The sequence below is a fragment of the Mesorhizobium liriopis genome (assembly GCF_024053505.1).
Lineage (GTDB): Bacteria > Pseudomonadota > Alphaproteobacteria > Rhizobiales > Rhizobiaceae > Mesorhizobium_B > Mesorhizobium_B liriopis.
In genome coordinates this window covers 115,343-172,101 of sequence record NZ_JAMXQS010000009.1, presented here as the reverse complement: position 1 = coordinate 172,101, position 56,759 = coordinate 115,343, and the positions used below count along the sequence as shown (strand labels likewise).

The 56,759-nt window shown below is 65.2% G+C and carries 51 protein-coding genes and 1 riboswitch (2 of these 52 running past the window's edge); of the genes, 24 read left to right on the top strand and 27 right to left on the bottom strand.

Going from position 1 to position 56,759, the window contains the following annotated elements:
* The 9 genes from NGM99_RS18935 to NGM99_RS18895 form a co-directional block, all read right to left on the bottom strand.
* Positions 1–386, bottom strand: partial view of an isopenicillin N synthase family dioxygenase gene (locus tag NGM99_RS18935; RefSeq protein WP_252821851.1) — the beginning only. The gene continues 661 nt to the left of window position 1, outside the view; 386 of the gene's 1,047 nt are visible here — the first part of the coding sequence; the start codon lies at positions 384–386; its stop codon lies beyond the left edge, outside the window.
* A gap of 23 nt (positions 387–409) precedes the next feature.
* Positions 410–1,114 carry a methionine ABC transporter permease gene (locus tag NGM99_RS18930; protein WP_252821850.1) on the bottom strand — a complete coding sequence of 235 codons (705 nt, stop codon included), beginning with the start codon at positions 1,112–1,114 and terminating at the stop codon, positions 410–412.
* The gene (locus NGM99_RS18925; RefSeq protein WP_252821848.1) at positions 1,068–2,198 is read right to left on the bottom strand and encodes a methionine ABC transporter ATP-binding protein; all 1,131 of its coding nucleotides are present in this window, start codon (positions 2,196–2,198) and stop codon (positions 1,068–1,070) included. The genes NGM99_RS18930 and NGM99_RS18925 overlap by 47 nt, the downstream gene beginning before the upstream one ends.
* Positions 2,199–2,203: 5 nt before the next feature.
* A complete protein-coding gene (locus NGM99_RS18920; RefSeq protein ID WP_252821845.1) occupies positions 2,204–3,001 on the bottom strand; it encodes a MetQ/NlpA family ABC transporter substrate-binding protein in 798 nt (265 codons plus the stop codon).
* Positions 3,002–3,079: 78 nt separating this feature from the next.
* Complete coding sequence (locus NGM99_RS18915; RefSeq protein ID WP_252821843.1) at positions 3,080–4,255, bottom strand: aminotransferase; 1,176 nt, start codon at positions 4,253–4,255, stop codon at positions 3,080–3,082.
* Positions 4,256–4,437: 182 nt separating this feature from the next.
* Positions 4,438–6,888, bottom strand: a complete 2,451-nt coding sequence (locus NGM99_RS18910; RefSeq protein WP_252821842.1) for a GcvT family protein — start codon at positions 6,886–6,888, stop codon at positions 4,438–4,440.
* Entirely contained in the window at positions 6,885–9,338 is a 2,454-nt protein-coding gene (locus NGM99_RS18905) for a GcvT family protein (protein ID WP_252821840.1), read from the bottom strand. Before NGM99_RS18905 ends, NGM99_RS18910 begins: the two co-directional genes overlap by 4 nt.
* Positions 9,339–9,515: 177 nt before the next feature.
* Positions 9,516–10,850: a sigma-54-dependent transcriptional regulator gene (locus tag NGM99_RS18900; RefSeq protein WP_252821838.1), complete on the bottom strand. Its 1,335-nt coding sequence runs from the start codon at positions 10,848–10,850 to the stop codon at positions 9,516–9,518.
* The gene (locus NGM99_RS18895) at positions 10,847–12,715 is read right to left on the bottom strand and encodes a sensor histidine kinase (RefSeq protein ID WP_252821836.1); all 1,869 of its coding nucleotides are present in this window, start codon (positions 12,713–12,715) and stop codon (positions 10,847–10,849) included. The genes NGM99_RS18900 and NGM99_RS18895 overlap by 4 nt, the downstream gene beginning before the upstream one ends.
* 231 nt (positions 12,716–12,946) lie before the next feature.
* Here NGM99_RS18895 and NGM99_RS18890 point away from each other — a divergent pair, with 231 nt between their 5' ends.
* The 3 genes from NGM99_RS18890 (at position 12,947) to NGM99_RS18880 (ending at position 16,638) form a co-directional block, all read left to right on the top strand.
* Positions 12,947–14,281 (top strand): dicarboxylate/amino acid:cation symporter, encoded by a 1,335-nt coding sequence (locus tag NGM99_RS18890; protein ID WP_252821835.1) that lies wholly within the window; start codon positions 12,947–12,949, stop codon positions 14,279–14,281.
* Between the two features lie 248 nt (positions 14,282–14,529).
* On the top strand, positions 14,530–15,423 hold the full coding sequence (locus NGM99_RS18885) for an SDR family oxidoreductase (RefSeq protein ID WP_252821833.1): 894 nt from the start codon (positions 14,530–14,532) through the stop codon (positions 15,421–15,423).
* 42 nt (positions 15,424–15,465) lie between these two features.
* On the top strand, positions 15,466–16,638 hold the full coding sequence (locus NGM99_RS18880) for a zinc-dependent alcohol dehydrogenase (protein WP_252821831.1): 1,173 nt from the start codon (positions 15,466–15,468) through the stop codon (positions 16,636–16,638).
* Positions 16,639–16,782: 144 nt separating this feature from the next.
* On the opposite strand, the gene NGM99_RS18875 is transcribed toward NGM99_RS18880, so the two are convergent.
* Together NGM99_RS18875 and NGM99_RS18870 are read right to left on the bottom strand one after the other, a co-directional pair.
* The gene (locus NGM99_RS18875) at positions 16,783–17,277 is read right to left on the bottom strand and encodes a hypothetical protein (RefSeq protein ID WP_252821829.1); all 495 of its coding nucleotides are present in this window, start codon (positions 17,275–17,277) and stop codon (positions 16,783–16,785) included.
* A gap of 44 nt (positions 17,278–17,321) precedes the next feature.
* Positions 17,322–17,831: a hypothetical protein gene (locus NGM99_RS18870; protein WP_252821827.1), complete on the bottom strand. Its 510-nt coding sequence runs from the start codon at positions 17,829–17,831 to the stop codon at positions 17,322–17,324.
* A 135-nt stretch (positions 17,832–17,966) separates the two neighbouring features.
* Here NGM99_RS18870 and NGM99_RS18865 point away from each other — a divergent pair, with 135 nt between their 5' ends.
* Together NGM99_RS18865 and NGM99_RS21830 are read left to right on the top strand one after the other, a co-directional pair.
* The gene (locus tag NGM99_RS18865; protein ID WP_252821825.1) at positions 17,967–18,635 is read left to right on the top strand and encodes a response regulator transcription factor; all 669 of its coding nucleotides are present in this window, start codon (positions 17,967–17,969) and stop codon (positions 18,633–18,635) included.
* A 5-nt stretch (positions 18,636–18,640) separates the two neighbouring features.
* Complete coding sequence (locus tag NGM99_RS21830) at positions 18,641–19,954, top strand: ATP-binding protein (RefSeq protein WP_252821823.1); 1,314 nt, start codon at positions 18,641–18,643, stop codon at positions 19,952–19,954.
* Between the two features lie 10 nt (positions 19,955–19,964).
* On the opposite strand, the gene NGM99_RS18855 is transcribed toward NGM99_RS21830, so the two are convergent.
* Entirely contained in the window at positions 19,965–21,107 is a 1,143-nt protein-coding gene (locus NGM99_RS18855; protein WP_252821821.1) for a fumarylacetoacetate hydrolase family protein, read from the bottom strand.
* Between the two features lie 231 nt (positions 21,108–21,338).
* On the opposite strand from NGM99_RS18855, the gene NGM99_RS18850 reads away from it, so the two are divergent.
* Together NGM99_RS18850 and NGM99_RS18845 are read left to right on the top strand one after the other, a co-directional pair.
* Complete coding sequence (locus NGM99_RS18850; protein WP_252821819.1) at positions 21,339–21,818, top strand: DUF4112 domain-containing protein; 480 nt, start codon at positions 21,339–21,341, stop codon at positions 21,816–21,818.
* Positions 21,815–22,105, top strand: coding sequence for a hypothetical protein (locus NGM99_RS18845; protein WP_252821817.1), 291 nt, complete (start codon positions 21,815–21,817; stop codon positions 22,103–22,105). The genes NGM99_RS18850 and NGM99_RS18845 overlap by 4 nt, the downstream gene beginning before the upstream one ends.
* A 20-nt stretch (positions 22,106–22,125) precedes the next feature.
* Here the strand turns inward: NGM99_RS18845 and NGM99_RS18840 are convergent, their stop codons facing one another.
* Entirely contained in the window at positions 22,126–22,770 is a 645-nt protein-coding gene (locus NGM99_RS18840; RefSeq protein ID WP_252821815.1) for a hypothetical protein, read from the bottom strand.
* Positions 22,771–23,073: 303 nt separating this feature from the next.
* On the opposite strand from NGM99_RS18840, the gene NGM99_RS18835 reads away from it, so the two are divergent.
* The 6 genes from NGM99_RS18835 to NGM99_RS18810 all read left to right on the top strand — a co-directional run bounded on the left by NGM99_RS18835 (position 23,074) and on the right by NGM99_RS18810 (position 29,633).
* Entirely contained in the window at positions 23,074–24,129 is a 1,056-nt protein-coding gene (locus NGM99_RS18835) for an AI-2E family transporter (protein WP_252821813.1), read from the top strand.
* Between the two features lie 156 nt (positions 24,130–24,285).
* Positions 24,286–24,493, top strand: a riboswitch (cobalamin riboswitch).
* Positions 24,494–24,686: 193 nt separating this feature from the next.
* On the top strand, positions 24,687–25,508 hold the full coding sequence (locus NGM99_RS18830; RefSeq protein ID WP_353937438.1) for an ABC transporter ATP-binding protein: 822 nt from the start codon (positions 24,687–24,689) through the stop codon (positions 25,506–25,508).
* Complete coding sequence (locus NGM99_RS18825; RefSeq protein ID WP_252821811.1) at positions 25,505–26,452, top strand: ABC transporter substrate-binding protein; 948 nt, start codon at positions 25,505–25,507, stop codon at positions 26,450–26,452. Before NGM99_RS18830 ends, NGM99_RS18825 begins: the two co-directional genes overlap by 4 nt.
* A 49-nt stretch (positions 26,453–26,501) precedes the next feature.
* Positions 26,502–27,461, top strand: coding sequence for a FecCD family ABC transporter permease (locus NGM99_RS18820; protein WP_252822044.1), 960 nt, complete (start codon positions 26,502–26,504; stop codon positions 27,459–27,461).
* 60 nt (positions 27,462–27,521) lie between these two features.
* Positions 27,522–28,214, top strand: coding sequence for an SDR family NAD(P)-dependent oxidoreductase (locus NGM99_RS18815; protein ID WP_252822043.1), 693 nt, complete (start codon positions 27,522–27,524; stop codon positions 28,212–28,214).
* Positions 28,215–28,415: 201 nt separating this feature from the next.
* A complete protein-coding gene (locus tag NGM99_RS18810; protein WP_252822042.1) occupies positions 28,416–29,633 on the top strand; it encodes an MFS transporter in 1,218 nt (405 codons plus the stop codon).
* Between the two features lie 126 nt (positions 29,634–29,759).
* On the opposite strand, the gene NGM99_RS18805 is transcribed toward NGM99_RS18810, so the two are convergent.
* Positions 29,760–30,605, bottom strand: a complete 846-nt coding sequence (locus NGM99_RS18805; protein ID WP_252821809.1) for a glutamine amidotransferase-related protein — start codon at positions 30,603–30,605, stop codon at positions 29,760–29,762.
* Between the two features lie 162 nt (positions 30,606–30,767).
* The gene (locus NGM99_RS18800) at positions 30,768–32,126 is read right to left on the bottom strand and encodes an aminotransferase-like domain-containing protein (protein WP_252822040.1); all 1,359 of its coding nucleotides are present in this window, start codon (positions 32,124–32,126) and stop codon (positions 30,768–30,770) included.
* A gap of 162 nt (positions 32,127–32,288) precedes the next feature.
* Between NGM99_RS18800 and NGM99_RS18795 the strand changes: the two genes are divergently transcribed.
* On the top strand, positions 32,289–33,152 hold the full coding sequence (locus tag NGM99_RS18795; RefSeq protein ID WP_252821807.1) for a DMT family transporter: 864 nt from the start codon (positions 32,289–32,291) through the stop codon (positions 33,150–33,152).
* Positions 33,153–33,185: 33 nt separating this feature from the next.
* Here NGM99_RS18795 and NGM99_RS18790 read toward each other — a convergent pair whose 3' ends face one another.
* From NGM99_RS18790 to NGM99_RS18740, 11 genes are all read right to left on the bottom strand, one after another.
* Positions 33,186–33,632, bottom strand: coding sequence for a MaoC/PaaZ C-terminal domain-containing protein (locus tag NGM99_RS18790; RefSeq protein ID WP_252821805.1), 447 nt, complete (start codon positions 33,630–33,632; stop codon positions 33,186–33,188).
* Between the two features lie 11 nt (positions 33,633–33,643).
* Positions 33,644–34,603 carry an ABC transporter permease gene (locus tag NGM99_RS18785; protein WP_252821803.1) on the bottom strand — a complete coding sequence of 320 codons (960 nt, stop codon included), beginning with the start codon at positions 34,601–34,603 and terminating at the stop codon, positions 33,644–33,646.
* A complete protein-coding gene (locus NGM99_RS18780) occupies positions 34,596–35,546 on the bottom strand; it encodes an ABC transporter permease (protein ID WP_252821801.1) in 951 nt (316 codons plus the stop codon). Before NGM99_RS18780 ends, NGM99_RS18785 begins: the two co-directional genes overlap by 8 nt.
* On the bottom strand, positions 35,546–36,277 hold the full coding sequence (locus NGM99_RS18775) for an ATP-binding cassette domain-containing protein (RefSeq protein WP_252821799.1): 732 nt from the start codon (positions 36,275–36,277) through the stop codon (positions 35,546–35,548). Before NGM99_RS18775 ends, NGM99_RS18780 begins: the two co-directional genes overlap by 1 nt.
* Positions 36,270–37,049: an ATP-binding cassette domain-containing protein gene (locus tag NGM99_RS18770; protein WP_252821796.1), complete on the bottom strand. Its 780-nt coding sequence runs from the start codon at positions 37,047–37,049 to the stop codon at positions 36,270–36,272. Before NGM99_RS18770 ends, NGM99_RS18775 begins: the two co-directional genes overlap by 8 nt.
* A gap of 20 nt (positions 37,050–37,069) precedes the next feature.
* Positions 37,070–38,263 carry an ABC transporter substrate-binding protein gene (locus tag NGM99_RS18765; protein WP_252821794.1) on the bottom strand — a complete coding sequence of 398 codons (1,194 nt, stop codon included), beginning with the start codon at positions 38,261–38,263 and terminating at the stop codon, positions 37,070–37,072.
* Between the two features lie 37 nt (positions 38,264–38,300).
* Positions 38,301–39,431, bottom strand: coding sequence for an extracellular solute-binding protein (locus tag NGM99_RS18760; RefSeq protein WP_252821792.1), 1,131 nt, complete (start codon positions 39,429–39,431; stop codon positions 38,301–38,303).
* On the bottom strand, positions 39,428–40,543 hold the full coding sequence (locus tag NGM99_RS18755; RefSeq protein WP_252822038.1) for a CaiB/BaiF CoA transferase family protein: 1,116 nt from the start codon (positions 40,541–40,543) through the stop codon (positions 39,428–39,430). Before NGM99_RS18755 ends, NGM99_RS18760 begins: the two co-directional genes overlap by 4 nt.
* Before the next feature lie 37 nt (positions 40,544–40,580).
* Positions 40,581–41,660 carry a Gfo/Idh/MocA family protein gene (locus NGM99_RS18750; RefSeq protein WP_252821790.1) on the bottom strand — a complete coding sequence of 360 codons (1,080 nt, stop codon included), beginning with the start codon at positions 41,658–41,660 and terminating at the stop codon, positions 40,581–40,583.
* Between the two features lie 84 nt (positions 41,661–41,744).
* A complete protein-coding gene (locus NGM99_RS18745) occupies positions 41,745–42,074 on the bottom strand; it encodes an L-rhamnose mutarotase (protein ID WP_252821788.1) in 330 nt (109 codons plus the stop codon).
* Positions 42,071–42,889, bottom strand: a complete 819-nt coding sequence (locus NGM99_RS18740; protein WP_252821786.1) for an IclR family transcriptional regulator — start codon at positions 42,887–42,889, stop codon at positions 42,071–42,073. Before NGM99_RS18740 ends, NGM99_RS18745 begins: the two co-directional genes overlap by 4 nt.
* Positions 42,890–43,059: 170 nt before the next feature.
* Between NGM99_RS18740 and NGM99_RS18735 the strand changes: the two genes are divergently transcribed.
* The 5 genes from NGM99_RS18735 to NGM99_RS18715 all read left to right on the top strand — a co-directional run bounded on the left by NGM99_RS18735 (position 43,060) and on the right by NGM99_RS18715 (position 48,468).
* Entirely contained in the window at positions 43,060–44,388 is a 1,329-nt protein-coding gene (locus NGM99_RS18735; protein ID WP_252821784.1) for an ABC transporter substrate-binding protein, read from the top strand.
* Positions 44,389–44,488: 100 nt separating this feature from the next.
* Entirely contained in the window at positions 44,489–45,391 is a 903-nt protein-coding gene (locus NGM99_RS18730) for a carbohydrate ABC transporter permease (RefSeq protein ID WP_252821782.1), read from the top strand.
* Positions 45,392–45,399: 8 nt separating this feature from the next.
* Positions 45,400–46,251 carry a carbohydrate ABC transporter permease gene (locus NGM99_RS18725; RefSeq protein WP_252821780.1) on the top strand — a complete coding sequence of 284 codons (852 nt, stop codon included), beginning with the start codon at positions 45,400–45,402 and terminating at the stop codon, positions 46,249–46,251.
* A gap of 19 nt (positions 46,252–46,270) precedes the next feature.
* Entirely contained in the window at positions 46,271–47,389 is a 1,119-nt protein-coding gene (locus tag NGM99_RS18720) for an ABC transporter ATP-binding protein (protein WP_252821778.1), read from the top strand.
* A complete protein-coding gene (locus NGM99_RS18715; protein WP_252821776.1) occupies positions 47,362–48,468 on the top strand; it encodes a mandelate racemase/muconate lactonizing enzyme family protein in 1,107 nt (368 codons plus the stop codon). Before NGM99_RS18720 ends, NGM99_RS18715 begins: the two co-directional genes overlap by 28 nt.
* 117 nt (positions 48,469–48,585) lie before the next feature.
* Here the strand turns inward: NGM99_RS18715 and NGM99_RS21825 are convergent, their stop codons facing one another.
* Positions 48,586–50,937 carry a putative bifunctional diguanylate cyclase/phosphodiesterase gene (locus NGM99_RS21825; protein ID WP_252821774.1) on the bottom strand — a complete coding sequence of 784 codons (2,352 nt, stop codon included), beginning with the start codon at positions 50,935–50,937 and terminating at the stop codon, positions 48,586–48,588.
* Between the two features lie 210 nt (positions 50,938–51,147).
* Here NGM99_RS21825 and NGM99_RS18705 point away from each other — a divergent pair, with 210 nt between their 5' ends.
* The 5 genes from NGM99_RS18705 to NGM99_RS18685 form a co-directional block, all read left to right on the top strand.
* On the top strand, positions 51,148–51,954 hold the full coding sequence (locus NGM99_RS18705) for an ABC transporter substrate-binding protein (protein ID WP_252821771.1): 807 nt from the start codon (positions 51,148–51,150) through the stop codon (positions 51,952–51,954).
* Between the two features lie 198 nt (positions 51,955–52,152).
* On the top strand, positions 52,153–52,890 hold the full coding sequence (locus tag NGM99_RS18700) for an ABC transporter ATP-binding protein (RefSeq protein WP_252822036.1): 738 nt from the start codon (positions 52,153–52,155) through the stop codon (positions 52,888–52,890).
* A complete protein-coding gene (locus NGM99_RS18695; RefSeq protein WP_252821770.1) occupies positions 52,890–55,442 on the top strand; it encodes an FtsX-like permease family protein in 2,553 nt (850 codons plus the stop codon). Before NGM99_RS18700 ends, NGM99_RS18695 begins: the two co-directional genes overlap by 1 nt.
* Positions 55,442–56,524, top strand: coding sequence for a lipocalin-like domain-containing protein (locus NGM99_RS18690; RefSeq protein WP_252821768.1), 1,083 nt, complete (start codon positions 55,442–55,444; stop codon positions 56,522–56,524). Before NGM99_RS18695 ends, NGM99_RS18690 begins: the two co-directional genes overlap by 1 nt.
* 153 nt (positions 56,525–56,677) lie before the next feature.
* A protein-coding gene (locus tag NGM99_RS18685) for an MDR family MFS transporter (RefSeq protein ID WP_252821766.1) crosses the window boundary here: on the top strand, positions 56,678–56,759 show its beginning. 1,376 nt of this gene lie beyond the right edge of the window; 82 of the gene's 1,458 nt are visible here — the first part of the coding sequence; its start codon is at positions 56,678–56,680; the stop codon falls past the right edge of the window.

Below are 56,759 nucleotides of genomic sequence, written 5' to 3'. Positions count from 1 at the left end.
TTGGGCCCGAACAGGCGCTTCCAGGCCGGCGTGTCGGCTTGAAGCGCGACCGCCTCGCCTTCCGTGTTCACGTCGAGCTGCTCGCGCCAGTCCTGCTGGCCGCGCGTGCGCTCGACACCCGCACGGTTGTAGCCGCGAAAATGCGGCGACTTCACCATTTCGATCTCGAGCTTGTCTTCGAGCGGCAGCGCGAAGAAGCGCTTGGCCGCTGCCCGCACATCCGCGATCAGCTGCGGACTGACGCCGTGGCCCGTCATGTAGAAGAAGCCGTGATCGTGCAGCACGTCGAGAAGCTCGGCGATGAAGGCTTCGCGGTCGGGGCCATGGAAGCGCGAGAAGTCGAGCGTCGGCAGCGTTGCCGAAACGGGGTTGGAATGAACGGTCATGGGCGAGCCTTTCTTCGCACGGATCAGGAATGTGCGCGCGCCACGCGGCGCTTGCGCGGGATGCGGTGATTGACGGTGCGCGCGGTCCAGTCGCCCAGGAACTGCACGCTCTGGACGATGGCGACCAGCACCACGACCACCGCCAGCATCACTTCGGGCATGAAGCGCTGGTAGCCGAAGCGGACGCCCAGATCCCCCAAGCCTCCGCCGCCGATCGTGCCGGCCACCGCCGAATAGCCGATCAGGCTGACCAGCGTGACGGTCTGTGCCGCGACGATGCCCGGCAGCGCTTCCGGCAAGAGAACCTTGCGGATGATCTGGAAGGGCGTCGCACCCATGCTTTGCGCAGCCTCGATCAGGCTCTGGTCGACCTCGCGCATGGCGGCCTCGGTGAGGCGCGCATAAAGCGGGATGATGGCGATCGTCAGCGGCACGATGGCCGCCGTGGTGCCGACCGATGTGCCCGCGACGAGACGCGTGAACGGAATGATCGCCACCATCAGAATGATGAATGGCGTGGAGCGCACCAGATTGCTGATCGTGCCCACCACACGGTTGAGCGCGGGGCGTTCGAGGAACTGGCCGGGCGCGGTCACGACGAGCGCGATGCCGAGCGGCAGGCCGATCAGCGTCGAAAGCACGGCGGAGGCGCCCACCATGGTGGCCGTCTCGCCGAGCGACCTAAGAAAAAGCGGCCCGAGGGCGGCCGGCAACAGGCCGAACAGCATAGCCGATGATCTCCGAGGAAAGTCCGAGGGAAGACAGATGGGTGCGGATCGGCTCGAGCAGCGTTTCGCCGCCTTCGAGCACCACTGCCAGAACGCCGAGCGCACGGTTGTCGATGGTGTCGATGCGTCCGTGAAGGATGTTGGGCCGCACCCCGAAGCGCTCGACGAGGTCGGCGACGACCGGCTGGTGCGCGCCGGCGCCCGTGAAGGTGATGCGCAGAACGGGATCGGTGTCGTGACCGGGTTCGGTGCGCAGCGTCTTCGCCAGTTCCGGCGGCAGATCGTGGGCGACGATGGACGACAGGAAGGAACGGGCGACCGCGGATTTGGGAAAGGCGAAGGTCTCGAAAGTCGGCCCGCTTTCGGCGATCCGGCCGGCTTCCAGCACCGTCACCGCATGCGCGATGCGGCGAACCACATCCATTTCATGCGTGATCAGCACAACCGTGAGGCCAAGCCGCTGATTGATGCTTTTGAGAAGGTCGAGGATCTGCTCGGTGGTTTCGGGATCGAGCGCGGATGTCGCCTCGTCCGACAAAAGCACCTTCGGGTCGAGCGCGAGCGCGCGGGCAATGCCCACGCGCTGCTTCTGCCCGCCCGAGAGTTCGGAAGGGTAGCTGTCGGCCTTGGCGCGAAGACCCACGAGGTCGAGGAGTTTCGGCACGCGCTCGCGGATCTCGCGGCGCGATAAGCCCGCCACTTCGAGCGGCAGCGCCACATTGCCGGCGGCTGTGCGCGAGGACAGCAGGCTGAAATGCTGGAAGATCATCGCGATCTCCCGCCGCGCCGCGCGCAAAGGCGCGCCGGAAAGACCGGTGATGGCGCGGCCGGACACGAAGACGCGGCCGCTCGATGGCTCGACCAGCCCGTTCAAACAGCGCACCAGCGTGCTTTTGCCCGCACCCGAGCGGCCGATGATGCCGTGGATGTCGCCTTTGCGGACCGAAAGCGAAACATCGTCGAGCACCGGGCCAGCCGCCGGATCGTAAGTCTTGGAAAGGCTCTCGATCCGCACGGCGTCGCGCCGCGTCTCGCTCAACGGCTGGGCGCTTTCCAGGCTCGACAAGCGGGGCGCGGCGTTCATGGCTATCACCAGCCGGGGATCACATTGCCGGCGAAAGTCTTCTCGACGAAGGCCTTCACTTCCGGCGAATGGTAGCTCTCGGCAAGCGTCTTCACCCAGGGCGCGTCCTTGTTCTTCTCGGCGACCGCGAGCAGGCAGAAATATTCGGACAACTCGTCCTCGATCAGGATCGAATCCTTTTTCGGATTGAGCCCGGCGCTCAGCGCGAAATGCGAGGTGATGACCGAGAAATCGACATCTTCCAGCGAGCGGGCGAGTTGCGCCGTTTCCATGGGAATGATCTTGATGTTCTTCGGATTCTCGGTGATGTCGAGTTCGGTGGCGTTGAAGGTCACGCCCGGCGTCAGCTTGAGAACGCCGCCCTTCTCCAGAAGCTTGAGCGCGCGACCGAGATTGCTCGGATCGTTGGGGATCGACACCTGCGCGCCTTCGGGCAGGTCCTCGATCTTGGTCACCTTCTTCGAATAGCCGGCCATGGGAAGCAGCACCGTGCGCTCGCCGACCGCCACGAGATTGAGGCCGCGATCGGTGTTCTGCTGGTTGAGATAGGGCGTGTGCTGGAAGCCGTTGGCGTCGAGATCACCGTCATTGGTGGCGGGGTCGATCAGCGCGCCATCCGAGAATTCGACGACCTCGATATCGAGACCCTTGGCCTTGGCGACGGGCACCACGGCTTCGGCGATCTGCGCATGGGGGCCTGCGGTGACACCGAAACGGATCTTTTCGGCCTGCGCGAGTGCGGACGAGGCGAGCAGCAGGCTCGCGACCGAGAGCGCTCGGAGGAAAGTGGGCAAGGCGGGCATGGGCGGAACTGTCTCCGGATCAGGGATTGTGAAGAGGCGGGCGGCGGGATTCGCGCGGCCCGAGCGGTGGGAGTGCGGTCACGAGGCCAGCTTCCGGCCATGCGTCTCACGCCAGCGTGACAGCCGGGAAACGGCGTCTTCGAGCGTGTCGAGCGGCTTGGCGAAGCAGAAGCGGATATGGGTCTTCACGTCGCGCGCGCCGTAAAAGGATGAGAGCGGCACGGCGGCGACGCCCGCCTCGCGCGTGATGCGATGGCAGAAGGCGAGATCGTCGCCATCGGGGTCGATCCCGCTCACATCGGCGATGGCGAAATAGGTGGCGGGCGCGTCCGCAACCGCGAAGCCTTCGCGTCGCAAGGCCCCAAGCAGGAGATCTCGCCGCGTTTCGAGGCTCGATTTCAGCTCAACATAGTAGCTGTCGGCGAAATGGAGCCCTGCGGCCACGGCCGTCTGCAGGGCCGGCGGCGTGGTGAAGGTGACGAACTGGTGGGCGCGAGAAATCGGGCCCAGAAGCTTCGGATCGGCCGTCACATAGCCAACCTTCCAGCCTGTTACCGAAAAGGTCTTGCCCGCCGAGCCGATGCGCACCACGCGGTCGCGGATGGCAGGGCGGCTGAACGGCGTCGTGTGCCGTGCCCCGTCGAACACCAGATGCTCGTAGACCTCGTCCGACACGATCACGAGATCATGCGCCAGCACGACCTCTTCCAGGAGATCCAGTTCGGCCTCGGAGAATATCTTGCCGATCGGGTTCATCGGTGTGTTGAGCACGATCAGCTTCGTGCGCGGGGTGATCGCGGCCTGCAACGCCTCGCGCGTCAGCGTCCAATCGGGTGCTTCGAGGCGCAGCGGCACCACCGTGCCGCCGGCGCGGCGGATCAGCGTGGGGTAGGCGTCGTAAGCGGGCTCGATCACGATCACCTCGTCACCGGTGTCGAGAAGGGCGAGGAAGCTGTCGGCCAGCGCCTCGGTCGCGCCCGACGTGACCAGCACCTCGCGCTCCCAATCGACATTGAGACCGTGGAACCGCTTGGCGTTAGCGGCCACCGCCTGGCGCAAGGCGGGCAACCCCATCATCGGTGGATACTGGTGCGGCCCCTCGCGCAGCGCCTGCACCGCCGCCTCGATCAGCGCGGGCGGCTCGAAGCCGACCGGGAAACCCTGGCCGAGATTGATCGCCCCGACCTCGTTGGCGAGGCGGGAAATCTGCTCGAAGATCGATGTCGAGGACGTTGCGAAAACAGGATTGGGCAAGGTGAACGGCGCCCTTCGAGCTGACAGGATGACAGCGAAAACCTATCGGTTCAGGCGAAACTCAGCAAAACCCTGATGGCTGGAAGACGAGTGCTTGGAGAAAAATTATTCCAACGATCAGCATTTACTGAGCATGAGGCCTCATCCCATACCCCGGAGCGGCTTCTTGGCCGCCGCTGCCGTCAGAGCCGAACCCGTTCCCCTTTCGGATCATAGATCGGCTTGAGCGAGGCTTTGGCCTTGTGGCGCGTGCCTGCGATCTCGATCTCGTACTGGGAGGCGAGCACCTGTTCTTCGCTCTCGCCTTCGCACGGCACATAGCCGAGACCCACCGCGCCGCCGAGTGCGTGGCCGTAATTGCCGGAGGTGACGATGGACACGATCTTGCCGTTTCGCACGATCGCTTCGTTGTGGAAGAGAAGCGGTTCGGGGTCTTCGAGCAGGAACTGCACGAGCCGGCGTTTCAGCCCCGCCTCGCGCTTCCGAAGCACAGCGTCGCGGCCGATGAAGTCGCCCTTCCTGGTTTTTACCGCGAAGCCCAGCCCCGCTTCCAGCACGTGATCCTCGTCGGTGATGTCATGGCCGAAATGGCGGAAGGCCTTTTCGATGCGGCAGGAATCGAGCGCATGAATGCCGCAGAGTTTGAGGCCCGACGCCGCGCCCGTGTCTTCGAGCGCCTCGAACACATGGGCCGTCTGGTCGGCCGAGACGTAAAGCTCCCAGCCGAGTTCGCCCACATAAGACACGCGATGGGCACGGGCGAGGCCCATGCCGATCTCGATCTCGCGCGCGGTACCGAACGGAAACCCTTCGTTGGAGAAGTCGTCGGGCGAGACGCGGGTGATGACATCACGCGCCTGGGGGCCCATCAGCACGAGCACGCTTTCCGCCGCCGTCACATCGGTGACCACCACGAATTCGTCACCCAGATGCTTGCGCAGCCAGGCAAGGTCACGCTGCAGGGTGGCGCCCGGCACGACGAGCAGGAAGGCGGTTTCCGAGAGCCGGGTGACGGTAAGGTCCGACTCGATACCGCCGCGCGCGTTCAGCATGGGGGTATAAACGATGCGGCCCGGTTCGACGGCCAGATCGTTGGCGCAGAGCTTCTGGAGAAAAGGCAGCGCATCGCGCCCCTCGACGCGGATCTTGCCGAACGAGGTCATGTCGAAGAGGCCGACGCCCTCGCGCACGGCCATATGCTCCGCGCGGTTGTTGTCGAACCAGTTCTGCCGCTTCCACGAATAGCGGTATTCGCGATCCTGGTCCGGCCGCGCGAACCAGTTGGCGCGCTCCCAGCCCGCCACTTCGCCGAACACAGCACCACGCGCCTTGAGATGCTCATGCAGCGGCGAGCGGCGCACGCCGCGCGCGGTGGCCGGCTGGCGATAAGGGAAGTGATCGGCGTAGAGCAGGCCGAGCGTTTCCGACACGCGCTCACGCAAGTAGCGGCGGTTGCGCTGAAAGGGCTGCGCGCGGCGGATATCGACTTCCCACAGGTCGAAGGGCGGCTCGCCGTCGTTCATCCATTGCGCGAGCGCCATGCCCGCGCCCCCTGAGGATACGATGCCGATCGAGTTGTAGCCGGCGGCCACCCAGTAGTTCTTCAGCTCCGGTGCTTCGCCGAGATAATAGCGGTCGTCGGGCGTGAAGCTTTCGGGCCCGTTGAAGAAGGTATGGATACCGGCACTTTCGAGCATCGGCATGCGGTTGATGGCAGCCGACAGGATCGGCTCGAAATGGTCGAAGTCGTCGGGCAGCTGGTCGAACATGAAGTCGTCGCGGATGCGCTCGCCCGGTGCCGGCCAGGGCTTGGCCTTGGGCTCGAAGGCACCGAGCAGGATCTTGCCCGCATCCTCCTTGTAGTACGCGCACTCGTCGGGCACGCGAAGAACAGGCAGGCGGCTCAGTTCGGAAATGGCCTCGGTGACGATGTAGAAGTGCTCGCAGGCATGCAGCGGCAGCGTCACACCCGAAGATGCCGCAAGATCGCGCCCCCACATGCCGCCGCAATTGACCACGTGATCCGCTTCGATCACGCCGCTTTCCTCGCCACGTGTCCAGGAGACGCCCGTAACGCGGCCGTTTGCGCTCAAGACGCGCTCGACCTTCACATGCTCGAACACCTGGGCGCCGTTGTTGCGCGCCCCCTTGGCCAAGGCCATCGCGATGTTGGCCGGATCGCACTGGCCGTCGAGCGGCAGATGCACCGCGCCCACCACATCGCCAATGTTGAGATGCGGATACATGGCTTTCGCTTCAGCGGGTGAAATCTCCTGCACATCGACGCCGAAGGCGCGCGCGAGCGTGGCCTGCCGATAAATCTCTTCCCTGCGCTCGTCGGTCAGCGCCACCGTGATCGAGCCGCATTGGCGCATGCCGGTGGCGACGCCCGTCTCCGCTTCGAGGCGGGCGTAGAGATCGGCCGAATACTTCGCCAACCGCGTCATGTTCTGCGAGGCGCGCAGCTGGCCCACCAGGCCCGCCGCATGCCAGGTGGTGCCCGATGTCAGCTGCTTGCGCTCGAGCAACACCACATCGCGCCAGCCGAGCTTGGCCAGATGATAGGCCACCGAACAGCCTGATACACCGCCGCCGATGATGACAACGCGGGCATGGGTGGGAACGGTGCTCATGCCCGCAGCCTTTCGTTCCGAGGATCCCAAAGGGGCTGGTCGGGCTGGACCGTGGCGCTGAAGCGCTCGCCGAAGATTTCGACCTCGACCTTGCGGCCGGGCTCGGCGAGATCGGCACGCACCGTACCGAGCGCGATGGATCTTTCCGTGCGAAAGCCCCAGCCGCCGGAGGTCGTCTCGCCGACGATGGTGCCGTCATGCCAGAGATTGGCCATGTAAGGCGCGTCGTGATCGCCGGGATTGTCGAGGGTGAGCGTGACGAACCGCTTGGTCACCTCGCGCTGCTTCTCGACCGCCAGCGCCGCCTTGCCGAGAAAGTCCGGCTTGTCCCAGCGCACGAAGCGCTCAAGTCCGCCTTGCAGCACGGAATAATCGGTCGAAAGGTCCTGCTTCCAGGCGCGGTAGCCCTTTTCGAGCCTGAGCGAATCGAGCGCCCACATACCGAAGGGCTTGAGCCCATGCCCCTGCCCCGCCTCCCAGACGGCATCGAAGATAACGGGCGTGTCCTCGACCTTGGAATGGATTTCCCAGCCCAATTCGCCGGCAAAGGACACGCGCACGAGCTGGCACCAGCGACCGGCGATAGGGACGGATTGATGGGAAAGCCAGGGTTGCGAAAGATCGGCCTCGCAGACGGCGGCGAGGATGTCGCGCGAGCGCGGGCCCGACAGGATCTGGCAGGAAAAAGCCTCGGTCATATCGGCGATCGCGATGTCGGCATCCGCCGGGCGATGCGTCTCCAACCATTCGAAATCATGGCTCTGAGCGACGGCGGCGGTGATGAGGAAGAACAGGTCATCCTTGATCGCCATGATCGACATCTCGGTAACGATCCGGCCATTCTCGTCCGCGAAATAGCCAAGACCGATGCGACCCGGTTTGGGCACCGCGCCGGTGATGAGCCTTGAAAGCCAGTCCCGGGCGTCTGCGCCGCTCAACCGAAAGCGCGAGAAGCCCGGCAGGTCGAGAATGCCCGCTTGATCGCGCACGGCGAGACATTCCTCGCGCACCCTTTCATGCCACGGGCCTTCGCGGCGAAATGTCTGCGACGCTTCTTCCGAGATATCGTCGCCCGGCTTCGCGAACCACGTGGCGCGCTCCCAGCCATTATAAGGCGCGAACTGCGCGCCGAGGGCCGCGATGCGGTCATGGATCGGTGAAAGCTTCCGGTTGCGTCCTGCCGGCCAGTTGCGGCGAGGAAACTGCACGGCATATTCGTCGCCATAGACCTCGAGTCCCTTGGCGACCGCGTAGGCCGGATCGGAGGCGAACTTCGTGAACCGGCGCGGATCGCAGGACCACATGTCCCATTCGGTGCGGCCTTCCGTGACCCACTCGGCCAGGACCTTGCCCGCCCCGCCCGCCTGCGCGATGCCGAAGGTGAAGACGCATGCCTCGAAGGCATTGGGCACGCCCGGCATCGGGCCGATCAGCGGATTGCCGTCGGGCGTGTAGGGGATGGGCCCGTTGATCACCTTCGACAAGCCTGCCGTGCCCAGGATCGGCACGCGCTTGATGGCGTCTTCCAGATACCATTCGAGCCGGTCGAGATCGTCGGGAAAGAGCTGGAACGAGAAATCGTCCGGCATCGGATCGTCGGCGGACGCCCAATGCGCGCGGCAGTTCTTCTCGTAGGGACCGAGATTCATGCCGCTCTTTTCCTGCCGCAGGTAGTAGGACGAATCCACGTCGCGCAGGAGCGGCAGCTTGTGGCCGGCTTCCTTGGTCCAGGCGGCGAGTTCGGGAATTTCCTCGAACAGGATATATTGATGGCTCATCACCATCATCGGAATGTCGCGGCCGAACATCCGGCCCACTTCGCCCGCACGATAGCCGGCGGCGTTGACCACGAACTCGCAGCGGATCGCGCCTTGCGGGGTTTCCACGACCCAATCGCCATTCTCGCGGCGCACACTGGTCACCGGGCAAAAGCGAACGATCCTGGCGCCCAGATCGCGTGCGCCCTTGGCGAGCGCCTGGGTGAGCTGGGCGGGGTCGATGTCGCCATCGTTCGGATCGTATAGCGCGCCTTTCAGCTCATGCGTTTCGATGAACGGATAGTGCGAACGGATTTCGTCCGTGCCGATCACCGCGATATCCATGCCCTGATACCGCCCCATGCCGGCGACGCGCCTGAATTCCTGCATGCGCTCGGCCGTGTGGCCGAGGCGAAGGGAGCCGGTGACGTGGTAGTTCATCGGATAGTCGACGGCCTCGGCCAGCCCGCGATAAAGCGAGGCCGAATAGCGCTGGACGTTCATCAGCGACCATGACGACGAGAAGGTCGGCACATTGCCCGCCGCATGCCATGTCGAACCCGAGGTCAGTTCATTCTTTTCGAGCAGGACACAGTCGGTCCATCCGGCTTTCGCCAGATGATAAAGGGCCGAGACGCCCACCGCACCACCGCCGATGATCACCACGCGTGCCTGAGAGGGAAGTTCGGCCATGAGTTCCTGCCTTGGTTGTCCAGCTTCGTTCAGGCATCGGTGATCGTCGAGCAGACGGATCGCGAAGACAACCTTTCCGGGTTGAAAGCACAAAGTCCATGGGCGCTCCGGGCTAGGCAATAGGCCAGCCGGGAGGGGCGCGGTGGTCACAACTGGGCCAAGCCGTCCCGTGCGCGTTCAGCGGAAATCCCTGGGCACCAGGCCGTGGCGCTGCAGCTTGTCGTAGAAGGTCTTGCGCGGCAGCTTGAGTTCTTCGAGTGCCGGTTGGGCCTCGCCCTTGTGCCGCCGCAACGCATCGCGCAGGAGCGAGGCTTCGAATTGCGCGACCCTGTCGGACAGGCCGAGCGCCTCCCGAACCGCGTCCGATGCGCCCTCCTGCGTTTCAAGACCCAACGCCACCCGCTCGGCGAAATGGGCGAGCTCGCGCACATTGCCCGGCCAGTCGTGCCGCATCAGCCGATGGCGCAAGGATGCGTCGAGCTCCGGCACGTCACGGCGGAAGCGTTGGCTGGCGCGATAAAGGAAATGCGCGAAGAGCAGCGGAATATCTTCTTTCCGCTCGCGCAAAGGCGGCACGCGCAGCGTGACGACGTTCAGCCGGTAGTAGAGGTCCTCGCGGAAGTCGCCGCGCAAGACCGGGTTGGACAGGTCCACCTTGACGGCCGCTACCACGCGCAGATCCACCGCGCGTGTCTCGTTGACGCCGAGCGGCGCGATCTCGCGCGCTTCGAGCACACGCAGGAGCTTCACCTGCAACGCGGGCGGCATGGATTCGAGCTCGTCCAGGAAAAGCGTGCCGCCATCCGCATGTTCGATCCGCCCGATGCGACGACGGTCCGCCCCGGTGAAAGCCCCGCGCTCATGGCCGAACAGTTCGCTTTCCATCACCGTTTCAGGCAGCGCGCCGCAATTGAGCACGACATATTCGCCGTCGCGTCGCGGGCTCAAACGATGGATCAGGTTCGCCACCACCTCCTTGCCCGAGCCGGTCTCGCCTTCGATCAAAACGTCCACCTCCGCATCCGCGATCTGGCGGATCGTCTGACGCAGGCGGATCATGGCCGGCGTTTCGCCCAGCAGTTGGGCACCCTGCTCGGCCTCGGACGCGGCTTGGAGGCGGCGGTTCTCGATCACCAGCCGCCGCTTCTCCACCGCTCGCCCCACACTCGCCAGGAGCCGGTCGCCGGGATAGGGCTTTGCGATGAAGTCGTAGACCCCTTCGCGCAACGAGGCGACCGCCATTTCGATATCGCCATGCCCCGTGACCAGGATCACCGGCAGGTCGGGATCGCGCTTCTTCAATTCGCGGAACAGCGTCAAGCCGCTCGTGCCCGGCATGCGCAGGTCGCTGACGACCACGCCGGGAAAGTCGGGACCGAGCGCGGCCAGGGCGGCTTCGGCAGATGAATAAAGCTGCGGCTCGTAGCCGGCGAGGGCCAAGGTCTGCCCGTTCGCGGCAAGCAGTTCTGCGTCGTCGTCCACAAAGGCGATAGGCGTGCTGGTTGCTGTCATACGGGCACTCCCGGCAGGCGGATGGTGAAACAGGCCCCCTCGCCCGGCCGGCTTGTCGCCGAAAGCACGCCGCCGAGTTCGGAAACGATGTCGGACGCAATCACGAGGCCGAGCCCCGTGCCCTGCGCCTTGGATGTCTTGAACGGCGTGAAGAGCACCGGCAGGATCTCAGGGGGAACGCCCGGACCGTTGTCCGACACGGCAATCGTCACCTCCTCCACGCCATTGACGGTTTCGACCGTGATCCGCCCATGCTCACGGCCTTCCAGCGCCTCGACAGCGTTGCGGACGAGATTGACCAGCACCTGTTCGAGCCGGATGCGACCGCCGAGGATGATCGCTTCGCCGCCCACCGAACGCCGTTCCAGTTCGACGCCGCTTTCGCGGATGCGCGAGCGCAGGATCAGCATCGCACCATCGAGGATGGCCTCGACCGACAGGGGCTCGAGCGCGCTCCTGCCCCGCCGCGCGAAGCCGCGCAGCGTATCGGTGATGGACGCGATGCGGTCGGTAAGCCCCACCACGCGTTCGAGGTTCTGCGCGGCATTGTTCCCGTCCTGCCGGCGCAGGAAAAGCTGAGCGTTTTCGGCGTAAGCGCGGATCGCGGCGAGCGGCTGGTTGATCTCATGCGCCACGCCCGCCGTGACCTGACCGAGCGTTGCCAGACGGTTCGCCTGGGCGAGATCGTCGCGCAAGGTGGCAATGCGCGCTTCGGCTTTTTCGCGCTCGGCAATCTCGCCCGTCAGCCTCTGGTTGGCGCTGGCGAGATCCATCGTCCGCTCGATGACGCGGGTTTCGAGCTCGGCCGCCGCACGCTCTTTTTCCTTTCGCTGCAAGCGCGCGAGGCGGCCACGGCGAAAGAGAAGGAAGCCGGCGAGGAGAAGGATTGCGAGAACGAGGCCCGCGACCAGCCTTGCGAGGTTCGTGGCACCCGAAAGCTCGCGGCCGGCCGGCGCCAGAAGATGAATGCGCCAGCCCGGCAAGCCTGCGGGCACATCCGCCTGCGCCAGAGCGAAGCGTTGCGCTTTTCCGTCGCCCGTATCGGCGGAAACGAAGCCATCGAGCGCCGGGTCGGTCTCGAGACGAAGCGGGACGAGGCTCGCTTCGCCGAATTGCAGGCTGCGTCTGATCTCGGCTGCTTCTGCGTTTGCGATCGGACGCAGCGTCCTGAAGCGCCAGGCTGGCACGCTCGTTGCTAAAACGATGCCCCGCTCGTCGGAAACGAAGACGGGCTGTCCGCCGCTTTGCCAGTCGGCTTCCACCGCATCGAGTTCGACCTTGACGACCACTACGCCCAAGCCGCGCTGTTCAGACCGGTCCATTCGCGCGGAGAAATAGACGCCCGGCCGCTGGCTGACGGTGCCGAGCGCATATTGCTCCGCCGTGCCGTTCGCGAGTGCCGCGCTGTAATAATCACGGAAGCGGTAATCGCTGCCGACGAAGCTCGTCGGCTCCCGGAAATTGCTCGCGGCGAGTGCCGTTCCCGATGCGTCGAGGATGTAGATCACGGCCGCTCGCGTGGCGCGCGCCAGCCGGTCGAGCTTTTCGTTGAGTGCGCCGAGCTGTGCGGGGTCGCGCGTTGCGATAGCCGTCATCACGGTCGGGTCTTCCTTGAGGATCAGCGGCAGAGCGCGCTGCTTTTCGAGCTCGCCGCGCAAGGCCGAGGCCGCAGACGGAAGCCGTGCCCGCGCATCCGCGAGAATGCTTTCGGCCGTGAAACGCCGTGCGACCTCGCCGCAAAACAGAACGACGAGAACGAAGGTCGCGACGAGCCCGATGAGAAGAGCGGCCCTGGCGGAGAGCGCCGCGAGCCGGCTGTGCCGGGCTCGCTCCTCAATCGCCCTGCCATTGGCGGATATGTCCATCAGTGCGGATTACCGCACAAAGCTCAACGAAAGCGAGCGGAATTTCGCACACATCCTTGCGAGCACGCGGCACGGGTGGCCGGAAAGCCCCGCGTTTCCGGCATGTCTCCTCTGCAGAAAACAACTGGCACGGTGCTTGCTGACTGTTGATGGCGACCCGCGCCGGAAGGGCCGCCTGGGAGGACAAGGCGCCGTTCGAATGCGCCGGACCGGCAGGGAGATACGCAGACCATGGCAACCAGCATTCCCGTTCACGCCGATGCGCCGCCCACGCGGAAACCGTTTTATGCCCAGCTTTACGTGCAGGTGCTTGTGGCGATCGCCGCCGGCATCACCATCGGCCACTTCTATCCGGAAGTCGGCGAAAGCCTGAAGCCGCTGGGCGACGCCTTCATCAAGCTCGTGAAGATGATCATCGCCCCGGTGATCTTCCTGACCGTCGTCACCGGCATCGCCGGCATGACCGATCTCGCCAAGGTCGGCCGCGTGGTCGGCAAGGCGATGATCTATTTTCTCACCTTCTCGACGCTGGCGCTGATCGTCGGCATGGTGATCGCGAACCTCACCCATCCGGGCGCAGGACTGAACATCGACCCGGCGACCCTCGATGCGGGTGCCGTCGCGAGCTATGCCCAGAAGGCGCATGACTCCACGATCACCGGCTTTCTGATGAATATCATCCCGGCGACGCTCGCCAGCGCCTTCGTGGATGGCGACATCCTGCAGGTTCTGTTCATCGCCGTTCTGTTCGGCATCGCACTCGCGATGATCGGCGAGCAGGGCCGCCCCGTTCTCGAATTCTTCAATGCGCTCACCGCACCGATCTTCAAGCTGGTGGCGATCCTGATGAAGGCCGCTCCCATCGGTGCCTTCGGCGCCATGGCCTTCACCATCGGCAAATACGGCATCGGCTCGGTGGCGAACCTCGCCTACCTGATCGCCGTCTTCTACCTCACCTCGCTCGTCTTCGTGGTGGTCGTGCTGGGTGCGGTCTGCCGCTACAACGGCTTCTCGATCTTCGCGCTGATCCGCTACATCAAGGAAGAGCTCCTGCTCGTACTCGGCACCTCGTCCTCGGAAGCGGCTCTGCCCTCGCTGATGAAGAAGATGGAACAGGCGGGCGCCAAGAAGTCGGTGGTCGGCCTCGTGATCCCGACCGGTTATTCGTTCAACCTCGACGGCACCAACATCTACATGACGCTGGCCGCCCTCTTCATCGCGCAGGCCACCAATATCGACCTGTCGATCGGCGACCAGATCCTGCTTCTGCTGGTGGCGATGCTCTCCTCCAAGGGTGCGGCGGGCATCACGGGTGCGGGCTTCATCACGCTGGCGGCGACACTGTCCGTGGTGCCCTCCGTGCCGGTCGCCGGCATGGCGCTGATCCTGGGCATCGACCGCTTCATGTCGGAATGCCGCGCGCTCACCAACTTCGTCGGCAATGCGGTGGCCACGCTCGTGGTCGCGCGCTGGGAAGGCGAGCTCGACCAGGATGCTCTGGCGGCGGCGCTCTCATCCGAGCCCAAGGCGGTCGAGAAGAACTACGCCGCCGTTCCCGCCGAGTGAGCATGTGGTCATCGAAGGCTCCCCTTCGACCGATCACTGAAACAAGAAACGTCGAAAGAGCCGGCAGCGATTGCCGGCTCTTTTCGTTTGGGCGGCCACCGGCGGAACAGCCTGCAAACCCGTTGCCCGCCGGCTCACCTGCCCATGCGGCCTTGAGCGAAAGAGCGTGGAACTCACAGGCGAAGCCACAGTTGAGCGCCCACCCCGCAACGAATTTTGCAACAAAAAGCATAGTCACGGAGACATTCATGGCCGATCGGCTGTCCATGCAGGACCCGCGCAAACAGTATCCGCAACCACCCTTCCCCCGCCAGCCGCAGCCGGTGCCAGGCATCGCGGCGAAGATGGACCCCGAACCCGACCATGGTGAAACGAGCTACAAGGGCTCGGGCAAGCTCACCGGCCGCAAGGCGCTGATCACCGGCGGCGACAGCGGCATCGGCCGCGCCGCGGCCATCGCCTTTGCCCGCGAGGGCGCGGATGTCGCGATCTCCTATCTCGAAGCCGAGAAGCAGGATGCGGCGGAAGTGCTCAAGCTGATCGAGGCGGAGGGGCGCAAGGCCGTCGACCTGCCCGGCGACATCACCAGCGAGAGCTGGTGCAAGACACTGGTGGAACAGGCCGTCGCGCAGTTGGGCGGTCTCGACATCCTCGTCATCAATGCAGGCCGCCAGCAGAACCGCGAGGATATCTCGAAGGTCACGTCGGAAGACTTCGACAAGACCATGAAGACCAACCTTTATGCCATGCACTGGATCGCCCAGGCGGCCGTGCCGCATCTGCCGGCGGGTGCGAGCGTGATCACCACGGCCTCGATCCAGGCCTACGACCCTTCCGCCATCCTGCTTGACTACGCCACCACCAAGGCTGGCATCGTCGCCTACACCAAGGCGCTCGCCAAGCAGCTGATCGAAAAGGGCATCCGCGCCAATGTCGTGGCACCGGGCCCGTTCTGGACGGCGCTGCAATCGTCGGGCGGCCAGCCGGAAGAGAAGGTGATGGAGTTCGGCAAGCAGAGCGCCTTCGGCCGCCCTGGCCAACCGGTCGAAATCGCCCCGGTCTATGTGCTGCTCGCCAGCCAGGAGGGCTCGTACATCTCGGGCGAGGTGTTCGGCGTCACGGGCGGCGCGGGCGTCGCCTGACGCCGCTCTTCACCGCAAAAACAAAAAACGAGGAGAAGACCCATGAAAGCTCTGTGCTGGCACGGCACCAACGACATCCGCTGCGACACGGTGGATGACCCCACGATTGAAGACGCGCGCGACGTCATCATCAAGGTGACGAGCTGCGCCATCTGCGGCTCGGACCTGCATCTGATGGATGGGCTGATGCCCACCATGAAGAGCGGCGATGTGCTCGGCCATGAATTCATGGGCGAGGTGGTCGAAGTGGGCTCGCCCGATCACAAGCTCAAGATCGGCGACCGCATCGTCGTGCCCTTCAACATCAATTGCGGCGAGTGCCGCATGTGCAAGATGGGCCTCTACTCGGTCTGCCAGCGCTCGAACCGCAATGGCGAGATGGCGGTCAAGCAGTTCGGTTATCCCACCGCCGGCCTGTTCGGCTATTCGCACCTGACCGGCGGCTATTGGGGCGGGCAGGCCGAATATGTGCGCGTGCCCATGGCCGATGTTGCGCCGATGGTGGTGCCCGAGGGCATGACGGACGACGATGTGCTGTTCCTCACCGACATCTTCCCGACCGGCTATCAGGGTGCCGAGCAGTGCGAGATCAAGGGTGGCGAGACGGTCGCGGTCTGGGGCGCGGGACCGGTCGGCTATTTCGCGATCCAGTCGGCGAAGATCCTGGGTGCCGAGCGCATCATCGCGATCGAAACCGTGCCCGAGCGTATTGCTCTCGCGCGCAAGGCGGGTGCCACCCACATCATCGACTTCAAGACCGAAGACGTGTTCGAGCGCATCAAGGAGATCACCCATGGCGAGGGTGCCGATGCGGTGATCGACGCGGTCGGCATGGAGGCCGATGCGGCGCACGGCCAGGGCGGCATCATTTCGGCCATCAAGGAGAAGGTCGTTCCGCTTCAGCGCGAATATGTGCTGGCCTCGGCCATCCGCGCAGTGCGTCCGGGCGGTGTCGTGTCGGTGCCGGGTGTCTATGGCGGGCCGGTGGCGGTCGACATGGGCTCGATCGTCCAAAAGGGCCTGACCATGCGTTCCGGCCAGACCCACGTGAAACGCTATCTCGAGCCGCTCACCAAGCTGATCCAGGAAGGCAAGGTCGATATGACCTCGCTGGTCAGCCATAAGAGCACCGATCTTAGGGAAGGCCCGGATCTCTACAAGGCCTTCAAGGAAAAGACCGACGGTTGCACCAAGGTCGTGTTCAATCTCGCCTGACGGGAGCCGATCCCTTTGCGCGAAACGCCGCCGGATACGACCATCCGGCGGCGTTTGTTTTTTGTCCCGGCAAAATCTTGCAGGGTGAAAGAGCAGGGTGATGAAAGGCCGGCGCGATGGCCGGCCCTTCCCGATTTTCGAAGTTTACTGAGCCGGCGCCGGTGCGGGCGCTTCAGCTCCTGGCAGGGGCGGCGGTGGCGTGTCGCCACGACCGGGCATCGGCCCCGGTGCGGGCAGCGTGGCGAACTTGTCCATCAGCTGGTTGGCCGCGTCCGCGCAAGGCTTGATCGGTTCGAATTCCGAGCAGCGCACCGTCACTTCGAGCGGCCCGCGCTTGAAGCGGAACTCGGCCGCCTTGGAAGGCGGCGGAGGCGGCGGGCCGTCTGGCCCTTTCGGCCCCCTGCGGGCTTCATCCTTGGGGCCACGCTCGGGCGGCCCACGGCGCTCGTCGCCGCGCGGGCCGGCCTCGTCGCCCGGACGCGCTCCGGGGCCACGCGCTTCCGGGGCGGGGGCCTCGGGCAGCGGGGGAGCTTCGGTCGCACCGGGAGGGGGCGGGGGCGGGGTTGCAGCTTCCTGCGCGAAGGCTGCGGACGAAGCCAGAAGGCTCAGGCCCAGGGCCCCTATGATCAGTTTTTTCATCTTGCAATGCTCCATTGTTGACGAGGTGATTGACACTGACCCGTTCAGGGAAGCTCCGGCCCTTCGGCCACCCGAAGATGGCCGTCGCCGAGGCGTTCCGCCCAGCCGCGCGGACCGGGCTTCGGCGGCTTCAGGCTCTGTGCCGCCCCATCGGCGCGCACCAGAACTTCGCCGTGAAGCGAGCCGCGGTCGAACCGGCCCTGAACGGTGACGGTCTCGCCCGGCTTGACGAGATCGCCGCCCTCGCCGCGCCAGCCGCTGTCGATCAGGGCGCGGCCGGTTCCATCGGCCAGAACGAACTTGTTGCCGAAGACGTCGCCGACCGTGCCTTTGACAGCGGTCTGGGTGCCGTCTTCGAGCGCGTTCACCGCGACCGGCTTCATCAGAACCGTATTGTCGCTCGGCGAAAGTGCCGCCGTGGCGCCCGCGCCGCCGGCGAGGCCCAGGGCGAGAAGGCCGAGGCCCGCGAATGCCGCCTTGGCGCGGCCACCGCGCCGCGAAGGCGTGGCGGGCATTTCCGTTCTGGTTTGGGTCGTCTCGTTTTCCGTGGTCATTCGCATATCTCCTTGTTGCGAGAATGCGCTGATCATGCACCGAGCCCGGCAACCGAGCCTGAATCGCTCCGTTCAGGTTCGGTTCAGCGCCGGGGCATAGGTCGCCGCCGGATCCGAAACAGGAGAGCGAAGAGCGTGAAGGTTCTGCTGGTCGAAGACGACCCCGCGCTCGGGAACCGCATCGCGGATGCGTTGCGCGCCGAGGACTTCGCGGTCGATTGGGCGAAAAACGGCGAGGACGGCCAGCATCTGGGCGACACCGGCATCTATGATGCGGCCGTGCTCGATCTCGGCCTGCCCAAAGTCGATGGCAAAACCGTGCTGCGCGCGTGGCGGCAGGCGGGCCGCGCCCTGCCCGTCTTGATTCTGACCGCTCGCGACGGCTGGTCGGAAAAGGTCGAGGGCTTCAAAGCCGGCGCCGACGACTATCTCACCAAGCCTTTTCGCGTCGAGGAACTGGTGATGCGTCTACGCGCGCTGGCGCGCCGCGCGGCAGGCCATGCCGCCACCCGCATCGCCTGCGGCGCGCTCGTCTTCGATGCTCAGCTCGGTTCCTTCGAGCTGAACGGCCTGCCCTTGCGCCTTACCGCGCTCGAATGGCGCGTCCTGTCCACGCTGGCCTTGCGCAAGGATGTGGTGGTGTCGCGCAGCGAGCTGACCGAGCGCGTCTACGAGGGTGACGTCGAAACCGATTCCAACTCGCTCGAAGTGATCGTCGGCCGTTTGCGCCGCAAGCTCGGCCGCGAGGCGATCGAGACGGTGCGCGGCCATGGCTACCGGTTGACGGCGGTCAGCGGCGAATGAGGCTCGTGCCGCGTTCTTTGGCCGGACGGCTGCTTCTAGCGGCAGGCGCGGCAATCGCCGTTGCGCTGGTGGTAGCTGGCGTCTTGATCAGCAGCGTGCTCGAACGTTTCGTGGTGCGGCAGGTGGATGGCCGGCTCGACGCGCAGATCGCGCTCCTCGACGCAAGCCTTGCCGACGGCGACGCTTCCCTGGAGGAAGCGCGCGACCGCCCGCCCTTCGACCGCCGCGAAAAATGGGTCTGGGTGGTTTCCCGGGATAACCGGATCACGACATCCGCGTTTCTCGGCTCACAACCCGATTTCAGCGGAAGGGGACGCGAAGCCGACCCAGGCGAAATTCGTCCCTTCGATCTCAAGGAGGATGACGGGCGGCTCATCCATTGGCGCGTCCTGCGCAAAAATGGGAGCGGATCGCTGATCGCGGCCGGCGCGCCCTATGATCCGGCAATCGGCCGCCCTTTGGCGGAGGCCATGCAGCCGCTGGTTCTGGCCCTGCTGGCGCTCGGCACCGCCCTCTTGCTTGCGGCTCTCATCCAGGTCCGGCTTGGCCTTCGACCTTTGAGAGCGTTGCAGGAGGAGTTGCATGCCATCCGCGCGGGCAAGCGGCAGTCAGTGAGCGAGAACCAGCCCAGCGAGGTCATGCCGCTGGCCACCGAGTTGAACAAGCTTTTGAGCGAGAATGCCGAGGGCCTCGCCCGCGCGCGTCGCCATGCCGCGAACCTCGCGCATGGGCTGAAGACACCGCTGGCGACACTTGCAGCCGCCCCCTCCGCCACTCAGGATCCGCAGACCAGCGATCTCGTCGAGCGCATGGACAGGCTGATCCGCCACCATCTGACCCGCGCCCGCGCCGCGGCACTCGGGGAAACCTCGCGGGCCCGAACGGAGGCCAGCGCGCGGCTCGGCGATCTGGCGGACGTCATGCGCGCGGTCCATGCGCCGAAGCCGGTCGCGGTCGAGATCGATCTCCCCGCCGAAACAGTTGTCGCCTGCGAGGCGCAGGACTTCGACGAGATCTTCGGCAACCTCCTCGACAACGCCTTCAAATGGGCGCGGGGAACCGTTCGCATCAGTGCCAGCCGGGAGCAACGCAAAATTTGCATTCGCATCGAGGACGACGGGCCGGGCATCAGCGCCGAGGCGGTCGAGGACGTGCTCAAGCCCGGCAAGCGCCTGGACGAGACGGTGCCCGGCTACGGCTTCGGCCTGCCCATCGCCACCGAGCTCGCCGAACTCTATGGTGGCTCGGTCAGGCTCGGCGCATCGGCGGATTTGAAAGGCGCATGCGCCGAGGTCCGCTTGCCTTCAGCGCAAGGCTGAAAGGATCGCTTCAAGCCGTCAGCAGTCCGCGCCGGGCGAGATTGCGCATCAGATGCGAAACGCCGAAACGCCACGGCGCGCATTCGTCGGACGGACGCACGGTATTGCGCAAGAGCCCCAAGCCCTCGCTGGAAATCGCAACCACATCGCCGATGCGATGCGTGAAGCCTTGGCCCTTTTCCCCCCGATCCTGCACCGGCGCGAACATCGTGCCGAGAAAAAGCGCCAAGCCATCCGGATACTGGTGATTGGGCCCGATGGCCTGGGCCACCAGATCGAGCGGATCGCGGCTGATCTCACGCATGGAGCTCCGGCCTTCGAGCGTGAAACCATCCGTGCCCTCCACTTCGAGCACGAGTTCGGCCTGGCGCACGTCCTCGATCCCGTAAGCCTCGTCGAAAAGCCGGATCAACGGGCCGACCGCGCAGGACGCGTTGTTGTCCTTGGCCTTGCCGAGAAGAAGTGCCGAGCGGCCCTCGACATCGCGCAGGTTTACGTCATTGCCGAGCGTGGCACCCCGCGTCCGGCCCTCTGCGTCCACGACGAGCACGATCTCGGGCTCGGGGTTGTTCCAGTGTGATGCCGGGTGGATGCCGATCTCGGCTCCATGGCCGACCGCCGACAGGACCTGCGCCTTGGTGAACACTTCCGCGTCAGGCCCGATGCCCACTTCGAGATATTGCGACCAGAGCTTCTCTTTGATCAGCAGTGCCTTCACTTCGCGCGCCTGGGCCGAGCCCGGCACCACGCCCGACAGGTTTCCGCCGATGATGGCCGAGAGGCTCTCCCTGATCGCACTCGCAGCGGCCGGATCGCCCGCTGCCCGCTCCTCGATCACGCGCTCGAGCATGGAGCGCACGAAGGTGACGCCGCAGGCCTTGACGGCCTGAAGATCGATGGGTGCCAGCAGCCTCACGCCATCGGTGCGGCCCGTCGCCAGAAGTGCTGCCGCGTCCGCGATGGCGCTGCCCTGGGTGCTGTGCGCATAGGCCACCGGATCGTCCAGTTCGAGCAGGTCGCGCACCGTCGGCACCTCGCGCGAGGTGATGTCGATCACCGCCCCCTCGCGAACCGTGACCAGCGAAGGCCCGTCCACCGCGTCGCGCCAGACCCGGCCCACGAAACAGCCTGTCGCAAACCAGTCCGCCGTCATCGCGATTCCTCTCCTGCCCATTCCCGCAACGGAGCACCTATCATAGCGGGTAGTCCATCATAGCGTGGGCCCATCATAGCGTGCGGTTGGCGCTTGCACACCGATTTCGGGATCACCACATAAGGCTTGTTGGGTCCGGGCCCCTCTGGCGGCGTGGTTGAGCACGCGGCGATGTCGGACCCCTTTGGAGCCGGGCGCGTGGTCCGGCATGAAGAGGAGCCTTGGTTTTCAGTGAAAACCGTGAACCCCACTCAGTCGGAATCTTTTTTCCGCCAGCCGCCCGACCGTGCGGCGACGCTTGCGCGCCTCGACAAGCTGTCGCGCCTGATGGATGCCGCCTTTCGCGTGCCTGTGATCGGCACCCGGATCGGTGCGGACGCCTTTCTGAACCTCGTGCCGGGCGCGGGCCCGCTGGTGTCGCAGGGCATGTCCGCCTGGCTCGTCTGGGAAGCGCGACGCCTCGGCGTGCCGAAATCCGTTCTCCTGCGCATGCTCGCCAATGTCGGCGTCGATCTCGCCATCGGCCTCGTTCCCGTGGCGGGCTGGATCGGCGACGTGTTCTTCCGCGCCAACCTGCGCAACATGGCGCTCTTGCGCGAGCATCTGGCCGAAAACCCGGGAGCGCCCACACACGCCTCGAACAGGCGTGACCCGAACAAGGGGCGCGACTGGAACAATGGTCCGGTCATCGAGGCGGAGCCGGTGCGATGAGCCGCCTCCTCACGGGACTGGTTCTCGTGGCCGCCGCCATCTGGTCGGCGGTGGTGTGGGGCAGCTACTGGATCCTGGCGCAGCTCGGCACAGCCGTGGACTGGAACTGGTGGCTCGCCGACCTGCCGCGCGAAACGACCCTGATCGCCAACTGGCTCGAAGGTTTCTTGGGCACCTACGGCCATGGCACGACGATGGTCGTCTGGCTTCTGGGCCTCGGCCTGCTCGGAATCCTGTTGGCCATCGGGCGGCTTTTTGCGAGAAGCCTTGGCGGCCAGAAAGCCTGACGGCGCAGGGCGATCGCGTTTCAGCGCAACAGGCCGTCGTCGGAGAACGCATCCCAGCCTTTGAGCCTCGGCCGCGCCTCGGCGGGCTGATCGGGCCTCAGTGGCTCGGAGGCGGCTTCCGTGGGAACCTGGCCCGCCTTGCGCTTGAGCGCTGCCTTGCCGGCGGCCCGCTTGCGGTTTTGGCTTGCGGTCTCCTTGTCCTCTTCGCGCCAGAGCGCCGGCATGTCGCGGTCGAGCACATCCTCGATGAAGCGCGGATCGAAGACATGGAACGTGACGGCCTTCGCCCGGCCGCGCAGCTTCACGGTTCTGGTGCCGGCACTTTGCAGCCGTCCATCCTTGGTCCATTTCAACCGCTCGCGCGGCGCGATGGCGAGAATGTCCTCCACCTCGCGTGGCAGAACGGGCAGCACGGCCATCTGGACAAGATTTCTTTCCACGATGGCTGAAGCGGCCTCGAAGAGCTTTTCCTCGCTTTGAGCCAGTGAAAGCACCAGCCTTCCGGCTTCGGCCTTGAGCCCGAGCCGCGCCAGCACCGGCAGCCGCGCCCGCAATTCCTGGCCGATGCCCTTTGCCCGAACGGCGGAGCCGAGCGTCACCGAAACGGCGAGCGGCCATTCGGCTTGGAGGACGGGTGTGTCCTGCGCGGCAGGCGCGGAGCTCACGGGCTTCAGACGAGGACCCCGTCTGGAAGCTGCACCTTTTCGTTTCACGGATCGTTTCGCCAAGCGCGCTCCAGGCTCCGGTTTGGGGACGGACCTTTCTTCAACAGTCACGAAACACGGCTGGTTGCCATAACAGGTTCTAAAGCCTGAGCGAATCGCTCTCGCTCATGACCCAGAAGATGGTAGCGCCGCGCGCAGCCTTGAGGCACAAGGCGAACTGAGCCGAACCGGCCGGCTCCGGCTCGAACCGGCGCGTCGCCCGTTTTCACCCCTGTTCGGCCAACCTCGCGCGGAGAACCCGATATGAGCAGCATCAGCACCCGCGCCGAGCAGGCGAGCTTCGTGGTGGTCATCGTGCTGGTGACCGTGGCCTTCGTCTGGCTTTTGCTGCCGTTCTACGGCGCCGTCTTCTGGGCGATCACGCTGGCGATCCTGTTCAACCCGCTGCAGCGCCGGTTGGAAAAAGCCCTGAAAGGCCGGCGCGGCTGGGCGGCGGCCCTCAGCGTTCTCGCCTGCATCTGTCTCGTGATGATCCCCGGGGCACTGATCCTGTCAGCCCTCGCAGGAGAAGCCGCATCGTTCTACGGCCGCCTGCAGTCGAGCCAGACGGATGCCGCCACGATCCTGCAGACCTTCCGCGATGCCATGCCCGCTTTCGTGACGGATCTGCTTGCCCGCTTCAATCTGGGCTCGCTGGAAGAGATCCAGCAGCGCGTCGTGAGCACGCTCGGGCAAGGCGCGCAAACCATCACCACGAGCCTGGTTTCGGTGGGCCAGGGCACGGCGCAACTCGTCGTCAGCGTCGGCGTGATGCTTTACGTGCTCTTCTTCCTGTTTCGCGACGGGCCCGCGCTGACCAGCAAGATCAAGCGGGCGAGCCCGTTGAGCGCGCACCATACGGACACGATCCTCGACAAGTTCAGGTCCGTGGTGAAGGCCACCGTGAAAGGCAACGTCATCATCGCCCTCATACAAGGTGCGATCGGCGGCATCACCTTGTGGCTGATGAGCATTCCCGCCGCCCTGCTCTGGGGCGTCTTGATGGCCGTGCTGTCGCTTCTGCCGGCTGTCGGCTCCTTTATCGTCTGGGGACCGATCGCCCTGTTCCTGTTTTTGTCGGGCGCTTACGTGAAAGGCATCATCCTCGTTCTTGTCGGCGTGCTCGTGATCGGCCTCGTCGACAATCTCCTGCGCCCGCCGCTGGTCGGTGCGGGTACACGGATGCCCGATTATGTGGTGCTGGTTTCGACGCTCGGCGGCATCGCATTGATCGGCCTGAACGGCTTCGTGGTCGGCCCGCTGATCGCCGCTTTGTTCATCGCGGTCTGGTCGCTCTTCACGGAAGACCGCGGACACTAGTGGCGCACAAGGAAAGCCGCTGATCCCCTGCCTGGGGCTGGGTCGGTCGTACCCAAGATCGGGATCGGGCTGAAGCGGAATATCATGAACCATCCTGCAGATTGCTAAATGTAACAACATTACATATGACAGCCCTTGCCGCGGCATGGTTTTGTGCTTAGCATCGGTTTTGATGGTGCCCGAAGCCGCAAGGCGGAAGGTGAAAAGGGAATGCGGTGAAGCCTTCATGGCCGATGCCGCAGCTGCCCCCGCAACTGTGAGCGGCGAGCTTTTGTCCGACATGCCACTGGTCCCTCGCGGCCGGGAAGGCGGATAAAGGCCGTGACCCGTGAGCCAGGAGACCTGCCATCACGAACTGAAACGACCGGACGGGGTGTGCCGGGAAGCGTTGCGAGGCCTGCCGGTATGCGTCCGGCATGTGGCAGCATCCTTCCCGCGCCAAAGGCGAAGGGGAGCGATATGGATGCCGAAGCTTCAAACCATGCGATCATGATCGGTCGGCTCTGCCGGGCTTCCGGTTCGGGCTGCGCGGCGGCTTCAAGGCGGGGAAGCGCGTGGTGACGGCTCCTCTCCTCCACTCCATGAAGACGTCCGTGATCGAAGCCAGAGCGCTCGGCTGCACGCTGCGTGGCGGAACGGTGATCCTCGATGACGTCTCGCTTGCCGTGGGCGAAGGCGAGCGGCTGGCATTGATCGGCCCGAACGGCGCCGGCAAGACCACGCTTCTGCGCATCCTCGCCGGCATGCAGAAGCCCGATCGCGGCACGGTCTCGCTTCTCGGCCGCCCGCTCGCCGCCCTCAAGCCGGCCGAGCGCGCCCGCACGGCGGCAGTTGTCGGCCAGACCGACCAGCCCGACCCGCGCGTTTCCCTGTGGGACTATGTGGGACTGGGCCGCATTCCGCATTCGGGGCTGAAAAGCCGCGTCGAGGAATGGGGCATTCTCAACACCGCGCTCGCCCGTACCGGGCTCGACCATCTGCGCCACCGCGAAATGGGCAGCCTGTCGGGCGGCGAACGCCAGCGCGCGCAGATCGCCCGCGCTTTGGCGCAGGAGCCGCAGGTGCTCTTTCTCGACGAGCCAACCAACCATCTCGATCCGCGTGCACGCAGCGACCTTCTCGGGCTCGTCGCCGAACTGGGCCTCACCGTGGTCGCGGTGCTTCACGATCTGGCACTCGTGCCGGACTTCGCCACCCATGTGGCAGTGATGAATGGCGGGCGCCTCGTCGCCCATGGCACGCCGGCCGAAACGCTCTCGCCCGAAACCGTGCGCGCGGTTTTTGCCGTCGAGGTCTTGCGTTTTCCTCACCCGCGCGAGCGGCGCGAACTTACCGTCTTCGACCGTCCTGTCTCTTTCTCACGGAAACGCTTTCAGTGAAACGCCTTCTCCTCCTCTCCCTCGCCACATTCTGGGCCTCCGCGGCTTTCGCTTTCCCGGTGACCGTCGAGAATTGCGGCGCTCCGATTACCTTCGAGGCAGCGCCCAAGCGCGCGGTGATCCACGATCTCAACATGGCCGAAATGGCCTTTGCGCTCGATCTCCAGCCTGCCATCGTCGGGCTCACCGGCATCACCGGCTGGTACAAGGTCGGGCCGGAATTCAAGAAAGAGCAGGGGTTCATCCCTGAGCTCGCGCCGAAGAACCCCTCGGTCGAGACCATCGTGGCCGCCGAGCCGGACTTCTTCTTTGCCGGCTGGAACTACGGCCTGCGCCCCGAAAACGGTGTCACGCCGGATGCGCTCGCGGCCCATGGCATCAAGACGCTGATCCTTTCCGAAAGCTGCGCCATCCAGAACAAGAGCCGGCCCAAGGCCAGCATGGACCTGCTTTACGGCGATATCGAGCGCTTGGGTGCGGTGTTCGGCAAGGACGACAAGGCAGCACAGCTGGTAGCCGGCTGGAAAAAGGAGATGGCCGACATCCAGCTCAAGGTCGGCCCGAACAGCGGCACGCGCGTCTTCCTCTACGATTCGGGCGAGGACAAGCCCTTCACCGCAGGCCGCTTCGCCATGCCCACCGCGATGATCGAGGCGGCGGGCGGCAGGAACATCATGGATGACCTCGACACCTCCTGGGGCACGACCGACTGGGAAACGGTCGCGACGCGCAATCCGGAGTTCCTGGTGCTGCTCGACTACCAGGACGATGCCGGCTACCGGAAGCTGCTCGACTTCCTCGAAAACCATCCGGCCATGAAGGAAACCGACGCGGTCAGAAACAAGCGCTTCGTGGCGCTGCGCTATGCCGAATTGACGCCCGGGCCCGCCAATATCGAGGCGACCGCGAAGATGGCCAGGGCCATGCATCCGGAAGCGTTCTGATCGCTTGAACAAACGCTTCGGTTTCAGCGTTGCGGGCGCGGCCGTCCTGATGGCCGCGCTGGCACTTTTGTCGGTGATGTATGGCTCGACGGTGATCCCGGCGGACAAGGTCTTCGCTGCCCTTCGCCATGCGCTCGGCCTGGGCGGATCGGGTGCGGACGGGCCGGTCGGGCGCATCGTCGTGGATCTGCGCCTGCCGCGCGCGGTGCTGGCGATCGCGGTGGGTGCCGGGCTCGGCGTGGTCGGGCTCCTCTTGCAGACCGTGACGCGCAACGATCTGGCCGACCCGTTTCTGTTCGGGCTCTCGGCCGGTGCGGCCGCGGGTGCGGTTGCCGTCATCACGGGCCTCGGCAACCAGTTCGGGATCTGGACGCTGCCGGCGGCGGCCTTCGCGGGCGGCATGTGTGCGACCGCCATCGTCCTCCTGCTTCTCCACCGCACGCGCGACAAGGGCGCGGAGCGGCTGATCCTGGCAGGGCTTGCCGTGTCGTTCCTGTTCACCGCGCTCACCAACTACCTTGTCTTCTCGGGCGACCAGCGCGCCGCCTATTCGGTGCTGTTCTGGACGCTCGGCGGTTTGGGCCGCGCCACATGGAGCAGCATCTGGCTCGGGATTGCGGGGGCGGCCGCCGTTCTCGCCTTCGCGCTTCACCAGCATCGCCGCCTCGACGCGCTTCTGGCGGGCGAGCACACGGCCGAAAGCCTGGGCGTTTCGGTCGTGCCCCTGCGCATCGCGACCTTCGTCGCCGCAAGCTTCGCCACTGCCCTTCTGGTGTCGGTGGCAGGCGTGATCGGCTTCGTCGGGCTGATGATCCCGCATCTGGCGCGCGCGGCCGTCGGCCCGCTTCACCGGCGCCTCGGCCTCACCTGCGCGCTGTTCGGCGCGGTTCTGTTGCAGGCGAGCGATCTCGTGTCGCGGACGCTGATCACGGCGCAGGAACTGCCGATCGGCGTGGTCACCAGTTCGCTCGGCGCCATCTTCGTGGTGGCACTGCTGCTGCGACGGTGAGACAGAGGAAGAAGCCTCCTGTCACGGCGGTAAAGATCGAGGATCGGGCGGGTGAAGGAACTGTCATCTTTGCAGAACGGTTACCGCGCGCTGGTGATCGGCAGCACGGGCGGGATCGGCGCGGCGGTGAGCCGCTTTCTCGCAGCCGATCCACGCTGCCGCGCGGTGGCAACCCTGTCGCGCAAGGACGGGTTCGATCTTTGCGACGAAACGAGCATCGCCGCCGCCGCTGAGCGGATTGCCGCGGGTGGCGAACTCGATCTCGTCTTCGACGCCACCGGCGCTCTGGTTATCGACGGCGACAAGCCGGAAAAGACGCTGCAGGCGATCAGTCCGGAAGCCATGGCAAAGCAGTTCGCGGTGAACGCGATCGGACCGGCCCTGCTTTTCAAGCACTTCGCGCCCCTGTTGCCACGCAACCGCCGCGCGCTGTTTGCGACGCTTTCTGCACGCGTGGGCTCGATCGGCGACAACGGCCTGGGCGGATGGATTTCCTATCGCGCCGCCAAGGCGGCGCTGAACCAGATCGTGCGCACAGCAGCGGTGGAGATCGGCCGCACCCGGCCCGAGGCGGTCGTGGTCGCGTTGCATCCGGGCACGGTGGCAACACGGCTGTCCGATCCGTTCGCCCTGAACCGCGATCGGTTCTCGCCCGACGAAGCCGCGGAGCGCCTGCTGGCCGTGCTCGATGCGCTGCCGCAATCGGCCAGCGGCGGCTTCTTCGCCTATGACGGCAGCCCGATCGAATGGTGAGATAACTTTCTTGCCACCAGCCGCATTGCAGGCAGGCGCGGGCTGAGCTGCAAGCCTTGCCATCACGTCGCACGCAAAACCGCTTCGCCTTTCGGTCAGGATTGCTTATGCAGCGCGCAACGCACCGGACGCAGATCGTTTTCCATGACCACTGAAGCCACCTACGGCACCGCACCCGCTGCGGCCGTCGATCCATTGCCCATGCCTGCCCAGCGCATACCTGCCCAGTCCATACCTGCTCAATCCACGCCCGCACGACTGGTGTTTCTGATCACGGTCGCGCTGGCGGTCGGCAGCTTCGGCATCGGAACCGGCGAGTTCGCGATCATGGGGCTCCTGCCCGACGTCGCGAAAGGCCTCGGCGTTTCGGTTCCGCAAGCGGGTCACCTCATCAGCGCCTATGCGTTCGGGGTGGTGGTCGGCGCGCCGCTGATCGCGCTGCTTGCCGCCAAGCTCAGCCACCGCACGCTTCTGCTTTTTCTGATGCTGGCTTTCGCGGCCGGCAACCTGGCAAGCGCGGTGGCGCCCGGAATGGAAAGCCTTGTTCTCCTGCGTTTCATCTCAGGCCTGCCGCATGGTGCCTATTTCGGCGTCGCGGCTCTGGTGGCCGCCTCGATCGCGCGGCCGAACAAGCGCGCGCAGGCGATCGGGCGCGTGATGCTCGGGCTCACGGTCGCGACGCTTCTTGGCACGCCGCTCACCACTTGGCTCGGCCAGCTGTTCGGCTGGCGCTCGCTGTTCGTCCTCGTGGGTGCCATCGGCGTCCTTACGGTGGCGCTTCTCTGGTTCACCGTGCCAGAAGACGAGGTTCACGAGGATGCCAGCGCGATGCGCGAGCTGAGCGCCCTCATGCGCCCCCAGGTCTGGCTGACCTTCGCCTTCGCGGCGGTAGGTTTCGGCGGCATGTTCGCGGTGTTCAGCTATATCGCCGCGACCGCGCAGATCGTGACCGGTCTTCCCGAAACCTTCGTTCCCGTCATTCTGGCCATCTTCGGCGCGGGCATGATCAGCGGCAACATCCTGGGAGCATGGGCGGCCGACCGCGCGCTCAAGGAAACGCTGTTCGGCATGATGGTGTTCAACATCGTCGTGCTCGTCGTCTTCGCGCTGACCGCGCAATATCCGATCATGCTCTGCCTGTGCGTGTTCTTTGTCGGCTTCGGCGTCGCGCTCGGACCCGCAGTCCAGGCGCGGCTGATGGATGTCGCGGGCGATGCACAGACCTTGGCCGCCACATCCATGCATTCGGCCTTCAACATCGCCAACGCGGCCGGCGCATGGCTCGGCGGCATGGCGATCACGGCCGGCTATGGCTATGCCTCGACCGGCTGGGTCGGCGCCATTCTGGGCGTGGCGGGGCTCGCTGTTCTCGGCATTTCGCTTTTGGTGGACCGGCCTGAGGCACAACCGGCAAGCTGAAACTGCGATCAGCTCTGCACGCCCGGAGGATGCTCAAGCGCGCAGAGACCGGACTGCCACTGCGCCAGCCGGCCTTCAGCGTCGAGCGAGCCAGCCCTCTGATGACGTGAAAGGGCGTCTCGCCCTTCAGGCGACCGCGCGCTCATGCAGATAGGAAAGAAAGTTCCTCAACTCCCGCGTTCGCTTTTCCACGGCCAGCACCTCGTCATCAAGCCCGATCTGCCATGCCAGATCACGGCGTTCGGGATCGGCATCGAGCGTCTCCAGGACGCGGGAATAGGCATCGACTGCGCCTGGATCGGCCGCAAGTCCTTCCTCGACGAGTTCATCGGACTGCCGGCGAAGCGAGGCGGCGATTTCGCCGATCGCGATTTCGGGATGATACTGCACACCCCAGAACACGCCCGATCCCGAGCGGATCTCCAGCGCTTCGACCGGCGTGTCGTTGGTGCGCGCGAGAACGGTCGCCGAGGGCGGCAATCGGTCCACGACGCTCGAATGAATGGCAGGCGCGGTCCATGAGAGCGGTCGCCCGTTCAGCATCGGATGGGTGCGACCCTCTGGCGTCGCGACGATGCCGCGCGAGAAACCGGCCTGCATGCCGTCGTCGCGGGCCTTGCAGGTTCCTCCCGCAGCGACCGTTGCGATCTGCAAACCCGCGCAGGAGCCGAAGGACGGTGTTCCCGCTTCGAAGACCTCGCGCATGAAGGCTGCGGCCGAACGCGTCTCGCTCGTTTTTTCCTGCATCTGGATGGGAGAGCCCGCGAAGATGATGCCGCTGAAGCCGGCGAGTTCATCGAGCGAGAAACCTTTATCGCCGTCCACGCAGGAAACCAGTTCGACATCGCAGGATGGATCGAGCGCGCGCAATGTGTCGGCATAGGTCTCGTCCGAGGATTGCCCCACGGACTTGCGGCGTGCATCCCGCTGCTTGGGTGTTTCACTGGCGACAACGAGAAGGCGAAGAGACACGAGAATCCGATCAGAACGGGAGGGGCAAGCGGAAACCTCGAAACGCGTTTTTCGTTCGTTCACGCTTCGGACAACCGCCCGTCATCCAGTTCAAGGTTCCGCACGCGCCATGCTACCCGCTTCATAAGAGTTCGAGGCAAGGCGCGGCTTGGCGTGTTCCGCTCAATCGGCCGCAGACTTCAATGCACGCCGGAGAATGGCAGGCAGATCGGGATCGCTCATTTGGGCGACGTTGAAGCGCATCCAGTTTCCGGCGGTCTGCGCGATGCTGAAGACGTTGCCGGGGGCGAGCACGACTTTTTCGCGTAAAGCCGCTTGCGCGAGTTTTGCCGCATCGCACCCGTCGGGCAGACAGCACCAGAGATAGAACCCGCCGCGCGGCTCGAGCCAGGGCCGGATGCCGAGCGCTTCGAGCATGCCGCTCACCTCCCGCCGCTTTTTTGCGAGCCGCGTGCGCAGGGCACCGAGATGTTTGCGAAAATTCCCGTCGGTCATCGCCCGAAACACGATCTCGGATGCGATCGGGCTCGGGCCGCCGAAATTCGTGGCGACCTGCAGATCGATCAGCGCCTCGATCCAGTCCGCGCGGGCCGCGATGTAACCGCAGCGAACGGAAGCCGAGAGCGTTTTCGAAAAGCTGCCGATCCGGATCACACGGGCGAGCCCGTCGAGAACGGCGAGGCGGGGCGAAGGCTCGGGCTCGAACTCCGCGAAGATGTCGTCTTCGACGATCGTCACGTCATGCGCGGCTGCAAGCGTCAGCACCCGATGGGCGGCTTGGGGCGACAGGGTCGCGCCGGTCGGATTATGGATCGCCGCATTGGTGATGTAGAGGCGCGGCCGGTGAACCGCGAGCGCCTGCGCGAAGAGCGCCATGTCCGGCCCCGTCGGCGTCATCGGCACGCTGACGATTTTCACACGATGCGCGCGCAGAAGCGCCTGAAAGTTGAAATAGCAGGGGTCGTCCAAGAGCACGGTGTCACCCGGCTGCAGAAGAAGGCGCCCGATCAGATCGACTGCCTGCGTGCCGGAAGCCGTGAGAAGGATCTGCTCGGCACCGACCTCGAGCCCCTCGCCTGCGAACTGACGCGCCAGAAACCCGCGCAGCGCGAGGGAACCGCGCGTTGCGCCATAATCCGTCAGAAGGGCGTCGTCGGCCTTGGCGAGGGTGCGCACCGCGCGCCGAAGGGTGGCATGCGGCATCCACGCGGCCGGTAGCCATCCGCATCCGGGGCGAAGCATGTCGGGGCCGCCATCGAGGCTTTGGCGCGACACCCAGAACGGATCGACCGCCCGGTCCACGGGCGGCGCGACTTCAGCCAGCGCCAAAGGCAGGCTGCCGACGACCGTGAAGCCCGAGCCGGGCCGCGAGCGGATCAGCCCTTCGGCTGCCAGCCGGTCATAGGCCTCCACCACGGTGGAAGGCGACACCCCCATCGATGCCGCCAGTCCGCGGATCGATGGCAGCTTCTCGCCCGGCGCCAGCGCACGCGTGGCGACCCGGCGTCGAACGAGTTCCATGACGGCGCCCGTGCGCGTCGTCTTTTCCGCTGCCAGCGCTTCACCCGACCCCAAGCGTACCGCTCCATCAAGCCATACAGTTCGCTACGACTGTATGTAACCGTTTCTGGCAAAGCCAGCCTGGATCACGCTAATCCGCGCGGCGTATTCGGGGAAATCTTCATGAACAGAGCAACGGCCGGATGGGGCAGCGGCCTTCTCGGCGTCATCATCTTCAGCGGCTCCTTGCCTGCGACGCGCATCGCGGTCGGTGGCTTCAGCCCACTTTTCCTGACTTCGGCGCGCGCCACGGTGGCAGCACTGCTCGGAGCCGCCCTGTTGCTGGCCTTGCGACAGACGCGACCGGCAAGGCGTGATCTCCTCTCACTCGTTGTGGTCGCCTGCGGCGTGGTGGTGGGCTTCCCGCTTCTGACGGCACTCGCACTCCGGCACATCACCGCCGCGCATTCGGTCGTCTTCGTGGGCCTCCTGCCGCTTTCCACCGCCATCTTCGGCGTCGTTCGCGGCGGCGAGCGGCCGAAGCCTGCCTTTTGGCTGTTTTCCCTTACGGGCGCACTCGCCGTTGCCGGGTTCGCCTTTGCTCAAAGCGGCCTCGCCTCGCTCAAGGGCGATTGCCTGATGCTCGCGGCCATCGCCCTGTGCGGCCTCGGTTATGCCGAGGGTGCTGTGCTGTCACGCCGTCTCGGCGGCTGGCAGGTGATCTCGTGGGCGCTTCTGGTCTCGCTGCCCGTGATGGCAGCCATCGCGCTCATGACGGCACCGAGCGGCTGGACCGGCGTCACGACGGCCGAATGGCTCGGCCTCGCTTATGTCTCCGTGTTTTCCATGCTGGTCGGCTTCGTCTTCTGGTATCGCGGCCTGGCCTTGGGCGGCATTGCCGGCGTGGGTCAGCTTCAGCTTCTTCAACCCTTTTTCGGCCTCGCCCTGGCCGGACTGCTGCTCGGAGAGCCCGTCGCGCCGTCCATGATCCTCGTGACGGCATTCGTCGTCTTCTGCGTGTTCGGCGCCAGGAGGTTCGCGCGCTAGACGCCCTAGCCAACGCGACCGGAGGCCTTCAGCTCAAGCAGGCCGGCAGTCGGCGAGCAGGAGGTGGTCGCAGGCCATCACGGTTTCGCCGCGCTGGTTCATCACGCGGCAGCTCTCGGTGACGATGCCTTTTCCGGGGCGCTTCGGATCGGGCAGGAGTGCGGAAACCGTCAGGACGGTGTGGATCGTATCGCCGATGAAGACCGGCTTGGGGAAGCGCAGCCGGTCATAGCCATAGGTGAAGGCGTGCGGGTTGATCTCGCTCGCGGTGAGCCCGATGCCGATCGCGAAGATCATGGTCCCATGCGCGATGCGCTGGCCAAACGGGGTCGTCTTCATGAACTCGGCGTCCATGTGGTGAGGGAAGAAGTCACCGGTATGGCCCGCATGGACCACGAAGTCCGTTTCGGAGATCGTGCGGCCATGCGTGTGGCGCACTTCGTCAAGCTCATAGTCCTCGAAATAGCGGGGGCGTTCCATGAGCGGGCCTTTCAGATGGTCGAGCGGATGGCCGGCTCGCGGCCGTAAAGCGAAAGCAAAACGATGATCACGAGGCCGAGTGCCGCCTGCACCGTGGCAGGCTGCAGCCCAAGCCCGATCAGAAGCGTGTTGAGCTCGGTCAGCACCAGCGCGCCGCCGACCGTTCCGAGATAGGAGCCGCGCCCACCGACCAGCGCCGTCCCGCCGACCACGACGGCGGCGATGGTCTGGAACAGATAAGGCTGGCCGACCGCGCCATAGGCCGAACCCGTGAAGCCCAGAAGAAGCACGCCGGTCACCGCAGCGAAAAAGGCCGAAACCGCGAAGGCCGCCGCCCACATGGCGACCGGGCGGATCAAGGCCAAGGGCGCGGCGCGCGGATTGCTTCCCAGCGCATAGATCCGCCGGCCGAACGGCGTGCGCGCGAGCACGAGGGCGACCAGAGCGGCAAGCAGCACGAAGACCGGCACGAGCGGCGGGAACGGCAGAGGTCCCGTCGATCCGCCGATCGAAACGAATGCCGAGACGGCCGGCGGTGCCGAGCCCGACGGAAAGCCGCCCGTCCACAGAAGCACGGCGCCCTGCACCACCGTTCCCGTGCCGAGCGTGACGATCAGCGGATGCAGCCCGAGGCCTGCCGAGACGGCCCCGTTGAAAAGGCCGATCAGGATCGCACCGAGCGCGACGATCACGCAGACCAAGGAGAAGGCCATGCCGCCGCCATAGAGCTGCGCGGCGACCACATTGGCGAAGCCGATGATGAACGGAATCGACAGGTCGATGCCCCCGACGATGACCACCAGCGTCTGCCCGATCGAGGCGATGGCCAGAAGCGATGCCAGCACCAGCAGGGCGCGGATGGCGAACGGCGCGGAATATCCCGGGATCAGCCATGTGCCCAAGATGTGCAGCGCAACGGCGATGGCAAAGGCGCCGAAGACGCGGGCGTCGAAACGCAACCGGCTAGACATGCTGGACCCTCGCGGCGACGGCGCGCGTCTGGAGTGCGGTCAGCACCACGGCGGCGACCAGGATCGAGCCATAGGCGATCTGCAGAACGAATGTGGAGATGTTGAAGTAGGTCAGCGCGTTCTGCAGCAGGAAGATATCGAGTGCCCCCACCGCGGCACCGAGCAACCCGCCACGCCCGCCGGCTAGGCTGACGCCGCCGAGCGCCACGGCCGAGATGGCGATCAGCGTATAGGTCGGGCCGACATTCGGGTCAGCCGAGCCGATCAGCGCGGAAAGCATCAGGGCCGCGGCACCGGCATAGATGCCGGAAAGAAGATAGGCGAAGAAGCGAACGCCGGTGACCGGGACGCCGGCCGTGAAGGCCGCGCGGTCGTCGCTGCCGACCGCCATGAGTTGATCGTACCAGGCCGAGCGGGAAATGAACCACCAGGAAAGCGCGACCGCACCGAGCGGCAGGAATGCGAGGGGTCCGGCCAAACTCTTGAGCCAGACGGGCGCAGGCCCGACCGGAGCCGGAAGAATCGTCAGCGTCACGCCCGAGAGGATGAGATAGGTGCCGAGCGTGGCGACAATGGGCTGTATGCGGACGACCGTGGTCAGGAAACCGTTGAAGGCACCGATCAGGGCGCCGATCAGGAGGGCCGCAGGCACGAGCACGAGCGGGTGCGCGATGCCGAAGTCGAGCACCAGAACCTTGATCAGGATCGCGTTGATGAGCCCCATCTGCGGGCCGACAGAAACGTCGATGCCGCCGCGCCCGGACAGGATCGCAGGCGTCGAGGCCATTGCGGCGCCGATGAGCGGCGCGGCCAGCCCCAGCAGAAGCAGCCAGCCGGAAGGCTGAAAACGGCCCGGCGTCAGCCAGACATTGACGACGAGAAGAACGAGCAGCAGGAGGGCTGCGAAGCCGATGCCGCCGAGGCGTGCGACTATCCTGCCCATCACGCCGCACTCCTTCCGAACATCGCTTCGATCACCGCAGCGCTGGTCATGTCCGCGCCCTCAAGGCGCGCGGCAACCGCATGTTCGCGGAACACCAGAACACGCTCGCAAAGCAGCAGGATTTCCTCGATCTCGCTTGAAAGGATCACGAGCGTCATGCCTTCGCGCGCAAGTTCGCGAAACACGTCGTAAAGCACATGGCGCGTCGCAACATCGACGCCGCGTGTCGGGTCGTTGAGCAACAGGAGCCGGGGCGCAAGCGCGAGCGCGCGGGCGAGCAACACCTTCTGCTGGTTGCCGCCCGAAAGCGTGGTGATCGGCGCGGACCAGTCCGGCGCGTTGATCGAGAGCCGCTCGGCATAGCGCGCAAACCGGGCACGGCGTTCCCGCGCGCTGATGAAGCCGCCTTTCACGTCCTGCGCGAGCGTTGCGATGGCGAAATTGTCCAACACGGACAAGGCCGGGAAGATGCCCGTCGCACGCCGGTCGCGTGGCAGATAGGCGATCCCGCGCGCAACCGCCTGGCGGAAACCGGTGACGGCATGCCTCTCGAAGCGAACCTCGCCCGAAACCGGCCGATCCAGGCCCGCAAGCGTTTTCAGGAATGCTTCCTGGCCATGACCGTCGAGCCCGGCAAGGCCGACGATGCTGCCTGCGGCGACCCTCTCGTCGATGGGGCTCGCGCCACGGCGCAAAACGATGTCGCGTGTCTCGATGGCTGGTTCAGGCATGGGCGAGCTCCGCGGCCGTCTGCGGCGCCATCAGCTTCAGCAGCTGCGCCGGCTCGCATTGCCCGATCGGCAGTGTGGCGACCGAACGGCCGGCGCGTAAGATCGACACCTCGTCTGAAAGCGACATGACCTCGTCCATGCGGTGCGTGATGAAAAGGATCAGCGTGCCCCGTTCCGCCAGACGCCGCATGGCAGAAAACACCGCCTCGCGGTCGCCGAAGTCGAGAGCAGCCGTGACTTCGTCGAGAATGAGCACGCGCGGCTTGCGATAAAGCGCGCGGGCCAGCACCACGAGCTGCTGTGTCGCGAGCGGCAGGAGGCCGGCCGGTGCACGTGGATCGACGGGAACAGAGGACAGGGGCTTCAGAACCGCCTCGGCGCGCGCGTCTCGCTCGCCCCGCGGCGTGTTCCGGCCAAACAGGCGATCCGTGCCGAGCAGGATGTTGTCGGCGACCGAACGGTCCGGCGCGATCAGCACTTCCTGGAAGACGGTGGCGATGCCTGCGGCCTGCGCATCCGCCGGGCCGCGCAGCACAAGGGGCCGCCCGTTCAACGCGATCGTTCCCCTGTCGGGGCTGACGACGCCCGACAACAGCTTCACGAACGTCGACTTGCCCGAGCCGTTCTCGCCCAGGATCGTGTGGATCGTTCCCGCGCGGAACGTGATGGAAGCATTGGCGAGCGCGATCGTCTCGCCATAGCGCTTGGACAGGGTTTCGGTCAGCAGCATCGGGAACGTGAAAGGTTTCGGGTCGGAACGGGAAGGCGGCATGAGCCGCCTTCCCGGTTCACTCACTTCGCGCAGGCCTGGGGGACCTTGGCATAGTCCCAGCCCGGGCTTTTCGCCGGCTTGCTGAAATAGGCGTCGAGCCATTCTTCCGGCATCGGGTCGGTGGGCGGCACGGGAAACACGGACACCGCATCGGGCGTCATGCAGTCCTTATACCATGTGCCGAGATCGGCATTGTGCACGGCCGGGATCGGGATCATCAGCGTGTTCAGCGTCGGGTTCTGGCCTTCGAGCATGCGCGCCGCCACACGGAACAGGGTCTGCGCGGTCCAGCCCGGCAGCACAGCATTGCCTTCGAAGCGGTACTTGTCCTGATTGGCCTTCCAGTAGCCGAGCGCGTCGCCCGTGATGGAGCCGGTGATCAAGGGCGCGGGACGCCCGGCCTCGGCGAAGGCTTCCGCCACCACCCGGCTTTCGCTTCCTGTCGTCCAGACGGCATCGATGGGCGCGGGGTTGGTCGCGATGGCCTGCAGCACCACCGTCTTGGTGACGTTCGCGGTCCAGTTGCCGTTGACGGTGCGTGGCGCCTTGAGGTTCGGGTTCTCCGCCAGTGCCTTGTCCGCACCCTCTTTTTCCTGCACCACGATCGGGTGGCCCGCGATGCCTTCGACCATCAGCACGCTGCTATCGGCCTTTTCCTTGGCAATCGCCGTCATCATGTCATAGCCCCAGCGGGTGTAGTTGCTGTCGACATTGATCGCATAGGGGCTGGAAACCGAGCCGGCGGCCGTGATAAAGGGAATGTTCTTCTCGTGGGCGGCGGCGATCGCATCGTCGAGCGCGGTGGCCGAGCCGGGGATCGAGGTGATCACCGAGCAGCCTTTGTCGATGAAGCCGCGGATCTGGTTGATCTGCTGGCTGACATCGTTGTTGGAGTCCGCCACTTCGAAGCTCGCGACCGTGCCATCCGCGATCAGCCCATCGACCAGACGCTTCAGCTCCTGTGTCACGGAAACGCGCCAGGGATTGCCCTGGTAAGATTCCGAATGGCACCATTTCCAGGGCTTTGCCGGAGGGGTGAAGCCGGCCCAGGCGGACGGCGTCACGGTTTGCGGGGCGCCGTCATATTGCGCCTTGAGCTCAGCCGGCAGCTTGTCGATGATCGCTTTCGCGTCCTGCGCGTGGGCTGCACCGATCAAAGCTGAGGTCGCAGTCGCGGCGAGCAGCGCGGCCCGCCAAAGTCCTGTTCTTTCCATGGTTCTCCTCCCATTGCCGGATTATCCGGCCTCCTCTTCACGTGAAACTATCGCCGAACATCCGATTGAGGTCGGCGAGAACGGGTTCCGCCTCCTCGCCCTTGCGCAGCCCGAGCAGAAGACGGTCGGACGCGGCAGCCTGAAACGCCATGTAGCCGTCGTGACGCGGCCGCATGAACGAGCCTTCCAGAGTGGCGCGGGTGCCGGAATAGAAATCGTCGGTGCGCGCATTGACGGCCCGGTCTTCCCAGGCCGCGGCATGGCCCGGCTGCCCGCCGCTTTCGGCGAAAAGCCCGCGCTGAACATCGCCGGATGCGATCCAGTAGGCGAAATCCATGGCCTCCGTTGGATGGGCGGTGCGGGCGGAAACGGCAATGCCCGTCCCCCCCAGTGCCGCGCCCACCGGTCCCCTGCCATCGACCGAGGGAATATCGGCAAAGCGCAGGCGCGCAGGCCGGAACCCGTCGAGCGCGTAAGGCACATAGCCGTAGATCAGCGGCACGCAGGCGATGCGCGACGCCTTCTCGCTCATGCGCTCGAACACCGCGATCGGATCGCTTTCGAAATCGACCGGATCGACCACGCCGGCAAGATCGCGCATCAGTTGCCAGACCCTGGCACCTGCGGCGTCATCGATCAGCGGCGCGGCATCGGTGCGGCAGGGCGAGCCCATATTGGCGGCCAGCGAAAAGAAGACCATCAGCACATGCGGGCTGCGCAGTGGCAAGGCCAGCCGTCCGTCCCGCCCGAGCGCGAGCGCTTCGGCAAAGGTTCTCACGGGCGCGCCGATCAGGTCGGGCCGGATCGCCTGCACCTGCGTGGCGGCATCGATCGGAAAGCCCCACTGCCGGCCGGCCCAGCGATAGGACGGGTATGACAGGCCGACGCTGCCCTTGCCCAAGGCCTCGCGTTCCGTCTCCCGCCCTTCCACGTCGAGCGGCAGAAGGCAGTTTTCGGCGGTGACCTGGCCGACATGCGGATGGTCGATGACGATCAGATCGTAAAGGCGCGCCAGTTCATCGACCGGGAAACTCTCGAAATCCTGCAGCGGCCGCTTTTCCCAGGAAATCTCGACGCCCGTCTTCTTCTTCCAGAGAGCCGAGCAGGCGACCATCGGGTCATAGCCGCGCGCATGATTCCAGGTCATGCCTTTGAGACGGACGCTCACAGCGAAAACTCCTCGCGGATGCGCGCATTATGTTCGCCGATGCGCGGCGCGGCATTGAGGCTCGCCGCGCGCGTGCCGTCGAAGCGCAAGGGCGTGCGCGTGGTGCGGATCGAGACCGCGTCGTCGCGCTCCACGGTTTGCAGCATGTCGAGCACCTTGAAGCCGTCATCGGCCATCAGCTCGGGCCAGTTCAGCACCTTGGCGCACCAAATATCGGCGGGTTGCAGCACCGAAAGCCAATGCTCGGCGGTGGCGGTCGCGACTTTCTGCGCGATGATCGCCTTGAGTTCGTCGCGCGAGGTGAACCAGGTTTCCGGCGCATCGCGATAGGGAGCGAGTTCTTCTTCGAGGCCCAGCAGGTCGGCGAGCTTGCCGATCGGCGTCATGGCAAGCGCGAGAAAGCCGTTCTGCGTCGGGTAAACCCCGTAAGGTGCCGAGAGATAGGCATGCGCGCTGCGAAACGAGGAACGGCGCGGCAGGCGACCGCCATCGTTGAGATGGGTCGTCAGCACCTCGAACTGGAAGTCCACGAGCGCTTCGAGCAGGCTCGTTTCCACATGGCTCCCCTCGCCCGTGATCCCCCGGCGCACGAGTGCCGCGAGAATGCCCTGGCAGAGGGCGGCGCCCGCAAGCATGTCGCCGACGGCGAGCCCGAACGGAACCGGCCCTTGCGTCTCGTCGCCATTGAGCCACATCACGCCCGAGCGCGACTGCGCCAGAAGATCCTGCCCCGGAAACGTCACCCAGGGCCCTTCCGTGCCGTAGCCGGTGATCGAGCCATAAACGATGCGCGGATTGATCTTTCTGATCTCCTCGTAGCCGAGGCCGAGACGCTCGATCACGCCGGGACGGAAATTCTGGATCATCACATCGGCCCGGGCCAGGAGCCGCTTCAGCGCGGCCAGATCGGCCTCGTCCTTCATGTCGACGGCGAAGCTTTCCTTGGACCGGTTGATGGCGTGGAAGATGGTGGAATCGCCGCCGATCTCGGTGTCGCTCAGATAAAGGCGGCGCGAGAGATCGCCGCCGTCCGGCCGTTCGATCTTGATCACGCGCGCCCCGCAATCGAGCAGGCGCAGCGAGCAGTAGGGCCCCGACAGGAACTGGCTCATGTCGACGACGAGCAGGCCCTCCAGGGGCGCGCTGGCTTTATTCCCGGTCAAGAGTATCGTCCTTCGGCAGTGAGGCAATGGGATGCGCGGGCAACGCGCTCGATTCGAAACAGGCCTCGACCAGCGCCATGGTCCGCCACGCATCCTCGACGCCGCTGACGAGGCTTGCATCCTCGCCCGACACGACGCGCTGGAGGTTCGCCATGGTGCCGATAAAGGCATGCGGGAACCAGGTGCCGTCGAGTTCGACCTGTCGCCACGCGCCGCCCTTGCGCCCGATCCAGAGCTCGTCGGGCTCCCCGCGCGGATAGTCGAGGTTCACCCCGAGCTTCGCTATCGCGGCCCCTTCGGTGCCTTCGACCCGGATCGAGCAATCCTGGAAGCGCCGGCCGAAATCGTGGTTGTGATTGACTGACATCAGGCAGCGGACCTCTGCGCCGTAATCGAGAATGGCGGATGTTCGCGTCTGCGCGACGGCACTTTGCGGATGCCCGAGCGTCTTGGCATGAACGCCGAGGGGATCGCCGAGGAACGAACGGATCAGATCGAGATAATGGATCGAGTGGACCGCGATCTCGACGCGTGGCATGCCTTGGAGGAACGGCCAGAGATCCCAGGGGGTCATGACGTTCACATGCATCTCGACATCGACGATGCGGCCGAGCCAGCCCCGCTCCACCGCACCCTTGAGCGCCAGCATCATGGGGGCGAAGCGCAGCTGGAAATTGACCGCTGCCCTGAGCTTCCGCCTGCGCGCGATGGTCAGGATCTCGCGCGCCCCATCGAGATCGGCGCCCATCGGCTTCTGGATCAGAACGCCGCTGCCTTCGGGGATTTGCCGGAGCACCGCGGCATGCGCCGAAGGCGGCAGAGCCAGATCGAAGACCGCCCCTTCAATGCCGAGCGCGGCGTCCAGGCTGGAAAAGGCCAGAGTTTCGAAACGATCGGCCGTGGCTTGCGCGCGAACCGGATCAAGATCGAAAACACCGGCCACGGGGAAGCCCGCCAACCGGTAAGCCGGAAGATGCGCATCGGACACGATGCCGCCGGCGCCGATGACCACGATCGGACGCGGTGCGGCGGGCACTGGCCAAGACTGGGCCAGGGTCGACGGCATGATTCCTCCCTGAAACTATCGTTCTTATGTGAATGATAGTTTCATATACGGGAGAATGGCGCAAGCCGTCTTGCGCATCCGATGTCAGGGCTGGTGGAACACCTCCTCCATGGAAGCCCACCATTCGCCCTCGCCAGCGGTTTCCAGCTGCTTCTGCATGGGCATGCAGACGGTCCACCATTCCTGCGTCACCGGATCCGCCGCCATCTTCGCCATGTCGCCATCGAGGTCGTCGCCGACATATTCGAAATAGGAGAAAAGCAGGTTCTCCGGCTCGCGCAGGAAGATCGTGTAATTGCGGATATTGCTGCTGCCGATCTGCTTGAGAACGTCCGGCCAGACGGCGGCATGGACACGCTTGTATTCCGCGATGTGCTCGGCACGCAGCCCGATCAGACTGCCGATGCGTTTCATGCTTTCGTTCCTTCCGATGAAAATCCCGGCACGGCTTGGTCGCCCCCATCCGCGGCAAAGGGAATATCGCGCGCGGCCGCCTGCAGCATTGCGAGCACTTGGGCTTTCGGCAGGGCGTCCTCGATGTCGATGCGTTCGATATGCGGGCAGGTCAGCGCGGCGAGCACCGTGCCGGCGGGCCCGATCAGGGGAACCGAAATATTCGTGACGCCCGTGGTCTGCTGGCTCGGCATCATCTCGTAGCCGCGCGCCAGCACATCCGCGAGCCGTCCGTCGAGATTGTCGGGCCAAATCTCGTGCGGCATCACTTCCCGCTCTTCCAGCATCAACTGCCGCTCGGCCGCATCGGCAAAGGCGAGCAGGATGTGGCCCGAGCCGGTGTTCAACAGGCTGATATGCGAGCCGACCCGGATCGCGAGGCCCCAGTAGCCGGGCGCATCCACCTGCGCGATCACGAGGCAGCTGCCGCGATCATAGACGACCATGTGGAGCGACTGCTGCGCCTCGCGCGCGAAGCGGCGCATACGCGGCAGCGCCTGGCTGACGAGCCGGCGCATGGGCGGGTGGCGGTGCGCCATGCCGAACAGTTTCAGCGTGATCTCGTAGCGGTCGGCGGCGGTACGGACGAGGTAGCCGCGACGCACGAGGCGGTCGAGCATGCGATAGATTTCGTTCGGCGTGCGGTCGAGCGCCTTGGCGATGGCGATCTGCGACATCCCCTCCTCGTCGTTCGCCAGCAATTCGAGAATGTCCAACCCCTTGTCCAGCGCCGGTGCGCGGTAGCGGTCCGAACCGTCGTCGTTTCTGTCGGCCATGTGTGCCCTGTCGCCTCAGTGAACCGGCTTTCTAGGTCGGGACGACCGACCGCGTCGAGACCTGCCGCGAGGCGATTGACCGAGCCCGCCGCATCTGCTTTAACTCATCAGCGAATTTGATTTTCACATATCAATCAGTTTCACTCAATAGCCGTTCTGGGAGGAGCGCTATGAACCTAAGAAAAGCGACAGGACTGGCGCTTGCCTGCACGGCATTCGCATGGAGCCTCGGCACCGCACAGGCGGCGTTCGACTACGGAAAATTCGACGGCGTGACGCTCAAGGTGAAGCTGATCGGCGGCACGCAGTATGAGAAGCTCTACACGCGCATTCCCGAATGGGAGAAGCTGACCGGCGCCAAGATCGAGATCGTGTCCTCGAAGAACCACTTCGACCTCGACCGCGAGATCAAGCAGGACATCGCGGGCGGCACCATCAACTGGTGCGTCGGCTCGAACCATACGAGCTTCGCGCCCCAGTATGGCGATATCTATATCGACCTGAAGGACAAGATCCCGGCGGAAGAACTCGCGCTTTACGTGCCCGGCACGTTGAAATCCGCCGAGATCGACGGCCGTCTCGTCCAGCTGCCGCGCGTCACCGACGTGTCGAACCTTTATTACAACAAGCGCGTCTACAACGACGAGGCGGTCAAGGCGAAGTACAAGGAGAAGTTCGGCAAGGACCTCGCCCCTCCGACCACCTATGACGAGTTCAAGGAACAGGCGATCTTCCTGTCCTCGCCCCCCAACCTCTACGGCACCGCATTCGCCGGCAAGGACGAGGGCATGACGGGCCGCTTCATGGAATTGCTGCGCGCCAATGGCGGCGACATGTTCGACAGCAAGTGGAACCCGACCTTCAACTCGCCCGAAGGTGTCGCGGCGCTCCAATGGTTCGTCGACCTCTACAACGCCAAGGCGGTGCCCGCCGGCACGGTGAACTACACCTGGGACGATATCGGCCAGGCTTTCGCGGCCGGCACGCTGGCGCTCGATCTCGACTGGCCGGGCTTCGCCGCCTTCTACAACGACAAAAGCAAATCCAAGATCGCGGGCGATGTCGGCTTCGCGGTCGCGCCATCGGGGAGCGCCGGCAAGAAGGGCGCGTGGTCCGGGTCGCATTCCTTCTCGGTCACGGAAGCCTGCGACAACAAGGATGCCGCCGTCAGCTTCGTCGTCTTCATGACGAATGACGAGTCCGAGATGATGGAAGCGGAAGCCGGCAACCTGCCGACCCGCACCAAGGTGTTCGAGGACGTGGTCGCCAAGTTCAAGGCCGACAACAACACCTATATGGCGGACATGTTCACGACCTGGCAGAAGTCGCTCGCCGAGGCGCGCACGCCGCCGCTGGTGCCGCAGTGGATCGAGGTCTCGAACGTCGTCTGGCCGGAGTTGCAGGCAGCCATCGTCGGCCAGAAGACGCCGAAGGAAGCGCTCGACAAGGCGGCGGAAGAGGCAAGGACCATCCTCGAAGACGCGGGGCTGCTGCAGTAGCTGAGCCCGGATCGGGCGCGGTTCGAACGGATCGCGCCTGACCAACTCCCCGAACCTGTTGCCGATCCAAACCCTGGTGCCGCCGCAAGGAAAGGGCCCGATGTCGTTCCTGCGTTCACCGCGCGCGGTGCCTTACCTTCTCCTGATGCCCGCGATCGTGGTGATCCTCGCCGTGATCGCGGTGCCGCTCGCCGTCTCGCTGTGGTCGAGCTTCACGCCCTACCAGCTCACGCGGCCGGTGACGCTCTTCACCTTCGTGGGCCTGCGCAATTACAGCCGGCTTCTGGAGAACACCGATTTCTGGTGGGCGTTCGGCCGCACGATCCTGTTCATCACGGTGACGCTGAACCTCGAACTCGTGCTGGGTCTGGGCCTCGCGCTTCTGGTCAACCAGATCACGATGGGCCAGCGCGCTTTGCGCACCATCATGATGTTTCCCATGATGTTCTCGCCGATCCTTGTCGGCTTTCAGTTCAAATACATCCTGAACGACGCGGTCGGCCTTCTCAACAATGCGCTGTTCGATTTGGGCCTCATCACCCAGCCGATCCCATGGCTGGTGGAAGGCACGCTCGCCAACCTGTCGATCATGGCGGCCGAAATCTGGATGTCCACCTCGGTTTTCGCGATCCTGCTCCTGTCCGGCCTTCTGGCGCTGCCCAAGGAACCGATCGAGGCCGCGAAGGTCGATGGCTGCAACGCGGTCCAGACCTTCCGCCACATCACCCTGCCCTTTCTCATGCCCTTCATCTTCATCGCCATGACGATCCGCTCGCTCGACGTGGCACGGGCCTATGACATGGTGCGCATCATGACGAATGGCGGACCGGCGGGCCGCACGGAACTCCTGTGGACGCTGATGGCGCGGGTCGGCTACCAGAACTCGCAGATGGGCATGGCGAACGCCATGGGCTACGTGTCCATTCTCCTGTCGCTCGTCTTCACCCTTTATTTCTACCGCAAGCTGGTCGCGGCCCGCCGCTACATGGGTGGCGTCGAATGAGCGGGCCCATGACGATCGAGCGCCCCTGGCAGCGCTGGCTGATCCGCGCTGGCGTGTTTTTCGCCATGGCGCTGCTGTGCGTGCCCGGCCTCTGGGTGGTGCTCACTGCTTTCCGCCCCAATATCGAGATCCTCGCCCGCCCGCCTGTATGGCTCCCCCAGAATCCGACCTTCGACAATTTCCGCGGCATTTTCGGCCTTCTGCCCGACCAGCAGCAGGGGCTACCGGTGGCGCGCTATTTCCTCAATTCGCTCGTCATCTCGCTGACTTCCACCTTCGTCGCGATCGTGATCGGCATGATGGGCGGCTATGCCTTTGCGCGATATCGCTTCAAGGCGAAGGGCGCGCTTTTCGTGTCCTTCATGCTGTCGCGCACGGTGCCCGGCATTGCCTTGTCGCTGCCGCTCTTCATCGTCTGGAGCCGGCTCGGCATTCTCGACACGTCCTTCGGGCTGATCCTCGTTTATCTCGCGATCAACATCCCCTTCACGATCTGGCTGACCGACGGTTTCTTCCGCCAGATCCCGGTCGATCTCGCCGAAGCCGCGCAGATCGACGGCTGCACCCGCTGGCAGGCCTTCTGGAAGGTCGAGTTCCCGCTCGCCCGCTCAGGGCTCGCATCCGCCGCCATCTTCGCCTTTCTGACATCGTGGAACGAATATGCGCTGGCAAGCCAGCTCACGCGCACCACGGTGTCCAAGACCATGCCCGTCGGCCTGATGGACTTCACCGCCCAGTTCACCGTGGACTGGGCCGGCATGAGCGCCATGGCCGTCCTCATCATCATTCCCGCGCTCCTGCTGACATTCCTCGTGCAGAAGCATCTCATCGCCGGCCTCACTTTCGGCGGCGTGAAGTAGCGCATCGGAGACCCTTCGAATGGCCCAGGTAAAGCTCCGAAAGATTTCCAAGCGCTACGGCAACCTCGAAACCGTGCACGGCATCGATCTCGACATCGCGCATAACGAATTCGTGGTGCTGGTCGGCCCGTCCGGCTGCGGCAAGTCCACCACGCTGCGCATGATCGCAGGGCTCGAGGAGATCTCGGGCGGGGAGATCGTCATCGGCGACCGCGTCGTCAACGCGCTGCCGCCACGCGAGCGCAACATCTCCATGGTCTTCCAGAACTATGCGCTCTACCCGCATATGACCGTGCGCGAAAATCTCGGCTTCGGCCTCAAGATCGCGGGCGAAGCGCCCTCCGAGATCGAGCGGCGCGTTGCCGAGGCTTCCGCTATTCTGGGCCTCGACCCTTTTCTCGACCGCCTGCCCGCGCAATTGTCGGGCGGCCAGCGCCAGCGCGTCGCCATGGGCCGCGCCATCGTGCGCAACCCGGACGTCTTCCTGTTCGACGAACCGCTTTCCAACCTGGATGCCAAGCTGCGCGGCCAGATGCGCGTCGAGATCAAGAAGCTGCACCAGCGCGTCAAGACGACAGTGGTCTATGTCACGCATGACCAGATCGAAGCGATGACACTGGCCGACCGGATCGTCATCATGCGCGACGGCCGGATCGAGCAGGTCGGCACGCCGCAGGAGGTGTTCGAAGCGCCCGACAACCTGTTCGTCGCAGGCTTCATCGGCTCGCCGCCCATGAACCAGATCGACGCGACCTATCGTGCCTCGGACGGTGCCGCCGTGCTTCAGGATGGCCTCGCCATCCCCTTGCACCGAAGCGGATTAGTGGATGGGCAGCCAATCGTCGTGGGCTTCCGGCCGGATGCCCTGGCGCCCAAGGGGCATGCGCTCTTCGCCGACAACAGGCGGCTTTCCTTCGACCGCACGGTCACGCTCGCCGAACCGCTCGGCACGGAAACGATCCTGTTTTTGCCCCTCAGCGGCAAGGAGATCCAGGCGCGCATGCTCAACCCGCGCGTGGTCGCTCCCGGCGAAACGCTCGCTTTCGAGCTCGACCTAGGATCGGTGCACGTTTTCGATAAAGCGTCGGGCAAAAGGATCGGAGGTCGCTCATGGCAAGGATTGCACGCGTCGAACTGACCATGGTCGACCTTCAGCCGAAGGTGAAACGTGTCGACGCCATCCAGTCTTTCGTCAGCCAGGAAACGCCGATCGTGCGCATCACCGATGCGGATGGCGTGACCGGCACCGGCTACAGCTATACGATCGGCACCGGCGGACCGTCCGTGATGAAGCTTCTGGAAAAAACTCTCGCGCCGGCTGTGGTCGGCCGCGAGGCTGAGGAGATCGAGCGCATCTGGCGCGATCTCCTTTTTCTGACGCACGCGACCACCGTGGGTGCGCTCACCGCCATCGCCATGGCTGCAATCGACACCGCGCTCTGGGACCTGCGCTGCCGGCGCGCGAACCTGCCGCTCCATCGTCTGGCGGGCGGCGCGCGAAGTGCTGTGCCGCTTTACACCACCGAGGGCGGCTGGCTGCATCTCGAAACGAGTGCGCTGGTGGAAGACGCGCTGCAGGCCAAGGCCACGGGCTTTTCAGGCAGCAAGCTCAAGGTTGGCCGGCCGATCCATGAGGATGTCGCGCGGATCTCAGCCGTGCGCGAAGCGGTCGGCCCGGGCTTCGAAATCTTCACCGACGCCAATCAGGCCTTCAGTGTCGATGACGCCATCCGCCGCGCCCGCCATTACGAGGCGCTCGACATCGGCTGGCTGGAAGAGCCCCTGCCGGCCGACGACCTCGACGGCCATATCCGTCTTTCGCGCTCCACCACGATCCCCATCGCCGTCGGCGAAAGCCTCTACAGCCCCGGTCATTTCCGCGAATATCTGCAGAAAGGCGCCTGCTCGGTCGTTCAGGTGGATGTGGGGCGCATCGGCGGCATCACGCCCTGGCTGAAGGTGGCGCATCTGGCCGAATGCTTCAACGTGGCGGTCTGCCCGCATTTCCTGATGGAGCTGCACGTCTCGCTTTGCGCGGCGGTGCCGAACGCGCGCTGGGTCGAATACATTCCCCAGCTCGACGAGATCACCACAAAGGGCATGCGCATCGAAAGCGGCAAGGCTATCCCCTCGGACGAGCCGGGATTGGGCATCGCCTGGAACTTCGAGGAGATCGCCCGGCGCACCGTGGAAGGCTCGCGGTCGGTCCTGAACTAGGCCGAGCGGAGGGCCGCATCCCCGGTTTCGGCGGCCCGTACGACTGGGGCCCTGAGTTTCAAAGGGTGAAAGAAGCGACCAAGCAGGCGCGTTCAGCGCAGGCTGGAACCTCGCCTGTCAGACCTTCGCATCCAATCGATCAGGCCCGTTGGACACGCTTTGTGGCAGGCGCTCGTCATAGTCGAGACAGCCGTTTTCGTGGAGCGGCGAGGGTTTCGAGAAAAGAAAGCCCTGCAGGTCCGTGCATCCGACCGCGACGAGAAAATCCCGCTGGCTTTCCAGTTCGATACCTTCGGCCGTCACCATGATTCCGAGACTGCGGCCGAGCTGGATGATCGAACTGATCAGCGACGTCGCCTCGGCACTCCTGCCCAGACGCGACACGAAGGAGCGGTCGATCTTGATGCGGTCCACCTCGAACCGCAAAAGGTGGCTCAAGGACGAGTAGCCCGTTCCAAAATCGTCCAGCGCGATCTTGATCCCCATGGCGCGAAGCGCTTCGAGCGTGCGGGCAGCGTCTTTCGACCCGCCGATCAAGGCGGATTCGGTGACTTCGATTTCGAGGCGCGTGGCCGGAAACCCTGTTTCACGCAGAATGCGCTCGACGTCCGAAACGAAAGCGGAGTGCCTGAGCTGGACCGGGGACACGTTGACCGCGACCGGGATGTCGGACGGCCAGGCGGACGCGTCGATGCAGGCGCGCCGCAGCACCCAGCGGCCGATCTCGTGGATCAGGCCGCTTTCCTCCGCCATCGGGATGAAGCGGTCGGGCGCGATCAGGCCGCGTTCGGGATGACGCCACCGCACCAAGGCTTCGGCGCCGGAAACGTGCCAGCCATCGTCCTCACGGAACACCGCCTGATAATGGAGTTCGAGCGCGCCCGACGGGTTCGGTTCCTTGGCCGCCGAAGTTGCCTCGGGAGAACTGGAGTCCTGCCCCGCTCGGGCGTGTCCGCTTTGGGCGAGCAGGATGCGAAGCTCGCGTTGCAGAGCATCGGCATCGGACTTTCCATCGCCAAGCGAGGAATCGAACAGCACCGATCGGGCACGGCCCTGCCGTTTGGCCTCATACAGGGCCAGATCGGCCTTTCGGAGCAGTTCGTCGGACAGAACGGTGTCCTTGTCCCAGAACGCAATGCCGACGGACGCGCTCACATAGGAGGCGGCACTGGTGTCGTCGAGGATGAACGGCTGCTCCAGCGCCTGGATGATCTGCCGGCAGATCGCCCCGACCCTCTCGTCGAGCGGGCTTTTGTCGTGAAAGATGATTGCGAACTCATCGCCTCCCAAACGGGCAAGCGTATCGCCGCTTCCGATCTGATCCGACATCCGCTTGGCCGCCTGACGGATCAGCTCGTCGCCCGCGGCATGCCCATGCGTGTCGTTCACCGCCTTGAACCTGTCGAGATCCACAAGCGCGACGGCAAGAAAAACGGATTGCCCCCGCGCCTGGCGGACGCCTTCCTCGAGCCTTGCCGTGAACAGGGCCCGGTTCGGCAGCTGCGTCAGAACATCATGGTTCGCGAGATGGCGCGCATGTTCCTCGCTGTCGTTGAGTTCGCTCAGGCTCTTGCGGAGCAGAATGACCAGCGCGCCAAAAAGCGCGGCGAACATCAAGGTGGCGATTGAAAGTGCCGGCACGAGCCGATGGATCACGATCGAGCCGGGAAGGTCCGGCGTCCAGATAATGAAACCGATGGGCTCGCCGGTGCCGGAATCATCGACCTGGAAGGAAACCTCATTACCATCGGCGTCGGCGGAGCGCGCATACCGGGCCCCCGCGAGGCCCTGATCGCGGCTGAGCTTGTCGAGCGCGCTGCCGTCCAGATAACGGACCACGACGATGGAGGGAGCGGCAGCGGAACTGGCAGGCGCACTATCGGCCGCCACTCCTGCGACAGGCGCCAAGGCCACGATGGAGGGCCGCCCTTCCAGCCGCATCAGCCGCGCAGTCGCGCGTCCGTCCGGCGCATCGGCTTCGCCGGGGCGAACTGGTTGTGCTTTACCGTTTTCTCCCGCCTCGTCCCAGAGCGGTTTCAGGAGTGGCTTGATCCAGCGATAGCCGTTTTGCGCCGATGGCTCGTTGGCTGTTGCGATCAAGCCGTCTCGATTGGCGATGAAAGCCCGGTCGAACCCGAAGACTTCGATGGCCGCCCGGCGCAGAAAGGCGAGATCGTTGCCGTCACGCCGTTGACCGGCGGCTGCGTCAGCGCTTCCCGCTGGCTCCGCTGAGGCATGATCGCCTTGGAGCCTCGCATGGCTTTCGCCCAGCTTCCCGATGAGGTCGCGCACCTGCGTGACCTGATCCTGCAGCCGTGCATTGACCAGCGATCGCTGCCGTTCGAGTGCTGCGGCGTCGCTTTCGGATCCAGCCCATGCCAGGGCAAGGACGATGATGGCGACCGCCACGAGCCCGCTGGCGCCGACCAGAAGCAGAAGCCGTCCCGAGGCGACCCTATGCCGCGACACTTCCACCATTTCCGTTCTGATCGGCCCGCGCGTTTCACTCACATCAATGCGATGAGCTTCCACTGCATTTGTTGAAAAAACTTTACGTCTCAGACGATACTTCCCAGGCAAGAACCAGCAAAGAAGCATTAAGACAAAAAAGCAACAATGCTCTCAAATGGTAATACTGAATGCGACAGGAAGCCTGTCCGTGGCTTCGGAGCTTTGTTCATGACCGATAAAGTGCAGTGGCAACGGCTTCGCCGCGCGGCGATCAGCATGCTGGCTGGCATCGCCGCTTTGACCGGCGCCGGGGGGCCTCACGCCTCCGCCGAGGAAACGACGAGAATCGCGGTGGAAGGCGGGTTTCCCCCGTTCAACTACCTGGATTCAGCCGGGGAGCTGAAAGGCTTCGACATCGAGATCGCGAATGCCCTTTGCGAGGCGGCGGCCCTGCGATGCGAGCTGGCCACCCACAAATGGACCGAGATGATCCCGGATCTTATCGACAACAAAATCGATGCCGTCATCTCTTCGATGTCGATCACGGCGGAGCGCAGGGAAAAGGTCGCCTTCACGAAGGCCTACTACAACAGCCCCTCCTCCTATGTGGTCCGCAAGGGAGCGGGCGTGACAGCCGTCGACGCGGCGACACTCAAGGATCTCAAACTCGGCGTCACGCTCGAGACGTCGCAAGCCGCTTATATCAAGAGCCAGTACGGCCAGTCGTTCTCCGCCCAACTCTTCGCCAACTCGCCTGAGCTCTACAAGGGCTTGGCCGAGGGAAAGGTCGATATCATCCTTGAAGACAAGCTCGCGGTATACGACTGGCTGACGAACACGAAAGAAGGCGCGTGCTGCACATTCGTCGGTGTGGACGTGAGCGACCCCGCTTATTTCGGCGAAGGTGCCGGGATCGCCGTCAGAAAAGAAGACGAAGAGCTGAGAAACAAGTTCAACAAGGCGCTGGACACCATCGTGGAAGACGGCACCTTCGACATGATCAACGCCAAATATTTCCCTTTCAGCATTCGCTGACCCACGGAGCCGGTTGCCCGCCGCGTAGTCAAACAGTTGGCTCATCGGGTCGCGAAACGCGTCCTCTAAATGGCTGAAGTGCGGCTCCTGCCATAGCCGCTGCCCTTTATCGGTCTGACGCAGGCAACCTGTCGGAAGCGCGAGCCTTGTCCATATAGCCGGATGGATGGGGCAGGCGAAGGCAGGCAGCTGTTGAACGTGCGAGCACAGAACGAGCGTGAAAAAGCGGCGAGCCCCGCCATTCTGTCGGTGCACGGCCTGCGGAAGGCAGTGCCGGGCGGGCGCCAGCTTTTCAGTGGGCTCGATCTCAGTGTCGGTTCGGGCGAACTGGTCGCGATCCTGGGCGAGTCCGGTGTGGGCAAATCGACATTGCTCAACATCCTCGCCGGACTGGACGATGCCGACAGCGGTTCGGTTGCCATCGAAGGCAGGGAGCTGGGAACTCTCGACGAGAACAGCCGCACGGCCCTGCGGCGAGAGCGGATCGGCTTCGTCTTTCAGGCCTTCCACATCCTGCCCTATCTGACGCTCGCGCAGAACGTGGCGCTTCCCCTGGCGCTGGTCTCAGTGGATGGACACCGCGCGGAATCACAGGCGCGGGCGATGCTTGCCGCTGTGGGCTTAGGCGACCGGGACCAGTCCTATGCGCGCGACCTGTCTGGCGGCGAGCTCCAGCGCGTCGCCATCGCACGGGCCCTTGTGCATGACCCGGCACTGATCCTGGCGGACGAACCGACAGGCAATCTCGACCCCGACACCGCCGCGCGCGTGCTCGCACTTTTTGCCGAAGCCGTGCGCCTCAAGGGGGCAGCGGCGGTGATCGTCACCCATTCCCGTGCCACGGCTGCGGTCGCCGACCGTATCCTGACGCTTTCCGCGACAGGCCTGCACGAGAACGACCAGGCGGAAACGCTGACGACCAAGGCGTCCGCTTGATGGCGCTCGCCACTGCAAAGGACGCGCGGACCCCCGGCCTCCTCTCCGCGCGCCTTGCCCTGCGCTGGCTGATCGCCGGCGAGTGGCGGGCACACCCTGCGCGCTTTCTGGCGACTGCCATTGCCATCGCGGTCGGCGTCGCACTGGGCTTCGCCGTCCATCTGGTGAACGGCTCGGCTCTTGCCTCCTTCGAGGGCGCGGTGCGCGGCGTCAACGGCGCGGCCGATCTCGCCGTGCGCGCCACGAGCCCGCTGGGCTTTACTGAAAACCTCTACCCGTCCGTCGCCACCACTGAGGGGGTGGCCGACGCGAGTCCGGTGGTCAGCCTCGAAGGGGAAGCGAACGGCGCGCGCTTTTCTCTGCTCGGCCTCGACGTGATCCGCGCGGCTTCCGTCACGCCGAGCTTGGTAGGCCTGCGTCCGCAGGGGCCTGATACGGAGAACGATGCGGTCTTTGCGGAAACAGTTTTCCTGTCAGATGCGGCCTTGGCCGCCACGGGTGCGAAGATCGGCGACAGGATCCTCGTTTCCGCCAACGGGCAAAGCCATCCGTTCCAGCTTGCCGGCTCGCTGCCGGGTGCCGGCGGTGAGCAGGCGCTGGGCGTGGTCGACATCGCCGCCGCGCAATGGCGCTTCGATCGGCTCGGCCGGCTCGACCGCATCGACCTCAAACTGACGGATCGCACTGCCGCGGAAGAGGCGCTCAACACGATCCTGCCCGCGGATGCCGTGCTCGGCAGCGCCGAAACCGAAGCGGCCCAAGGCTCCGCGCTCTCGCGCGCTTATCGCGTCAATCTCGACATGCTGGCTCTCGTGGCGCTGCTGACCGGCGGCTTTCTCGTCTTTTCCGCCCAATCCCTTTCCGTCGCGCGACGCCTGCGCGCCTTTGCCTTGGTGCGCACGCTCGGTCTGCCGCGTGGCGGCATCATCGCGGCGGTGGCGCTCGAAGGGCTTTTCATCGGGTTGATCGGCGCGAGCCTCGGATTGTTGCTCGGCTATGGGCTGGCGAGTGCCGCACTCCGCTTTTTCGGCGGCGATCTCGGCGCGGGCTATTTCAGCGGCGCGGGCAACCGCGTCGTGTTCCAGCCGGTGGCCGCCTTCGTCTTCTTTCTGCTCGGTCTCCTGGCTGCGCTCGGCGGCAGCATCCTGCCGGCGCGCGCGGCGGCGCGCGCGGCACCGGCCGCGGCCCTCAAGAACAGCGGCGACATGCTCGATCCCCGCGCACCCGTGCCATGGCTGCCCGCGCTGGTTCTGGTGGGCGCAGGCGCGCTCGTCTCGCTGGCGCCGGCCCTCGACGGCCTGCCGGTCCTCGGCTTCGTCGGCATGGCGCTTCTGCTTGCCGGCGGCGTGGCGGGCGTGCCCTGGCTGGCGCGCAAGCTGCTCGGGGGCTTGGTGCGCCTGCCCGGCCAGAGCGTGCCGCGCCTGCTCGCCGTCCGTCACATCCACGGCGCGCCGGGCGAGGCGGCGACAGCCCTTTGCGGCATCGTCGCCAGCACCGCGCTGATGATCGCCATGGCCATCATGGTGACAAGCTTCCGCACCGCCGTGGACGAGTGGCTGGGTCAGGTGCTCTCAGCCGATCTCTACCTTCGCACGGCCGGCGGGCCGGCTCTCGACCCTGACGCCCAGAACCGGCTCGCAAACGTGGCCGGTGTCGGGCGCATCGCCTTCAGCCGCCAGCTGCCGCTGACCATTCAGCCCGACCGTCCGCCCGTGACGCTGATCGCCCGCCCCCTCGATGCATCCCGGTCCGACCCGCTCCTCGTTCTGATCGAACGCGGTGATGATCTGCCGGCCGGTGCGATCCCCGTTTACGTTTCCGAACCGGCCTCGCGCATCTACAACTGGCAACCCGGCGACACCATTGCGCTACCGCTGGGAGGAAGCGGCAACCGTTTCGCAGTGGCCGGCATCTGGCGCGACTATGCGCGTCAGGCCGGTGCCGTGGTCATCGACAGCGCCGACTATTCGCGGCTGACGGGCGACGCCACGCGCGACGAGGCCATGGTGCGGCTGGCCCCGGATGCGCGCTTCGAGGCGGTGGCGGATGGTCTGCGTGCCGTCCTTCCGCCCACGGCCCGGCAAAGCGCGGAGGTGACCGAACCCGCAGCGCTGCGCCGCTTCGCGCTCGACCTTTTCGACCGTTCCTTTGCCGTCACCTACCTGCTCGAAGCGGTTGCGATCCTGGTCGGGCTCGCCGGGGTCGCAGCGACCGTGTCCGCGCAGGTGATCGCGCGCGTGCGCGAGTTCGGCATGCTGCGGCATCTGGGGCTCAGCAAGACCCAGGTGATCGCCATGCTCGGCACGGAAGGGGCTCTGCTCGGGCTCGTCGGCGGTGTCGCGGGCGTTCTTCTGGGCGCCGTGCTGAGCCAGGTTCTGATCCATGTGATCAACCCCCAAAGCTTCAACTGGACCATGGACACGCATGTGCCATGGGGAACGGTGGTGGGCGTGATCATGGCGCTCATCGCGGCGGCGGCCCTCACCGCCATGATCGCAGGCCGCCGCGCCACCGCGCAAAGTGCCGTGCTCGCCGTGCGGGAGGACTGGTGATGATCGGGCGTTTCCTCGTCTCCTTCGTTTCCGGCCTGCTGAGCTTGGCCATCCCGGTTGCAGCGCAGAACACCGGCACCGACTATGCGGCCGTGCGTCCGGCCACGCCCTTCGCGTTTCCCGCCGATCACGGCGCTCATCCTCGGTTCCGCACGGAGTGGTGGTATGTGACGGGCTGGCTGAAGACGGCGGACAACAAGGAGATGGGCTTTCAGGTCACGTTCTTCCGCACCCGCCCGCCGGTGGATGAGAAGAACCCGAGCCGTTTCGCGCCCACTCAGGTGCTTTTCGCCCATGCCGCCTTGTCCGACCCTTCCGTCGGCCGCCTGCTCCACGCCGAGCGCGCCGCACGCGCGGGCTTCGGCCTGGCCGAAGCCAGAACGGGCGATGCCGATGTGGCGCTCGGCGGCTGGTTCTTCCGGCGCGAAAGCGACAACCGTTTTTCCACGCGCGCGGTCGGCGCCGACTTCGCGCTCGACCTTTCCTTCGAGCCGACGCAGGCTCCGTTTCTGCAGGGCGAAGAGGGGTTCAGCCGCAAGGGCCCCAAGCCGGAGGAAGCCAGCAACTATTATTCTCTGCCGCATTTGCGGGTTTCCGGCACGGCGACGCGGGAGGGAAAAGCCTTGCCTGTTTCCGGTGAAGCCTGGCTCGACCGCGAATGGTCGTCTTCCTATCTCGCGCCCAATGCCGCCGGCTGGGACTGGACGGGGCTCAACCTCGACGACGGCTCGGCGCTGATGGTCTTCCGCATTCGCGGGCTCGACGGCGGCACGGTCTGGGCCGGCGGCTCGCTGCGCCGGCCCGATGGCACGATCCGGCGTTTCGCGCCCGAGGATGTTTTCTTCACCACCCATAAGGAATGGCGCTCGCCGCGCACGGATGCCCTTTATCCCGTCGAACAGACGCTTGCCGTCCGCCTCCCCGAGGGCGAACGCCGCTTCCGGCTCGTGCCGCTCTTTCCCGATCAGGAACTCGACGGGCGCACGGGCGGCCTGCCCGTCTACTGGGAAGGGGCCGTGCGAACGGAGGGCGGGCGCGGCTATCTCGAGCTGACGGGCTATGTGGATCCACTGAAGATGTGAGGCAGGCGAGCTTTCGCCCCATTGCCTTCCGCCGGTCCGCGCCCAAATTGCCTGCTTCGCGGCCCCGCTCCGGACCCGCGCGAGGCCTTCGTCTCCGCGCACTCCGTCTCGGCTCGTTCTTTTCCTTCTCGCCCGAGCTTTCCGGAACCGCCGATGCCTCACCCCTCCCACTCGCGGCGCCCGCTTGTTGTGGCCGCCATCATGCTCGCGATCTTCATGGTGGCGATCGAGGCCA

Excerpts from the sequence above, each read along its gene's own strand:
- NGM99_RS18735 (WP_252821784.1), top strand. The coding sequence starts at position 43,060 with ATGAACCTAAGAAAAGCGACAGGACTGGCGCTTGCCTGCACGGCATTC.
- NGM99_RS18885 (WP_252821833.1), top strand. The coding sequence starts at position 14,530 with ATGGCCGATCGGCTGTCCATGCAGGACCCGCGCAAACAGTATCCGCAA.
- NGM99_RS18930 (WP_252821850.1), bottom strand. The coding sequence starts at position 1,114 with ATGCTGTTCGGCCTGTTGCCGGCCGCCCTCGGGCCGCTTTTTCTTAGG.
- NGM99_RS18690 (WP_252821768.1), top strand. The coding sequence starts at position 55,442 with ATGATCGGGCGTTTCCTCGTCTCCTTCGTTTCCGGCCTGCTGAGCTTG.
- NGM99_RS18720 (WP_252821778.1), top strand. The coding sequence starts at position 46,271 with ATGGCCCAGGTAAAGCTCCGAAAGATTTCCAAGCGCTACGGCAACCTC.
- NGM99_RS18770 (WP_252821796.1), bottom strand. The coding sequence starts at position 37,049 with ATGCCGCCTTCCCGTTCCGACCCGAAACCTTTCACGTTCCCGATGCTG.
- NGM99_RS18790 (WP_252821805.1), bottom strand. The coding sequence starts at position 33,632 with ATGGAACGCCCCCGCTATTTCGAGGACTATGAGCTTGACGAAGTGCGC.
- NGM99_RS18910 (WP_252821842.1), bottom strand. The coding sequence starts at position 6,888 with ATGAGCACCGTTCCCACCCATGCCCGCGTTGTCATCATCGGCGGCGGT.
- NGM99_RS18900 (WP_252821838.1), bottom strand. The coding sequence starts at position 10,850 with ATGACAGCAACCAGCACGCCTATCGCCTTTGTGGACGACGACGCAGAA.
- NGM99_RS18730 (WP_252821782.1), top strand. The coding sequence starts at position 44,489 with ATGTCGTTCCTGCGTTCACCGCGCGCGGTGCCTTACCTTCTCCTGATG.
- NGM99_RS18795 (WP_252821807.1), top strand. The coding sequence starts at position 32,289 with ATGAACAGAGCAACGGCCGGATGGGGCAGCGGCCTTCTCGGCGTCATC.
- NGM99_RS18750 (WP_252821790.1), bottom strand. The coding sequence starts at position 41,660 with ATGCCGTCGACCCTGGCCCAGTCTTGGCCAGTGCCCGCCGCACCGCGT.
- NGM99_RS18740 (WP_252821786.1), bottom strand. The coding sequence starts at position 42,889 with ATGGCCGACAGAAACGACGACGGTTCGGACCGCTACCGCGCACCGGCG.
- NGM99_RS18890 (WP_252821835.1), top strand. The coding sequence starts at position 12,947 with ATGGCAACCAGCATTCCCGTTCACGCCGATGCGCCGCCCACGCGGAAA.
- NGM99_RS18705 (WP_252821771.1), top strand. The coding sequence starts at position 51,148 with ATGACCGATAAAGTGCAGTGGCAACGGCTTCGCCGCGCGGCGATCAGC.
- NGM99_RS18925 (WP_252821848.1), bottom strand. The coding sequence starts at position 2,198 with ATGAACGCCGCGCCCCGCTTGTCGAGCCTGGAAAGCGCCCAGCCGTTG.
- NGM99_RS18920 (WP_252821845.1), bottom strand. The coding sequence starts at position 3,001 with ATGCCCGCCTTGCCCACTTTCCTCCGAGCGCTCTCGGTCGCGAGCCTG.
- NGM99_RS18755 (WP_252822038.1), bottom strand. The coding sequence starts at position 40,543 with ATGAGCCAGTTCCTGTCGGGGCCCTACTGCTCGCTGCGCCTGCTCGAT.
- NGM99_RS18695 (WP_252821770.1), top strand. The coding sequence starts at position 52,890 with ATGGCGCTCGCCACTGCAAAGGACGCGCGGACCCCCGGCCTCCTCTCC.
- NGM99_RS18810 (WP_252822042.1), top strand. The coding sequence starts at position 28,416 with ATGCCTGCCCAGCGCATACCTGCCCAGTCCATACCTGCTCAATCCACG.
- NGM99_RS18785 (WP_252821803.1), bottom strand. The coding sequence starts at position 34,603 with ATGTCTAGCCGGTTGCGTTTCGACGCCCGCGTCTTCGGCGCCTTTGCC.
- NGM99_RS18895 (WP_252821836.1), bottom strand. The coding sequence starts at position 12,715 with ATGGACATATCCGCCAATGGCAGGGCGATTGAGGAGCGAGCCCGGCAC.
- NGM99_RS18880 (WP_252821831.1), top strand. The coding sequence starts at position 15,466 with ATGAAAGCTCTGTGCTGGCACGGCACCAACGACATCCGCTGCGACACG.
- NGM99_RS18835 (WP_252821813.1), top strand. The coding sequence starts at position 23,074 with ATGAGCAGCATCAGCACCCGCGCCGAGCAGGCGAGCTTCGTGGTGGTC.
- NGM99_RS18905 (WP_252821840.1), bottom strand. The coding sequence starts at position 9,338 with ATGGCCGAACTTCCCTCTCAGGCACGCGTGGTGATCATCGGCGGTGGT.
- NGM99_RS18875 (WP_252821829.1), bottom strand. The coding sequence starts at position 17,277 with ATGAAAAAACTGATCATAGGGGCCCTGGGCCTGAGCCTTCTGGCTTCG.
- NGM99_RS18780 (WP_252821801.1), bottom strand. The coding sequence starts at position 35,546 with ATGGGCAGGATAGTCGCACGCCTCGGCGGCATCGGCTTCGCAGCCCTC.
- NGM99_RS18715 (WP_252821776.1), top strand. The coding sequence starts at position 47,362 with ATGGCAAGGATTGCACGCGTCGAACTGACCATGGTCGACCTTCAGCCG.
- NGM99_RS18820 (WP_252822044.1), top strand. The coding sequence starts at position 26,502 with ATGGCCGCGCTGGCACTTTTGTCGGTGATGTATGGCTCGACGGTGATC.
- NGM99_RS18855 (WP_252821821.1), bottom strand. The coding sequence starts at position 21,107 with ATGACGGCGGACTGGTTTGCGACAGGCTGTTTCGTGGGCCGGGTCTGG.
- NGM99_RS18845 (WP_252821817.1), top strand. The coding sequence starts at position 21,815 with ATGAGCCGCCTCCTCACGGGACTGGTTCTCGTGGCCGCCGCCATCTGG.
- NGM99_RS18745 (WP_252821788.1), bottom strand. The coding sequence starts at position 42,074 with ATGAAACGCATCGGCAGTCTGATCGGGCTGCGTGCCGAGCACATCGCG.
- NGM99_RS18775 (WP_252821799.1), bottom strand. The coding sequence starts at position 36,277 with ATGCCTGAACCAGCCATCGAGACACGCGACATCGTTTTGCGCCGTGGC.
- NGM99_RS18765 (WP_252821794.1), bottom strand. The coding sequence starts at position 38,263 with ATGGAAAGAACAGGACTTTGGCGGGCCGCGCTGCTCGCCGCGACTGCG.
- NGM99_RS18725 (WP_252821780.1), top strand. The coding sequence starts at position 45,400 with ATGACGATCGAGCGCCCCTGGCAGCGCTGGCTGATCCGCGCTGGCGTG.
- NGM99_RS18800 (WP_252822040.1), bottom strand. The coding sequence starts at position 32,126 with ATGGAACTCGTTCGACGCCGGGTCGCCACGCGTGCGCTGGCGCCGGGC.
- NGM99_RS18870 (WP_252821827.1), bottom strand. The coding sequence starts at position 17,831 with ATGACCACGGAAAACGAGACGACCCAAACCAGAACGGAAATGCCCGCC.